51 protein-coding genes and 1 pseudogene (2 of these 52 running past the window's edge) are annotated in these 55986 nt (G+C 68.2%); 27 read left to right on the top strand and 25 right to left on the bottom strand.

Translation table 11 applies throughout. From position 1 onward, the window contains the following. The 3 genes in view from GJG85_RS17090 to GJG85_RS17080 are tightly spaced (at most 22 nt apart) and all read right to left on the bottom strand, a layout consistent with a single transcriptional unit that may run on beyond the window. Window positions 1–441 carry the 5' portion of a hypothetical protein gene (locus GJG85_RS17090; protein WP_050013768.1) on the bottom strand. Its footprint begins 141 nt before the window's first position, so only the first 441 of its 582 coding nucleotides appear in the window; the start codon lies at window positions 439–441; its stop codon lies beyond the left edge, outside the window. Next, a complete protein-coding gene (locus GJG85_RS17085; protein ID WP_204384464.1) occupies window positions 438–1166 on the bottom strand; it encodes a methyl-accepting chemotaxis protein in 729 nt (242 codons plus the stop codon). Before GJG85_RS17085 ends, GJG85_RS17090 begins: the two co-directional genes overlap by 4 nt. Window positions 1167–1188: 22 nt before the next feature. Then, window positions 1189–3576, bottom strand: coding sequence for an MCP four helix bundle domain-containing protein (locus GJG85_RS17080; protein WP_089489252.1), 2388 nt, complete (start codon window positions 3574–3576; stop codon window positions 1189–1191). On the opposite strand from GJG85_RS17080, the gene GJG85_RS17075 reads away from it, so the two are divergent. Further along, complete coding sequence (locus GJG85_RS17075; RefSeq protein ID WP_179233165.1) at window positions 3575–3916, top strand: hypothetical protein; 342 nt, start codon at window positions 3575–3577, stop codon at window positions 3914–3916. The genes GJG85_RS17080 and GJG85_RS17075 overlap by 2 nt on opposite strands. A gap of 56 nt (window positions 3917–3972) precedes the next feature. On the opposite strand, the pseudogene GJG85_RS17070 reads toward GJG85_RS17075, so the two are convergent. Continuing rightward, window positions 3973–4134 (bottom strand): annotated as a pseudogene (locus GJG85_RS17070) (type II toxin-antitoxin system VapC family toxin); the annotation flags it as partial. Between the two features lie 147 nt (window positions 4135–4281). Between GJG85_RS17070 and GJG85_RS17065 the strand changes: the two are divergent. Continuing rightward, on the top strand, window positions 4282–4965 hold the full coding sequence (locus tag GJG85_RS17065) for a phospholipase (protein ID WP_050013766.1): 684 nt from the start codon (window positions 4282–4284) through the stop codon (window positions 4963–4965). 85 nt (window positions 4966–5050) lie between these two features. Here the strand turns inward: GJG85_RS17065 and GJG85_RS17060 are convergent, their stop codons facing one another. Both GJG85_RS17060 and aspA read right to left on the bottom strand, forming a co-directional pair. Beyond that, window positions 5051–6556, bottom strand: a complete 1506-nt coding sequence (locus tag GJG85_RS17060; protein WP_204384218.1) for an amino acid permease — start codon at window positions 6554–6556, stop codon at window positions 5051–5053. A gap of 77 nt (window positions 6557–6633) precedes the next feature. Next, window positions 6634–8040, bottom strand: coding sequence for an aspartate ammonia-lyase (aspA, locus tag GJG85_RS17055; RefSeq protein WP_050013764.1), 1407 nt, complete (start codon window positions 8038–8040; stop codon window positions 6634–6636). 142 nt (window positions 8041–8182) lie between these two features. Here aspA and GJG85_RS17050 point away from each other — a divergent pair, with 142 nt between their 5' ends. Then, complete coding sequence (locus GJG85_RS17050; protein WP_204384216.1) at window positions 8183–9157, top strand: LysR family transcriptional regulator; 975 nt, start codon at window positions 8183–8185, stop codon at window positions 9155–9157. Between the two features lie 57 nt (window positions 9158–9214). Here GJG85_RS17050 and GJG85_RS17045 read toward each other — a convergent pair whose 3' ends face one another. The 6 genes from GJG85_RS17045 to GJG85_RS17020 form a co-directional block, all read right to left on the bottom strand. Next, window positions 9215–10276: an asparaginase gene (locus GJG85_RS17045; RefSeq protein WP_050013762.1), complete on the bottom strand. Its 1062-nt coding sequence runs from the start codon at window positions 10274–10276 to the stop codon at window positions 9215–9217. 281 nt (window positions 10277–10557) lie between these two features. Next, a complete protein-coding gene (locus tag GJG85_RS17040) occupies window positions 10558–10836 on the bottom strand; it encodes a hypothetical protein (RefSeq protein ID WP_235356213.1) in 279 nt (92 codons plus the stop codon). A gap of 387 nt (window positions 10837–11223) precedes the next feature. Next, the gene (locus tag GJG85_RS17035; RefSeq protein ID WP_050013761.1) at window positions 11224–11547 is read right to left on the bottom strand and encodes a hypothetical protein; all 324 of its coding nucleotides are present in this window, start codon (window positions 11545–11547) and stop codon (window positions 11224–11226) included. A 116-nt stretch (window positions 11548–11663) separates the two neighbouring features. After that, window positions 11664–12686: a DUF2891 domain-containing protein gene (locus GJG85_RS17030; protein WP_050013760.1), complete on the bottom strand. Its 1023-nt coding sequence runs from the start codon at window positions 12684–12686 to the stop codon at window positions 11664–11666. 19 nt (window positions 12687–12705) lie between these two features. Next, complete coding sequence (locus tag GJG85_RS17025) at window positions 12706–13656, bottom strand: DUF979 domain-containing protein (protein ID WP_204384214.1); 951 nt, start codon at window positions 13654–13656, stop codon at window positions 12706–12708. Next, window positions 13653–14342, bottom strand: a complete 690-nt coding sequence (locus tag GJG85_RS17020; RefSeq protein ID WP_124638563.1) for a DUF969 domain-containing protein — start codon at window positions 14340–14342, stop codon at window positions 13653–13655. The genes GJG85_RS17025 and GJG85_RS17020 overlap by 4 nt, the downstream gene beginning before the upstream one ends. A 275-nt stretch (window positions 14343–14617) precedes the next feature. On the opposite strand from GJG85_RS17020, the gene GJG85_RS17015 reads away from it, so the two are divergent. Further along, window positions 14618–14842, top strand: a complete 225-nt coding sequence (locus tag GJG85_RS17015; RefSeq protein WP_034179850.1) for a hypothetical protein — start codon at window positions 14618–14620, stop codon at window positions 14840–14842. A 49-nt stretch (window positions 14843–14891) separates the two neighbouring features. On the opposite strand, the gene GJG85_RS17010 is transcribed toward GJG85_RS17015, so the two are convergent. After that, entirely contained in the window at window positions 14892–15320 is a 429-nt protein-coding gene (locus tag GJG85_RS17010) for a hypothetical protein (RefSeq protein ID WP_124630459.1), read from the bottom strand. Window positions 15321–15634: 314 nt separating this feature from the next. On the opposite strand from GJG85_RS17010, the gene GJG85_RS17005 reads away from it, so the two are divergent. Together GJG85_RS17005 and GJG85_RS17000 are read left to right on the top strand one after the other, a co-directional pair. Further along, the gene (locus GJG85_RS17005) at window positions 15635–16639 is read left to right on the top strand and encodes a chemotaxis response regulator protein-glutamate methylesterase (protein WP_175974972.1); all 1005 of its coding nucleotides are present in this window, start codon (window positions 15635–15637) and stop codon (window positions 16637–16639) included. Window positions 16640–16706: 67 nt separating this feature from the next. Beyond that, window positions 16707–17768: a diguanylate cyclase gene (locus GJG85_RS17000; RefSeq protein WP_204384212.1), complete on the top strand. Its 1062-nt coding sequence runs from the start codon at window positions 16707–16709 to the stop codon at window positions 17766–17768. Between the two features lie 40 nt (window positions 17769–17808). Here GJG85_RS17000 and GJG85_RS16995 read toward each other — a convergent pair whose 3' ends face one another. Next, window positions 17809–20058, bottom strand: a complete 2250-nt coding sequence (locus GJG85_RS16995) for an EAL domain-containing protein (RefSeq protein WP_204384210.1) — start codon at window positions 20056–20058, stop codon at window positions 17809–17811. A gap of 493 nt (window positions 20059–20551) precedes the next feature. Here GJG85_RS16995 and GJG85_RS16990 point away from each other — a divergent pair, with 493 nt between their 5' ends. Further along, window positions 20552–21274, top strand: coding sequence for a haloacid dehalogenase type II (locus GJG85_RS16990; RefSeq protein ID WP_204384209.1), 723 nt, complete (start codon window positions 20552–20554; stop codon window positions 21272–21274). Between the two features lie 57 nt (window positions 21275–21331). On the opposite strand, the gene GJG85_RS16985 is transcribed toward GJG85_RS16990, so the two are convergent. Both GJG85_RS16985 and GJG85_RS16980 read right to left on the bottom strand, forming a co-directional pair. Then, complete coding sequence (locus GJG85_RS16985; protein ID WP_124630462.1) at window positions 21332–22123, bottom strand: uracil permease; 792 nt, start codon at window positions 22121–22123, stop codon at window positions 21332–21334. 93 nt (window positions 22124–22216) lie between these two features. After that, window positions 22217–23176 carry a LysR family transcriptional regulator gene (locus tag GJG85_RS16980; protein WP_089489249.1) on the bottom strand — a complete coding sequence of 320 codons (960 nt, stop codon included), beginning with the start codon at window positions 23174–23176 and terminating at the stop codon, window positions 22217–22219. A gap of 155 nt (window positions 23177–23331) precedes the next feature. On the opposite strand from GJG85_RS16980, the gene GJG85_RS16975 reads away from it, so the two are divergent. The 3 genes from GJG85_RS16975 (at window position 23332) to mmsB (ending at window position 27198) form a co-directional block, all read left to right on the top strand. After that, window positions 23332–24651: an MFS transporter gene (locus GJG85_RS16975; protein WP_089489248.1), complete on the top strand. Its 1320-nt coding sequence runs from the start codon at window positions 23332–23334 to the stop codon at window positions 24649–24651. A gap of 112 nt (window positions 24652–24763) precedes the next feature. Then, entirely contained in the window at window positions 24764–26290 is a 1527-nt protein-coding gene (locus GJG85_RS16970) for a CoA-acylating methylmalonate-semialdehyde dehydrogenase (RefSeq protein ID WP_204384208.1), read from the top strand. A gap of 17 nt (window positions 26291–26307) precedes the next feature. Beyond that, entirely contained in the window at window positions 26308–27198 is an 891-nt protein-coding gene (gene mmsB, locus GJG85_RS16965; RefSeq protein ID WP_204384207.1) for a 3-hydroxyisobutyrate dehydrogenase, read from the top strand. Window positions 27199–27313: 115 nt separating this feature from the next. Here mmsB and GJG85_RS16960 read toward each other — a convergent pair whose 3' ends face one another. After that, on the bottom strand, window positions 27314–27646 hold the full coding sequence (locus tag GJG85_RS16960; protein ID WP_204384206.1) for a hypothetical protein: 333 nt from the start codon (window positions 27644–27646) through the stop codon (window positions 27314–27316). A gap of 510 nt (window positions 27647–28156) precedes the next feature. Here GJG85_RS16960 and GJG85_RS16955 point away from each other — a divergent pair. Beyond that, entirely contained in the window at window positions 28157–28918 is a 762-nt protein-coding gene (locus GJG85_RS16955; protein WP_050013745.1) for a DUF4397 domain-containing protein, read from the top strand. Window positions 28919–29026: 108 nt separating this feature from the next. On the opposite strand, the gene GJG85_RS16950 is transcribed toward GJG85_RS16955, so the two are convergent. Continuing rightward, complete coding sequence (locus tag GJG85_RS16950) at window positions 29027–29581, bottom strand: DUF3005 domain-containing protein (protein WP_050013744.1); 555 nt, start codon at window positions 29579–29581, stop codon at window positions 29027–29029. A gap of 87 nt (window positions 29582–29668) precedes the next feature. Between GJG85_RS16950 and GJG85_RS16945 the strand changes: the two genes are divergently transcribed. Further along, a complete protein-coding gene (locus GJG85_RS16945; protein WP_239468967.1) occupies window positions 29669–30010 on the top strand; it encodes a hypothetical protein in 342 nt (113 codons plus the stop codon). Between the two features lie 272 nt (window positions 30011–30282). Continuing rightward, window positions 30283–30600 (top strand): cytosine permease, encoded by a 318-nt coding sequence (locus GJG85_RS16940; protein WP_239468966.1) that lies wholly within the window; start codon window positions 30283–30285, stop codon window positions 30598–30600. Here GJG85_RS16940 and GJG85_RS16935 read toward each other — a convergent pair. Beyond that, window positions 30597–31649, bottom strand: coding sequence for an RNA-guided endonuclease TnpB family protein (locus GJG85_RS16935; protein WP_204384205.1), 1053 nt, complete (start codon window positions 31647–31649; stop codon window positions 30597–30599). The two genes, GJG85_RS16940 and GJG85_RS16935, sit on opposite strands and share 4 nt — an antisense overlap. 119 nt (window positions 31650–31768) lie before the next feature. Here GJG85_RS16935 and GJG85_RS16930 point away from each other — a divergent pair, with 119 nt between their 5' ends. Then, the gene (locus GJG85_RS16930) at window positions 31769–32497 is read left to right on the top strand and encodes an aspartate/glutamate racemase family protein (protein ID WP_050017359.1); all 729 of its coding nucleotides are present in this window, start codon (window positions 31769–31771) and stop codon (window positions 32495–32497) included. A gap of 61 nt (window positions 32498–32558) precedes the next feature. Next, window positions 32559–33752: a LysR family transcriptional regulator gene (locus GJG85_RS16925; protein ID WP_050017358.1), complete on the top strand. Its 1194-nt coding sequence runs from the start codon at window positions 32559–32561 to the stop codon at window positions 33750–33752. A gap of 36 nt (window positions 33753–33788) precedes the next feature. Here the strand turns inward: GJG85_RS16925 and GJG85_RS16920 are convergent, their stop codons facing one another. Beyond that, complete coding sequence (locus GJG85_RS16920) at window positions 33789–35360, bottom strand: MFS transporter (RefSeq protein WP_204384204.1); 1572 nt, start codon at window positions 35358–35360, stop codon at window positions 33789–33791. Between the two features lie 100 nt (window positions 35361–35460). Between GJG85_RS16920 and GJG85_RS16915 the strand changes: the two genes are divergently transcribed. After that, a complete protein-coding gene (locus tag GJG85_RS16915; RefSeq protein WP_204384203.1) occupies window positions 35461–36339 on the top strand; it encodes a LysR family transcriptional regulator in 879 nt (292 codons plus the stop codon). A gap of 162 nt (window positions 36340–36501) precedes the next feature. Continuing rightward, window positions 36502–37488, top strand: coding sequence for an ABC transporter substrate-binding protein (locus tag GJG85_RS16910; protein WP_050017360.1), 987 nt, complete (start codon window positions 36502–36504; stop codon window positions 37486–37488). 22 nt (window positions 37489–37510) lie between these two features. Here the strand turns inward: GJG85_RS16910 and GJG85_RS16905 are convergent, their stop codons facing one another. After that, on the bottom strand, window positions 37511–37885 hold the full coding sequence (locus GJG85_RS16905) for a phage protein NinX family protein (RefSeq protein WP_050017355.1): 375 nt from the start codon (window positions 37883–37885) through the stop codon (window positions 37511–37513). Window positions 37886–38103: 218 nt separating this feature from the next. Between GJG85_RS16905 and GJG85_RS16900 the strand changes: the two genes are divergently transcribed. The 6 genes from GJG85_RS16900 to GJG85_RS16875 all read left to right on the top strand — a co-directional run bounded on the left by GJG85_RS16900 (window position 38104) and on the right by GJG85_RS16875 (window position 43952). Beyond that, the gene (locus GJG85_RS16900) at window positions 38104–39171 is read left to right on the top strand and encodes an ABC transporter substrate-binding protein (RefSeq protein WP_204384201.1); all 1068 of its coding nucleotides are present in this window, start codon (window positions 38104–38106) and stop codon (window positions 39169–39171) included. A gap of 13 nt (window positions 39172–39184) precedes the next feature. Next, on the top strand, window positions 39185–40027 hold the full coding sequence (locus GJG85_RS16895) for an ABC transporter permease (protein WP_050017353.1): 843 nt from the start codon (window positions 39185–39187) through the stop codon (window positions 40025–40027). 24 nt (window positions 40028–40051) lie between these two features. Next, window positions 40052–40867, top strand: coding sequence for an ABC transporter permease (locus GJG85_RS16890; RefSeq protein ID WP_050017352.1), 816 nt, complete (start codon window positions 40052–40054; stop codon window positions 40865–40867). A gap of 40 nt (window positions 40868–40907) precedes the next feature. Continuing rightward, window positions 40908–41753, top strand: coding sequence for an ABC transporter ATP-binding protein (locus tag GJG85_RS16885; RefSeq protein ID WP_089489240.1), 846 nt, complete (start codon window positions 40908–40910; stop codon window positions 41751–41753). 148 nt (window positions 41754–41901) lie between these two features. Then, entirely contained in the window at window positions 41902–42855 is a 954-nt protein-coding gene (locus tag GJG85_RS16880) for a TauD/TfdA family dioxygenase (RefSeq protein ID WP_050017350.1), read from the top strand. 149 nt (window positions 42856–43004) lie between these two features. Further along, window positions 43005–43952 (top strand): TauD/TfdA family dioxygenase, encoded by a 948-nt coding sequence (locus GJG85_RS16875; RefSeq protein ID WP_124630467.1) that lies wholly within the window; start codon window positions 43005–43007, stop codon window positions 43950–43952. A 45-nt stretch (window positions 43953–43997) separates the two neighbouring features. Here the strand turns inward: GJG85_RS16875 and GJG85_RS16870 are convergent, their stop codons facing one another. After that, window positions 43998–45659 (bottom strand): ABC transporter substrate-binding protein, encoded by a 1662-nt coding sequence (locus tag GJG85_RS16870; RefSeq protein WP_124630468.1) that lies wholly within the window; start codon window positions 45657–45659, stop codon window positions 43998–44000. A gap of 357 nt (window positions 45660–46016) precedes the next feature. Here GJG85_RS16870 and GJG85_RS16865 point away from each other — a divergent pair, with 357 nt between their 5' ends. Together GJG85_RS16865 and GJG85_RS16860 are read left to right on the top strand one after the other, a co-directional pair. Continuing rightward, a complete protein-coding gene (locus tag GJG85_RS16865) occupies window positions 46017–46424 on the top strand; it encodes a DUF427 domain-containing protein (protein WP_050017347.1) in 408 nt (135 codons plus the stop codon). A gap of 503 nt (window positions 46425–46927) precedes the next feature. Beyond that, window positions 46928–47923 (top strand): sulfonate ABC transporter substrate-binding protein, encoded by a 996-nt coding sequence (locus GJG85_RS16860; protein WP_050011135.1) that lies wholly within the window; start codon window positions 46928–46930, stop codon window positions 47921–47923. A gap of 4 nt (window positions 47924–47927) precedes the next feature. Here GJG85_RS16860 and GJG85_RS16855 read toward each other — a convergent pair whose 3' ends face one another. Next, the gene (locus GJG85_RS16855; protein ID WP_204384199.1) at window positions 47928–48512 is read right to left on the bottom strand and encodes a putative glycolipid-binding domain-containing protein; all 585 of its coding nucleotides are present in this window, start codon (window positions 48510–48512) and stop codon (window positions 47928–47930) included. A gap of 207 nt (window positions 48513–48719) precedes the next feature. Between GJG85_RS16855 and GJG85_RS16850 the strand changes: the two genes are divergently transcribed. Beyond that, window positions 48720–49628, top strand: coding sequence for a LysR family transcriptional regulator (locus tag GJG85_RS16850; RefSeq protein WP_204384196.1), 909 nt, complete (start codon window positions 48720–48722; stop codon window positions 49626–49628). Window positions 49629–49632: 4 nt separating this feature from the next. On the opposite strand, the gene potE is transcribed toward GJG85_RS16850, so the two are convergent. Beyond that, window positions 49633–51018, bottom strand: coding sequence for a putrescine-ornithine antiporter (gene potE / locus GJG85_RS16845; protein WP_050011137.1), 1386 nt, complete (start codon window positions 51016–51018; stop codon window positions 49633–49635). Window positions 51019–51112: 94 nt separating this feature from the next. Beyond that, window positions 51113–53377: an Orn/Lys/Arg decarboxylase N-terminal domain-containing protein gene (locus tag GJG85_RS16840; RefSeq protein WP_204384463.1), complete on the bottom strand. Its 2265-nt coding sequence runs from the start codon at window positions 53375–53377 to the stop codon at window positions 51113–51115. A gap of 542 nt (window positions 53378–53919) precedes the next feature. On the opposite strand from GJG85_RS16840, the gene GJG85_RS16835 reads away from it, so the two are divergent. Beyond that, window positions 53920–55986, top strand: the 5' portion of a protein-coding gene (locus tag GJG85_RS16835; RefSeq protein ID WP_204384193.1) for an ornithine decarboxylase. It continues 114 nt past the right edge of the window; only the first 2067 of its 2181 coding nucleotides appear in the window; the start codon lies at window positions 53920–53922; its stop codon lies beyond the right edge, outside the window.

Here is a 55986-nt window from a genome sequence, read left to right as displayed (position 1 = left end):
ATCGGGCGAGAGCGCGTGCATGAAGTCGAGGCTCGCGCCGCTCAGCAGGTAAGGCGTCGACATCCCGAGATCGGGAAACGGCGCGGTCAGCGCCTGGTTGATCGCGCCGCAACACAGGTTCGCGACTTCCATGAACGCGTCGGTCAGCGGCCGCTGGCTGTTCGCGCCCGCCGTCGCACCGGCGAAATGGCGACGCGTCGCGTCGTCGTCGCTGAAGCGCAGCGCGAGCAGCAGCCGGAAATGCAGCGCCGAGATCGTCAGCACGACGACATGTCCGGTCACTTTCGGCTTCGATCGCGACTTCGCTTGCACGCGATCCGGCGCATCGTGTTCATGCCCGGCGGCCGGCCGGATGTCGCACACGCCGCCGGCCGCGAGCCGCGTGCGCGCGGCATCGAAGAAGATCCGCTCGAACCCGGCCCTCGCCTGCGCGCTGATCACGCGGCTTCTCCTTCGATCCGTGCATGCAGTTGCCCGGCCAGCGTCTCGACGGTCGCGAGCGCGGCCGTGATCATCTTGCCGCCGGCCTGGATGTCCTGGAACGTCGCGGCCGTCACGAGATCGTTGCGGTTCAGGCTGTCGCGATAGCTGTTCGACAGCTCCTGCGAGCGCGCGGCCAGCCCGCGCACCTCGCTCGCGACGATCGAGAAGCCGCGCCCGGCCGTGCCTGCACGCGCGGCCTCGATCGACGCGTTCAGCGACACGATCGACACGTGCGCGACGATCGCCGACAGCTCCTGGTTCTTCGCGCGCATGTCCTGGTTCTGCGTGGTCAGCGAGATCATCTGCTCGTGCCAGCGCTCGAACGTGCCGGCGAGCCCGCGCAAACGCGCGGCTTCGTCGGCGATCTTCTGCGCATGCTGCGCGAGCGCGGCGCGCTCGGCCGACAGCGCCTGCACCGCGTCGCGCTGCGCGCCGTTCGCGGATGCCTCGCGCGTCAGCGCCTCCTCCAGCTGCGCCTCGCGTTGCGCCCATGCGTCGGCTGCTTGCGCATGCGCCGACGCCGCTTCATCGGCGCGTGCGGCGGCTGCGTCGAGCGCACCGCGTAACGCGTGCGTGTCGCGTTCCATCGACGCGACGAGCCGTTGGCGCATCACGCGAAACACGACCGCCGCCGCGACCGCGACGACCCCGCCGCCCGCCAGCGCGGCGGCCATCTGGATCATCCATGCCTGCACGATCACGCCGTCACTCCGCCGCGCCGATATCCGCGCTGCGCGCGCGCTGCGCGTGCCCCGCGCCGTGCGCGGCACCGTCCGCCGCGAAGCGCGCCGGCAGCGACACGATCGTCTCGAACGCGCGATACGGCGCGCCGACGCGATCGTCGGTGAAGCGCAGCGCGATATCGCCGCCGTCGCGCTTCAGGAAGTTGCGCACCGCGTCCATGCCGACGCCGCGCCCCGATACTTCGGTCACCATCTGAGCGGTCGAGAAGCCCGGCCGGAAGATCAGCTCGGCGACGTCCTCGTCGGACAGCGCCGCTTCGCTCGCGGCATCGATCCAGCCGCGCTCGCGCGCGATGCCGCGAATCCGGTCGAGCGCGAGGCCGCGGCCGTCGTCGGCGAGCACGAACCACAGTTCGCCGCCGCCCACGCCGACCGCGATGTCGATCGTGCCGGACGCCGGCTTGCCGGCCGCGCGCCGCGCGTCGGACGATTCGATGCCGTGGTCGATCGCATTGCGCAGCAGGTGCATGAACACGTTCTTCAGCGTCGCGACGATCTCGCTGCGCACGCGCTGGCCGTGGCTGTCGATATGCACGACGGGCGCCGGCTTGCCGAGCTCGGCCGCGAGCGACGGCAGCGATTCGATCACGCCGCCGAGCGCGTCGCCGATCCCTTGCGTGCCGAGCTGGCTCAGCATGCGGCGCACCGCATCGCGCGCCGCGTGCCAGTCGGACGCGTTCGCCGGATCCGCGCCGTCGAGCACGCGCAGGCTCTCGCTGATGTGCGCGCGCTCGACCATCAGGAAATCGGCGCCATTCGGTGCCGGCTCGCCGCTGCGGCCGAGCGTGACCGCGTTGATCGTCGCGTAGTGGTCGACGGCCTCGCGTACGCGCGCCAGGTCGTCCATCAGCGCGTCGCGGTTCCACTCGGGGCCGCCGTCCGCGCGGCGCAGCGATTCGTACGCCTGCTCCGCTTCGTGGACGATGTTCGTCAGGTGCTGCAGGCTGTACGTGCGTGCATTGCCCTTGATCGTGTGCATGTTGCGGAACAGCGCCGCGACGATCGAGTGATCGACGCGCTCGTGCTGGCGGATCATCCGTTCGTTCTCGCTGAGGAAGCCCTTCGCGCTGTGCACGAAGTCGTGGAACTTGTCCTGGCTGATCGACAGAATCTCGCCGATCATCTCGAGGCGCCGCTGCTGTTCGCCGGCCTGCGCGGTCAGCTCGCGGATCTCGGTCACGTCGCGCACGCACAACATCAGGCGCACCACGGTGTCGGTCTCGTCGGTGATCGCCGACCAGCTCAGGTCGAGCCACTTCTCTCGGCCGTCCGGCATCCGCTTCGCGACTTCGTTGACGAGCAGATGCTCGTTGAACTCGAAGTTCATGCTGTCCTCGCCGAGGCACGCATGCACGGCCGCGTCGACCTGCGAGCGCGCGTCGGCGCCGATCGCCGAATCGTCGAACACGAGCGCCATCAGGTCGCGCCCGGCGATGTCGTTCGTCTCGAAGATGGTTTCGAGGTACGCCGAATACTCCGCATGCACGACGCCGCCTTCGACGACGGTCAGGATGCCCTGCTGCATGTTTTGCAGCATCGCCTGGATGTCGGCTGTCTTCTGCTTCAGTTGCGCGGCGTTCTCCTGGATCTTCTCGATCATCCCGTTGAACGCGACGATCGAATGGCCGATTTCGTCCATCCGACCCACCGGCACGCGGCGCGTGAAATCCTGGCTCGTCGCGATCTCGCTCATCGCCGTCTGCATCCCGATCAGCGGGCGCGTGATCTGGCGATACAGCACGAAGCCGAGTACGGTCAGCAGCACGATCACCGTGCCGGCGACGCCCGCGATCGCAGTCGCCGTGGTCGCGAGCATCCCGTTCAACGCGCCGATCGCGTCGTCCTTCTGGCGGTTCTTCTCGACGCGCAGCGTGTCGACGATGCTTTCGAGTTCGTCGCGATACTGCGCGACGTTCGCGAACAGGTACGCCTGCGCCATCTCGACCTTGCCGTCCGTCTTCATCTTCACGGTGTCGTCGATCGCCGCGAAATAGTTCGCGGCGCTGTCCTTCGCCTGCGCGACGAGCCCTTCCTGCGCGCGGCCGACCGCCGATTTCGCCTGCCCGTCGAGCGCGGCGCGCAGTGCAGCCTGCTTCGCCTTCAGCTCGTCGCGCGCCTGCGCGGCGGTGTTCGCGTCGGGCGCGTAGACGAGCGTCATCGTCGCGATCTGGATGTTCTTCACGTCGGCGACGAGATCCGCCGACGCAAGCGCGCTCGGCACGATTCCCTGGGTGACCTGACGCACCTCGGACGCGCTCTTGCGCGTCTGGTACACGGCGTAGACGCCGATCGCGGACAGCGCGAAGAACGTCAGGACGACTAGCAGCGTAATGCGATGACGGATGGTCATGAGTACAGCTCCCCGCGGCGATCCGGGTTCGATCGCCCATTTGTCTATTGAAAGAATGAGCGCCGCATTATCGGGGATGGTGTATGACTGTCCGATGACCGAAAACCAATCGATCATCGAGGAAATCGCAATGATCAATTGCGCACGGAAATGCCTAAAGTTTTTTGCGGATTTGCCGTTAACTTTCCGCCGCCATGCCCCGTACGGCTGCGGCGCTCGACGAATCGCCGGAATAGCGGAAATTCATTGTTTTATTCATTCGCGCAACATCCGTCTTATTGAATTCCGGCAAAACGTTTGCGCATTATCGACGGGCGGTTTGTTTTGGTGTTTTTTATAATCGTCTCAGTATTCGCCCGGCTGGTTCGTTAATGTCGACTCTGCATGATCGACCGTTCAGCCTTCGTCCGGCTCGGCGAGCCAGTCTTCGAACTGCAGCCGCGGAACGCGCTCGTACTCGCGGACGTTGTGCGTGACGAGCACCAGGTGCCGGGCACGCGCCTGCCCTGCGATCAATGAGCCGTGGGGGCCGATCAGCGTGCCGGCCGCGATCAGATGCGTGGCCGCGTGACATCGTGACCGGCTCTCGAAACGACCCGTGCCCCGATTCATTCCCAACAGGAAACAATCAATCCCGTCCCGGCGATTCCCCTGCCGATCCGCTCGCTCTAGACTGTCGCATCGATCCTCTTCCGGACCCACGCAATGACCGACGTCCTGCCGCTGACCACCGAACCCGAATCCGGCCTTCAATACCGGCTGCGTCCGGCCACCGGCCGCCCGGCAGCCCGCCTGTTGCTGCTGCATGGCGTCGGCGGTAACGAAACCAACCTGCTGAACGTGGCCGACACGATCGATCCGCGCATCGAAATCGCGTTCCTGCGCGGCCCGCTCACGTTCGGGCCCAATCAGCATGCGTGGTTTCCGGTGCGTTTCGGCCCGAACGGCCCTGAAATCGATGCGGCGCGTGCGGACGAGAGCCGCATGCAACTGATCACGCTGCTGCATGCGTTCCGCGCGCGAGATGGCGCGGCGCCCGCGTTGCCGACCGTGATCGCCGGCTTCAGCCAGGGCGGCATCATGAGCGCGAGCGTCGGCCTCACGTCGCCGGGCGACGTGAGCGCGTTCGCCGTGTTGTGCGGGCGCGTCCTGCCGGAAATCGATCCGCTGATCGCGCCGCGCGATGCATTGAGCACGCTGCACGCGCTGGTGATGCACGGCCGCTTCGACGACAAGCTGCCCATCGCGTGGGCCGACACGGCCGACGCGAAGCTGACGGCGCTCGGCGTCGCGCACGACACGCGGCTGTATGCGGCCGGCCACGAGCTGACCGCGGAGATGGCCGGCGATTTCGGCCGATGGGTCGGCGAGCGCGCCGGGCTGAACTGAATGTGAATTGAACCGGAACTGAACGCACCGGGGGCGCCGGCCCGCGAACGGACCGACGCCCCCGGTGCATGACGTCAAGCGTTCATCACGCGTTCTGCGCGGGATCCGCAACGGCGCGCACGGATGCCGGCATCGCCGCCGCCCGTTCGCGCTCGGCACCGCGTTTCGCCAGCTTCCAGCCGATCACCAGCGCGAGCACGACGACCGGAATCATCGCGATGGTCCACGTGCCGCCGGGGTAGTCGAACGCCATCAGCACCAGCACGCCGACGAGGAACGCGAGCGTGAGCCACGACGTGAACGGCGCGCCGGGCATCCGGAACGACACGGCCTTCATCTCGCCACGATCGACCGCGCGGCGGAACAGGATCTGGCACATCACGATGAAGCCCCACGTCGTGATGATCCCGAGCGACGCCATGTTCAGCACGATCTCGAACGCCTGCGCCGGCACGATGTAGTTCAGCGGCACGCCGATCGCGTTGATCGCGACCGTGATCAGGATCCCGCCGTACGGCACGCCGCGCGCGTTCATCCGCGACACGAAGCGCGGCGCCGAGCCGCCCATCGCAAGCGAGCGCAGCACGCGGCCGGTCGAATAGAGACCGGAATTCAGGCTCGACAGCGCGGCGGTCAGCACCACGACGTTCATCACGGTCCCGACGTACGGCACGCCGAGCTTGCTGAAGAACGTGACGAACGGGCTTTCATGCGAGCTGTACGCGGTCCACGGCAGCAACAGCGTCAACAGCACGACCGAGCCGACGTAGAACAGCGCGATGCGCCACATCACGCTGTTGATCGCCTTCGGCAGCACCTTGCGCGCGTCGGCCGTCTCGCCCGCCGCGACGCCGACGAGTTCGATGCTCGCATACGCGAACACGACGCCCTGCACGATCAGCACGGCCGGCAGAATCCCGTGCGGGAAGATCCCGCCGTGATCCGCGACGAGATGCAGCCCCGTCATCTGCCCCGCCACCGGATAGCCGCTCGCGAGAAACACCGCGCCGACCGCGAGAAACACCGCCAGCGTGCCGACCTTGACGAGCGAAAACCAGAACTCCATCTCGCCGAACACCTTCACGCCGATCATGTTCATCACCGACACGATCCCGAGCGCGCCGAGCGCGAACACCCATTGCGGCACGTCGGTGAACACGGCCCAGTACTTCATGTAGATCGCGACCGCGGTAATGTCGACGATGCCGGTCGTCGCCCAGTTCAGGTAGTACATCCAGCCCGCGACGAACGACGCGCGTTCGCCCATGAACTCCCGTGCATACGACACGAAGCTGCCGCTGGTCGGCCGGTGCATCACGAGTTCGCCGAGCGCGCGCATGATCAGGAACGCGAACACGCCGCACACGAGATACACGAGCGCGAGCGCGGGCCCCGCGCTTTGCAGGCGGCCGCCCGCGCCGAGAAAGAGGCCGGTGCCGATCGCACCGCCCATCGCGATCATCTGCACGTGCCGCGGCTTCAACTGCTTCGCATAGCCGGCTTCGTGCGACGCGAACATCGCATCGGGATCGGCATGCGCGGCATCCGCGCCGCCGGCCGGACCGGCCGGGCGCTCGCTGGGGTGTGTCATCGTGAGTCTCCGTTGTTTGTAGATGTGTCGCGCCCCGCTCCGGAGGCGCTTTCGGTACGACCGCGAACCGGCTCGCGTCAGAACGCGCGCGGCCGGATCAGCGCTTCGGGCTGCAGCGCTTCGTCGAGTTGCGCCTCGGTCATCAGTTCGCGCGCCAGCACGACCTCGCGGATCGACTTGCCGGTCGCATGCGCTTCGGCGGCGACGGCGGTCGCGCGCTTGTAGCCGATATACGGATTCAGCGCGGTCGCGAGCGCGACCGAGCGCTCCATCGTTTCGCGCAGCCGTTCCGGATTCGCGGTGATGCCGCTCACGCATCGCTGTGCGAGCGTCGTGCACGCGGCCGTCAGGTGGCTGAAGCTGCGGAACAGCGCGCTCGCGATCACCGGTTCGAACGCGTTGAGCTGAAGCTGGCCGGCCTCGGCCGCGAAGGTGATGGTCACGTCGTTGCCGAACACCTCGAACGCGACCTGGTTCACGACTTCCGGAATCACCGGATTGACCTTGCCGGGCATGATCGACGAGCCGGCCTGCACGGGCGGCAGGTTGATTTCGCCGAAGCCTGCGCGCGGTCCGCTCGACAGCAGCCGCAGGTCGTTGCAGATCTTCGACAGCTTGACGGCGATCCGCTTGAGCACGCCCGACACCTGGACGAACGCGCCGCAATCCTGCGTCGCCTCGATCAGGTTCGGCGCGGTGCTCAGGTCGAGCCCGGTGATGCGGCGCAGCGCGGCCAGCGCCTTCTCCGCGTATTGCGGATGCGCGGTGATGCCCGTGCCGATCGCGGTCGCGCCGAGGTTGATCTCGCGAATCAGCCAGCCGGCTTCCTGCAGCCGCGCGATGTCTTCCGTCAGCATCACCGCGTAGGTCGAGAATTCCTGGCCGAGCGTCATCGGCACCGCGTCCTGCAACTGCGTGCGGCCGAGCTTCAGCAAGCCGGCGAACGCGTCGGCCCGCTCCGCGAATGCATCGCGCAGCCGCGCCATCGCCTCCAGCAGATGTTCGACCGCGAAGCACGTCGCGATCCGGATCGCGGTCGGATAGACGTCGTTGGTGCTCTGCGCGAGATTGACGTGCTCGTTCGGGTGCAGGTATTCGTACTGCCCGCGCGCGTGGCCCATGATTTCGAGCGCGCGGTTGCAGATCACCTCGTTCGCGTTCATGTTGGTCGACGTGCCGGCGCCGCCCTGGATGACGTCCACGACGAACTGGTCGTGCAGCCGCCCTTCGCGGATCTCGACGCACGCGGCGGCGATCGCATCGCGGAACGGCCGCGGCAGCAGCCCGAGTTCGCAATTGGCGTCGGCCGCCGCTTCCTTCACGGACGCGAGCGCCATCACGAGGTACGGCAGCGACGCGATGGTGCGGCCCGAAATGTCGAAATTCTCTTTCGCGCGCAGCGTGTGGACGCCGTAATAGGCGGTATCCGGAATGCTTCGTTTCCCTAAAAGATCCGCTTCGACGCGGAAGCCGTGTTCTGCCATCGTGCCCTCCTGAAATGTCTCGTGCCGCTCGCCGGCCGCCGCTTGCCGACGCGACGGGTTCGCATTCTATGCCTTTGCAAAAACAAGCTCCCTTCTGTATTATCGAAAGCGGTTTTGCGTGGGACGCAACAGCGAGAATCGAATGAAAAAAGGCGCGAGAGAAACCGGCATCGATCACCTGGGCGCGATGCGCACGTTCGTGCGGGTGGTCGAAACGGGGAGTTTTTCGGCGGTCGCGAAGGAGATGCACGTGTCGACGTCGACGGTCGCGCGCAAGGTGACCGCGATCGAGGAGGCGCTCGGCGTCGCGCTGCTGCACCGTTCGACGCACAGCGTGACGCTCACCGAGGCCGGCCATATCTATCTGGAGCGCGCGGTCACACTGATCGCCGATCTCGACGACACGCTGCGTGTCGTCGCCGAGCTGAATGCGCAGCCGAGCGGCCCGCTGAAGCTCACCGCGCCGGTCGCGTTCGGCCGCCGCCATCTCGCGCCGCTGATCGCGCCGTTTCTCGCGCGCTACCCGACGATCCAGCTCGACGTGCGGCTCACCGACAACCACAACGACCTCGTGGCCGGCGGCTTCGATCTCGACATCCACGAAGGCGAGAACTACCTGGACAACCTGGTCGTCCACCGGCTGTCGCGCAACGACAGCATCCTGTGCGCGACGCCCGGCTACCTCGACCGCTGCGGACGCCCGGCGACGCCGGACGACCTGAAGCATCACAACTGCCTGCGCTACGTGCACCCGGAAGGCGATCCGCGCTGGGAGCTCGTGCGCGGCGACACGCGGCACAGCGTGCTGCCGGCCGGCAATCTCGTCACCGACCATTCGGAGCTGTTGCTGGAGGCGACCTGCGCGGGGCTCGGCATCGCGGAATTCGAGATCTGGCTGGTGCGCGACCTGCTCGCGAGCGGCCAGCTCGAAGCCGTGCTGCCGCGCTACCGGCTGCAGAACCGGCTGACCGGCGAATTCATCTACATCGCGTATCTGGCGAACCGACGCAGCTCGGCGAAGCTGCGCGTGCTGAAGGATTTTCTCGCGGAACACCTCGCGCAGATCGGCGAGCTGTCGGAGCGGGAACTGGCGAAGATTCGCGACGCACGCGCGTAGCGCGCGCCGCGGTACGGCCCGGATTGCGGGCCGACGGCATCGGCGCGGCGACCGCGTTCAGGCCGCCTGCAATTCGAACGGGAACGTCGCGTGCCCGAACTCGACGCCCTGCGTGTTGAGCATCCGCGGCCGGTGGAACGCGGACAATTGCGCACGCTGCTCGGCCGTACCGATCTGCAACCGCTCGAGGATTTCGCTGACGACCATATAGAGCACGTCGAGATTGCCGTCCTCGATCTTCACCGAGATGCCGAGCGCGCCGTCCGCGCCGAGTTGCCGCGTGCGTTCCGACGCGCGCACGCCGATTCCGTAGCACGCATCCGCGCCGAGCTTGCCGACCACCTGCCCGCCGAACGCGTTCATCAGCACCGTGCAATAGCGCCCTTCGCCGGCCACCAGCTCCGGATGAGCGGTCATCGCACGGTGAATGCGCGCCAGTGCGCGAATGCGGTCCGTGAGCGCGCCGCCCGCTTCCACCGCGTCCGCGCCGTCGGCCAGCGACGCGTACAGGCGCGCCAGCCGATCCAGCGAGAACGCCGGGGTCGGCAGGTTGCAGCCGTCGATGCCCCAGTCGACCTCGTCGTCGCGCAGCCCGCATGCATCGGCCACCACCTGCTTCACGCGCACCTGCATCGGATGGTCGGGCAGATGGTAATCGGCGATCGCGGCGCCGATCGCCTGCGCGCCGGCCAGCATCCCGACGTGCTTGCCCGAACAGTTGCTGCATACGCCGGTCGGCGTGTAGTCGCGCTTGATCCACGCCCGGTACACCGCGTCGGACAACGGCGGATGGCCGCCGCAGCGCAGATCCGATTCGTGCGCGGCGACCTTCGCGAGCATCGCGCGCGTGCGTTCGATGTGACGATCCTCGCTGCTGTGCGACGCGCACATCAGCGCGATGTCCGCGTCGTCGAAGCCGAAGCGCTCCGGCGCGCCCGTCTCGATCACCGACAGCGCCTGGGCCGGCTTGGCCGCCGACCGCGCGAGCGTCATCCGGAACGGATCGCCGAACCGGGCCAGCAGCCGGCCGCGTGCATCGACGACCGCCACATGGGCGATGTGCGTGTTCTCGATCGCCTTCCCGCGGTACGTGACGACCGCTGCGCGTGGGGTGTCCATCCTCTTTTGTCTCCTTGCTCGCGGGCCTGATGCCGGGGCCCGTCCAACCGGTACGGCAGTGTAGCGAGTCGCCGCCGCCGCGTCGGCCCTCGTCATGGAAAGCGGTGTTGCATGCGACGCAAAGGCGGTCGCCTTCCATGAAAGATTGACTGAATTAGTACAAAAACCCTTCCATCGGTTGCCTATTTACCGCTCGGCGGCGCGCTGCAGCGGGAACTGCCCGCACGCTCGCGCCTGTGCCAGGGCGGAGGCGGACCGAGGTATGCGCGTCGCGTCAGGCGTCATGGAAACGCCAGCAGCCGGGCGGATTTGAGCGCGTCAAGCGGCGTGCCCTGAAGCACATCCAGACCCAGTTGCCGCATGTACGCCAACGCGTTGGCAGTGAGGCCCGCATATTTCGACCAGTGCAGCATCAATTCCGAAACGGCGCTGCGTTGCCTCATCGATCGGCTTGCATCGATAGAACCTGTGGCGCGAGTCAATGTCGCGCGTTTTCCTGAACCTAAATCGAGAGTTATCGAGGTCGTCCCGTGTGCTCCGCTTTTTATATCAATCTGCATTGCAAAGCGGGATAACACAATAGAGCTATTGACTGCCCTCCCCGGCATCCGATGGTTTCGTGGTATTTACTTGCGGCAATCCGTTGTGCACCTGGACCACATGCGCACTGGTCAATGGATAGCTCGCCGCCTGCGAAGCAGCGGCAATCGGCAAGCGCGTGCGGCCAAGGTACTTGCCGCTTCCTCGAGGGCCACTACCATTCGCCGGAACCGGGCATACATCAGGCGGCAAGCCTTTTTATTCATCGCTCTCTGTTGACAATCTTGCTCGAATAACACCAGCAAACTCGCGTGTTCGACGAGACCGGCGGCGCCGACATCCCCGGCACGCGCTTCGTCGGCCGCCGGCCTGATGCAGCCTCAAGCACTCATGCATGGCGCGCACGTTCACGCGAGGTGGTACCGCAGCCAGAAGGTTTCGCGGCACGCGTTGTCGAACGTCAACCGCGACGGGTTGATCGGCTGCGCATCGGGATGGCGCAGCACGTCGTAGTCGATCCAGCATTCGGCGCACAGCAGGTCGGACGGCGCACGGTCCTGCTCGACCGAGCGGCGCACGATCGCGCCGTTATCGAACCGGTATTCGGTTTCGTCGCGGGTGACCTCGACGTCGTCGTCGGTCCAGCGATCATGCGATGTCGCGTGCGACACGACCGACACGGACCCGGCGAGCCCGTGGATCGCGGCGACGTAGGAAATAAGCTTGTCCATGGCGAGACGGCGAACTGGCGGATGGCGCGCTTCGCGCCACGCATGCAGCGCGAAGCGGCCCGAGCGGCGAGTATAGCCGCGCGCCGAAGACCTTGCCGCTGGCGGGGTTTCGCGCGCTACGCGTCCAGCGCGAGCAGCGCGAACGTCGCGAGCCAGTGCTCGCCCATGTAGTCGCCCGCCACGTGCGCGAGCGCGCTCGCGAGATGCCGGTCGGCCGCATCGAGCAGCTTCGCGCGCCGCGCATCGCCTTCCGGCAGCGCGCCGGCCAGCGAACGCTGGCACCACGCACGGCTCAGGTTCAGCCCGTCGAGGTGCGCGATCTTGCCGTCGCTGCGGTCGCTGACCGTCGCCGGCTCGAACAGCGTCGCCGGCTCGCCGCGCGCGAGGTCGGGCAGGAAGCGCGCGAACCAGCCGTCGAATTCGGCGGCCGGCAGCACGCGCCGCATCAGTTCGGCTTCCATCAGCGCGGGCGACAGGAATTCGTCGCCCGACGGCTCCCACGCCTGGCATGCGACGTCGTTCAGGTGCCAGCGCTTCGCGGTATCGACGATCAGCGCGGCGAGCCCGTCGCGCTGCGTATCGCGCGCGAAATCGAGCGTGAGCGCCAGCGCGAACGCGGTGTTGAAGTGCGTGCCGACGCGCAGCGGATAGGTCGCCTTCGGCAGGAAAGTCTCGAAGCGCGACACGAACAGGTCGGCCAGCGGCGCCATCGTCTTCGCCCAGCGCGCGGCCTGCGGCAACACGCCCTTCAGCGCGAGCCGCTCGAGCTGCGCGACGAGCGCGAGCAGCCATGCCCAGCCGTACGGCCGCTCGAAGCCGCTGTTGTGCGGCAGCGCGAGATACGCGCGTTCGCCGGCAACGTTCGCGTCGGTAAAGTGCGCGTCGACGATCGCGACGATGCGCTCGGCCTCCGGCAATGCCGGGTAGCGTTCGAGCACGCGCAGCACGAGCCAGTAGCCGTGCACGCACGAGTGCCAGTCGTAGCTGCCGTAGAAGATCGGGTGCAGCGCGCGCGGCCCCTGCACGTCGTGCGGACCTTCGAGCGCATGCGTGAGCTTGTTCGGATATTCGCGGGTCAGGTGTGCGAGCGCGAGCGACGCGAATTTCGACGCGAGTTCGGGGGTCAGTCGGTCGGTCATGAGGATCTCGTCCATCGAATCAGAAGCGGAATACGAACGCGTACATCAGCAGCGTGTTCACGGCCAGCAGCAGCACGGCCGTCGGCCACTGCGCCTTGATCACGCCGTTCTTGTCCTTCAGTTCGAGCAGCGCCGCGGGCACGATGTTGAAGTTCGCGGCCATCGGCGTCATCAGCGTACCGCAGAAGCCGCTCAGCATCCCGATCGCGCCCATGATCGCCGGATTGCCGTGGAACTGATGGACGATCAGCGGCAGGCCGATGCCGGCCGTCATCACCGGGAACGCGGCGAAGCCGTTGCCCATGATCATCGTGAACAGCGCCATGCCCACCGTGTAGGCCGCGACCACCGCGAACGGCGAATCGATCGGCACCCACTCCTTCACGAGCCCCGACACCACGCCGCCGACGCCCGCGACCGCGAACAGCGCGCCGAGCGCCGCGAGCATCTGCGGCAGGATCGCGGCCCAGCCGACCGCGTCCATCGTGTGGCGCGCTTCCTTCAGCGCATGCACGGGCGAATCGCGCAGCATCGCGAGCGCGACGACGAACGCGACGATCGTACCGAGCACGAGCGAGATCAGCGTCACGCTCTTCGGCTCGACGAACGGCACGAGCTTCAGCGCGAACGTGCCGATCAGCGTGACGAGCGGAATCAGCAGCGCGGGCAGGAACAGCCGGTTGCCGAAGCGCTGCGCGAGCGTCTCGCGCCGCACGGCCGCCGCAACGCCTGCCTCGTCCGACTGGCCGCGGCCGAGCTTGCCGGAGCCGGCGATCAGCGCGAGCGCGATCGCCAGGCACCCTGTGACGAAATGCGGCAGCAGCGCGCCGAACAGGAACGTGACCGCGTAGATGGCCCAGAACGCGAAATTGACGACGCGCCGCGGGTTCGTGCGGTCCGTCAGGTTGAAGTACGCGAACGCGGCGAACATCAGCCCGGCGAGCGTGTACAGCGATTCGAGGCCGATCATCGCGCGCCCTCCTGCTTCACCAGGCCGAAGCCGCGCGCGAGCCGGCGGTCGAGCAGCGCGAGGCGCGTGCAGTGAATCAGCAGCGCGGCGATCGCGGTCGGGATCGCCCACACCGACAGGTGCAGCGGCTCGATGGCGATGCCGTTTTGTTCGAGAAAGCCCTTGATCAGCAGGATCGACTGGATCGCGATGAAGATGTCCTCGCCGAAGAACACGGCGACGTTGTCCGCGCCCGACGCATGCGCGCGGATCTGCTGGCGCACCGACTCGGGCAGTTCGCCGTGCCGGCCGACCGCGGCGGCCTCGGCCATCGGCGCGATCAGCGGCCGCACCATCTGCGCGTGGCCGCCGAGCGACGTGAGGCCGAGCGCGGCGGTCGCCTGGCGCAGCACGAAGTACAGCATCAGCACGCGGCCCGTGGTGGCCGCCTGGACCCGCGAGATCATCCGCTTCGCCTGCTCCTTGAGCCCGTTGCGCTCGAGCAGCGCGATCACCGGCAGCGTGAGCCAGATCAGCCCCATGTAGCGGTTCTCGGTGAACGCCTTGCCGAACGCGCTGACGATGTCGACGAAATTCAGCCCGCCCGCCAGCCCCGTCGCGAGCCCCGCGATCGTGACCACCAGCAGCGCATTGAAGCGCAGCGCGAAGCCGATCACGACGATCGGCACGCCAATCAGCACCAGCATTTCCCCTCCTTGTGTCTGGACGCGCGGCACGTCGTCCGCGCGCGGCCGGCCCGGTTTGCATCGGGCTCGGACGGCGAAATCTAACACGAGACTTTATCGATAAAAAGTCGATAATTCGCCGGTTCGGGTAAACGTTGAAGCCGACGGACACCGTGCCCGCGCCGTGTGTCGGTCACATTTCATCGGACGAATCGGGCGGGCCGGCCCGCACGCGTGGCGCGGGCCCGGGACGCCGACTAAACTGAAAAGCATCGGCAACGTACGGGAGAGCCGCCATGATTGACGTATTCCAGACCATCGGCAGCCGCGCGTTCTCCGCCCATCTGGCGAAGGACGGGATGGTGACGCTGATGGAGCAACGCCATGAAGTCGACCGCGTGACGCTCGCGACCGCCTATGCCGCGCTCGTCGAGGAAGCCGAGCAGGAAAGCGACCTGCTCGACGCGACGGTCGAAGGGATGATGCGCGCGCTGATCCAGGGCTACGCGCGCAGCCATTGACGGCGCGGCGGCGGGGCCGCTGCGCGGCCCGATGCCGCGGTACGGGCCGCTATGCAGCCGGCGTGCCCGCGCCCACGCCGAACCACCGGCCGTCGCGCAGTTGTCGGTAATCGGCCTGCGTGAAGATCCCCAGCAAATTCGCCACCGCGCCGTTGCTGGCACGATCGCGTTCCGTCATGAAGGCTTCGACCGCGTCGCGGCCGGCGAACAGGATCGTGCTGAAATACCGCTCGCGCTCCGCGTCGCAGAGGTTCGTCTCGCTCAACTGGTACGGATGGTGAAGCGCCGCGAACAGGAAGTAATAGCGTTCGGCGTCGTCGCGCAGCACGTGCACCGCATCGGGTTCGACCGGAAAATCGCGGTAGAACGACGCGTGTCCGCTCTCGATGTGGATTCGGTACAGCAAACGGCCGTCCTGCTCGATCACGATCGGCGCATGCGGGTCGCGGCTGACGAGGACGGTATCGGGCACGGTCATCCGGTTCTCTCCTTTCTTTTTGTCGATGCCGGCACGGTAACATGCGGACTTTTGCGGCGTGTCCGGACGGGATCGACTGGCCCGCTTGCAGGCAATGCGGCATCGCCATAGAGGAAACGCACTGAAACGGCACCATGCGCAAATTTTTCGATTGCCGCCGCCCGCGCCGCATGACAGCATTCGGGCGTCGTCAACCCAAAAGAATGCCGCGCCGTCCGGCCGCCGATGCCGCCCGGACGCGCCGAACCGGCTGCACCTTCCATGAACCCGGCCCACCTCCAACAACACTACGAACCGACCGGAGAATTCCGCTTGTGAACATCGGCATCGTCAACGACCTCCCGCTTGCCGTCGAGGCGATGCGCCGCGCGATCGCGCGACGGCCCGAGCACCGCGTGCTGTGGGTCGCGACCGACGGCGCGCAGGCCGTCGAACTGTGCGCCGCGCAGCCGCCCGACATCGTGCTGATGGATCTGATCATGCCGAAATTCGACGGGATCGAAGCGACGCGGCGGATCATGCGCTCCGAACGACCGTGCGCGATCCTGATCGTGACGAGCTGCATCGGCGCGAACGCGTGGCGCGTGTTCGAGGCGATGGGCGCCGGTGCGCTCGACGCGGTCGATACGCCGCGGCTCGGCGACGGCGCGGCCGGCGACACGACGAAACTGCTGCTCGCGAAGATCGACCAGATCGGCCGTCTGCTCGACGCGCCGGGCGGCACGCGCGTCACGGGCGCGGCCGCGCGCGGCGGCGCCGGCCCGCTGGTCGCGATCGGCGCATCGGCCGGCGGCCCCGGCGCGCTCGCGTCGATCCTCGGCAGCCTGCCGGCCGATTTCAATGCGCCGATCGTGATCGTGCAGCACGTCGATCGCGCGTTCGCCGAAGGCATGGCGCAATGGCTCGACGGTCAGACCCGGCTCGCCGTGCGCGTCGCGCACGAAGGCGACCGCCCGCAGCCGGGCGTCGCGCTGCTCGCCGCGACCGACGATCACCTGCGCATCACGCGCGCCGGCACGCTCGAATACACGCGGGAACCCGCCGCCACGCCGTATCGTCCGTCGGTCGACGTATTCTTCAACAGCCTGACCGAGCACTGGCCCGGCCGCGTGATCGGCGTACTGCTCACCGGGATGGGGCGCGACGGCGCGATCGGCCTGAAGGCGCTGCGAATGAAGGGCTACCATACGATCGCGCAGGACGAGGCGACCAGCGCCGTGTACGGAATGCCGAAGGCAGCCGCGACGCTCGGCGCGGCGCGCGCGATCCTGCCGCTCGGGCGCATCGCGGGCGAGTTGGCGGCGCTCGCGCGGATCTGAGCCCGACGATGACCGCGCGCAACGCCCATGCCTGCCCTTGCAACAACCGCAACAACCCGCATCGACCATGACGATTGACCTGACTCGCCCGCCGGGCGGCCCGACCGGGTCGCCCGCCGACGCGCCGGCGATGGTGCTGCTGGTCGACGACCAGACGATCGTCGCGGAAGCCGTGCGCCGCGCGCTCGTCGACGAGGACGGCATCGACTTCCACTACTGCCCGCGCTCGGACGACGCGATGGCCGCCGCGATCGAGACGCGCCCGACCGTGATCCTGCAGGATCTCGTGATGCCCGGCACCGACGGGCTGAGCCTCGTGCGCGCGTACCGCGCGAATCCGGCGACGCGCGACGTGCCGATCATCGTGTTGTCGACGCAGGAAGAACCGGTGATCAAGAGCGCCGCGTTCGCGTGCGGCGCGAACGACTATCTGGTCAAGCTGCCCGATCGCATCGAGCTCGTCGCGCGCATCCGCTACCACTCGCGCTCATATATGAACCTGCTGCAGCGCGACGAAGCCTATCGCGCGCTGCGGCAGTCGCAACAGCAACTGCTCGAGGCCAATCTCGAGCTGCGGCGCCTCACGCACTCCGACGGCCTGACCGGCTTGTCGAACCGGCGCTATCTCGACGAATACCTGGCCGCCGAGTGGCGGCGCGGCACGCGCGAGCGCAGCGAGCTGTCGCTGCTGATGATCGACGTCGACAACTTCAAGCTGTACAACGACACGTACGGGCACGTGTCCGGCGACAGCGTGCTCAAGCAGATCGCGTCGACGATCGAGCGCTGCCTCGGGCAGTCGGGCGATCTCGCCGCGCGCTTCGGCGGCGAGGAATTCGCGGTCGTGATGCCGGCCACGTCGCCGGGCGCCGCGCGGCTGCTCGGCGAGAAGATCCGGCTCGCGGTCGAGGCGTTGCGCGTGCGGCACGCGCATGCGTCGACGGGCAACCAGATCGTGACGATCAGCATCGGCGGCGCGAGCATCGTGCCCGCACCCGGCCTGCCGACGACCGTGCTGATCGAGGCGGCCGACCGCGCGCTCTATCGCGCGAAGCACGAAGGCAAGAACCGGGTCGAGATCGATCCGTCGCCGACGCCGCCGGGCGCCGGCGGGTTCGGCGAGCGCTAGCTAGCGCACTCACGCGCCAGGTCCGGCGAGCGCGCCGCGCTCACGCGGCGCCGAGCCGGCGCGCGTAGTCGTGCGCATCCAGCGGGCGGCTGAACAGATAGCCCTGCTGCATGTCGCAGCCGATCTGCTGCAGGAACCACGACTGCGCCTGCGTCTCGACGCCTTCGGCCGTGACCTTCATGCCGAGCGAATGCGCCATCGCGACGACCGCCTGCGTGATCGCGACCGAGTCGTGATGATCGGGCACGCCCGACACGAACGAACGGTCGACCTTCAGGTTGTGCAGCGGAAAGCGCTTCAGGTACGCGAGCGACGAATAGCCGGTGCCGAAATCGTCGACCGAGATCCGCACGTTCATGTCCGTGAGCGCTTCGAGCATCGGCAGCACGGTGTCCGTGTCGTTCATCAGCACGCCTTCGGTGATCTCGAGTTCGAGCGCGGACGGGTCGAGCCGCGTTTGCGCGAGACAGCGGGCGACCGATTCGACGAGCCCTTCGTGAAACTGCCGCGGCGACAGGTTGACGGCCAGCATCAGGTCCGGCGCGATCGTGCGGCGCCACTCGGCCGCCTGCCGGCACGCGGTTTCGAGCACCCATTGGCCGATCGCGACGATCAGCCCCGTGTCTTCCGCGACCGGAATGAATTCCGCCGGCGACATCGGTCCGAGCTCGGGGCTCGTCCAGCGCAGCAGCGCTTCGGCGCCGACCGTGCGGCCGGTGCGCGCGTCGACCACGGGCTGATACGCGAGCCGCAGCATGTCCGACGCCAGCGCGCGCCGCAGCGACTGTTCGATCGCGAAGCGGCGCTGCAGCCGCAGGTTGAGCTGCGCGGTGAAGAACGTGAAATGGTTGCGGCCGTGCTGCTTCGCGTCGTACATCGCCGAATCGGCGTTGCGCATCAGCGTCACGGCGTCGTCGCCGTCGCGCGGCGCGACGCTGATGCCGATCGATACGCCGAGCCAGTATTCGTTGTTCGCGATCGCGAACGGCTTCGCGATCGCGTCGATGACCTCGCGCGCGAGCCCCGCGAGACGCTCGGGATCGTCGCAGTCGTCGACGAGGATCACGAACTCGTCGCCGCCGACGCGCGTCAGCGCGTACTGGCCGCCGCCGCACGCCGCGAGCCGCGCGGCAACGCTGCGCAGCAGCGCGTCGCCCGCGTCGTGGCCGGCCGTGTCGTTGACCTTCTTGAAGCCGACCAGATCGATGAACAGGATCGCGACGCGCGCAGACCCGGCCGCCGCATCGCGCACGCCGAACAGCTCGCGCATGCGGTCGCCGAGCCAGCGGCGATTGTAGAGGCCCGTCAGCGCGTCGCGGGTCGCCATGTAGCGCAACTGCTGCTGTGCTTCGCGCACGGGGCCGATGTCGTTGAACGACACGAGCACCGAGTCGGCCTGCGTCTCGCCCGGCCGCACGATCGGCACCGCGTTGCCGCGCACCCAGATGATGTCGCCGTCCGCGAGACCGAAGCCGACCGTGTAGTCGAGCATCGGCGTGGCCGTCTCGAGCGCGCGCCGGCTCGGCCAGTCGTGCGGGTCGATCGGCGTGCCGTCCTCGTACAGCTTGCGCAGGATCACCGTGGACAGCCGACGGCCGACGAGTTCGCCCTTCGCGCGGATCATCCGGTTCGCGCTCGGATTGCTCGCGATCACGACGCCCTCGCGCGACACGACGAGGATGCCCTCGCTCAGGCTGTTGACGACGAGCCGGTGATGTTCCTCGCTGCGCGCGAGCTGCCGTGCGATCCGGTCCTGGTGCACCGCGAGGCCGACGCTGTTGCCGATATCGCGCAACAGCCCCGTTTCCTCGTCGCTCGGGCGGCACGGCCGGTGATGATAGACGGCGAACGCGCCGAGCACGGCGCCCGCGTCGTCGAGGAACGGCACCGACCAGCACGCGCGCAAGCCGAGCGGCAACGCGATGGCGCGATAGTCGGCCCACAGCGGATCGGTTTCGATGTCCTCGACGGTGACCATCCGGCGCTCGTACATCGCGGTGCCGCACGAGCCGGCCGCGGGGCCGATCGTCGCGCCGTCGATCGCCGCGCTGTACTGCGCGGGCAGCGACGGCGCCGCGCCGACGCGCACGTGCACGCCGTCCGTATCGAGCAGCAGGATCGTGCACGACGCGCCGTCGCCGAGCAAAGCCTCGGCACGCCGGCAAACTTCGACCAACAGTTCCGGCAGCGGCGTGTTGCGTGTGATCAGCCTCAGCACGCTCTGCTCGGATGCGAGCACTTCCGCGGCGAGCCCGAGGCTGTAGCGAGAACTTTGCGGTTCGGTATTCAAGTGAATCCTGCCGTCTGTCCGACCGGGTCTGGTGCGCCCGGTTCGTTATCGATATTTCGTGCCCTGTTCCGCTCCGGGTTTACGCCGATCCCCGGTGCGCCCCGTTTGCGCGCCGAGCGAGGGCGCGCCGAAATGTATTTAACACCAATCCGTGACGATCGGCGTGCCTGCTTGCATCGGGGGTTTACGCTCGGTTCTCGCGCGGCTTGCAGGCGGCGGCGGATTCGATGCCAAGGTTGCTGCGGCGCAGGCTGGCGCGGGCGCGCCGCCCGTCAATCCTTCCGGATCTGCTGACCGGCCGGGCGCGCGCGACGGCAGGCGCTGTCAGGCCGGCACCGCGCGCTTGTCCTGCTTCCGGCTCCGGCGGGGGCCCGCATCGCGGCCTCCCCCGCCGCGTTTCCGTATCCGTGATTCAATGTCGATCGAACCGGCGCCGCGCCATCCGGCGGCACGGCGATGTGGCCCCTCATCGAACGACCTTCACTGGATCACCATGACGAACCCTGCCGAAATCAAGGCGCTCGTTTTCGATGTCTTCGGAACGATCGTCGACTGGAGAAGCGGTGTCGCACGCGGCGCCGCCGCATTCCTGGACCGCCACGCGCCGATGCCCGACCCGTTCGCGTTCGCCGATGCGTGGCGCGACGAATATTCGCCGTCGATGGAAGAAATCCGCAGCGGACGCCGCCGTTACGTGCGGCTCGACGTGCTGCATCGCGAGAACCTCGTCCGTACGCTCGATCGTTTCGGGATCGTCGACGTGCCCGATGCCGACATCGACGCACTCAATCTCGCGTGGCACCGGCTCGATCCGTGGCCCGACGCCGTCGCCGGGCTGCACCGGCTGAAGCGCCGTTACATCATCGCGCCGCTGTCGAACGGCAACATCCGGCTGATGGTCGACGTCGCGAAGCACGGCGGGCTGCCGTGGGACGCGATTCTCGGCGCCGAGGTGGCCCGCGCGTACAAGCCGTCGCCGGCCGTCTATACCGAAGCGGTCGAGATTCTCGGCCTCGCGCCGGCCGAGCTGTGCCTGGTGGCCGCGCATAACGGCGATCTGGCGGCCGCGCGCCGGCTCGGGCTGTCGACCGCGTTCGTGCTGCGGCCGACCGAGCACGGGCCCGGCCAGACGACCGACCTGCAAGCCGACGATGCGTGGGATTTCGACGTGAGGGATCTGAACGAACTCGCGGATCGGCTGGGTTGCCCGGGCTGAGTGTGCCGGGCGGCGCGGCCCGCCCCCGCGCCGCGATCGCGAGGCGGCGCACCTCCGCTACTTCACCACCGCCCGCCATGCGGTTCGCGCGTAGATGAGCAGCAACGGCAGCAGCGCCAGCGCGAACAGCAGGCATAGCGCGAGCACCCACACCGGCCATTGCTGCGGATTCCCGTGCGCCCAGTAACGGTACGGCACGCTCAGGAAGGCAAGTTCCATCAACAGCGCCCCAAGCGGCACGAGTCCGTTCAGCACCGCCGCCACGCCGAAGCGCGCCGCGCCGTCGATCTTCTTCCCGGCCCCGTACGCCGCGATCAGGTACACGAAATACCCGACGATCGCGACCATCACCGTGCCGCCGGCCAGCAACCCGATACTCCGCACGCTGCGTTCGTGCCACTGATGCGCCCCTTGCGGCAACACGACATCGATCTTCTCGCCGATTTCGGGCACGGCGCCCGAGCGAATGTTGCCGGGTAGCGTGATACGTTCGCCATCCGGCATCACGGCTTCCAGGATCGACGTGTACTTGATGCACCGGTACGACGAGGTTCGCCCCGAACTGTCGCGGCGCTCGCAGGTATCCCACTCGGACTGGTAGGACACGACGGTCGCTTCGTATTTCGGCGATACCGCCAGTGCGTAAAGCTCGTCGCCGATCCAGTACGCGAACGGGAACAACAGCGACACGAGGCAAAAACACACGAGCCACCAGAACGCGACCGCGCCGCCGGAGCCGCGCTTGCCGCCCGTCTGTCGGCGCACCATGCGCGACGCGAGCCAGTAGGCGGTCACGCCGAATACCACCACGCATACCACGAACACCTTGCCCGCATGCGTCGAAGCCATTTGCCCTCTCCCCGCTAGCCGGTCGAATCGCCGCCGGCCGTGTTGTCATCCAGATCGATCATCGCATCGCCGTCGCGCCCCGCCCGTCGACCGCTACGCCGGCTCGCCGACGAACCTCAGCGTGCCCGACTCCCCCGACAGCAGCGCGCAGTTCGCGTCCGCCGCCGCGCGCAGGTAATCCCACAGCGCGGTCACGCGCCGCAGCTTGCGCAGATCCTCGCGGCACGTCAGCCAGAAGCACCGCGTGACGACCACGTCGTTCGGCAGCACGGGCACCAGCGCCGGCTGCGTGGCCGCGATGAAGCACGGCAGGATCGCGAGGCCGCCGCCCTGTAGCGCCGCGAAGACCTGCGCGATCACGCTCGTCGTGCGCAACCCGGCCGTAGCACCAGGCACCGCGCGGTCCAGGTACAGCAGTTCGTTGCTGAACGCGAGATCGTCGACGTAGCTGATGAATGCGTGCTGCGCGAGATCGTCCGTGCAGGTAATCGGCGCGTGATTCCCCAGATAGTCGCGCGTCGCATAGAGCCGCAACTGGTAGTCGCACAGCTTCGTGACCACGTAGGGCCCGCGCTCGGGCCGCTCGAGCGTGATCGCGAGATCGGCCTCGCGCTTCGGCAGGTTGACGAAATGCGGCACCGGCAGCAGGTCAACCGTCACGTGCGGATGCGCGGCGCGAAACTGCGCGAGCTGCGGCGCGAGGAAAAAACAGCCGAACCCTTCGGTCGACCCGATCCGCACGTGACCCGACAGCGCCTCCCCCGTGTTCGCGACCTGGTCGCACGCGGATTGCACGGTCGTCTCCATCGCATCCGCATACGCGACGAGCCGCTGCCCTTCGGCCGTCAGCGTGAAGCCGCCGGAGCGCGACTTGTCGAACAGCAGCGTGCCCATCGCGGCTTCGAGCGCGCGGATGCGCCGCGCGACGGTCGTGTAGTCGACGCCGAGCCGCTTCGCCGCGCCGCTCGCGCGCTGCGTGCGCGCGACTTCGAGGAAAAAGCGCAGGTCGTCCCAGTTCAGGTTGCCGGAAACCGGCTCGGTGGCATGTCGCATCGGCGAGGAAAAAGGAGGGGTCTCCGGGCCGGCCGTCGATATGCATAAATGCACATCCAACCGGTTTCTTTATCGGTACATCGTGAATCTGCGCATAACTATACTCGACCGTGACCTGCGGACCATGAGCCGCGGGCAATAAAACCGGAGACACCATGCAGACCCGATCCACCCTCGATGAGCATGCGACCATCGCGACGCCGGCGCCCGAGCGCACCGCGAAGCATTACCTGCTGGCCGGCTGGGCCAGCATGGCCGGCACCACGATCGAGTGGTACGACTTCTTCCTGTACGGCACGGCCGCCGCGCTCGTGTTCAACCGCATCTTCTTCCCGTCGCTGGACCCGGTCGTCGGCACGCTCGCCGCGTTCGGCACGTTCGCGGTCGGCTTCATCGGGCGGCCGATGGGCGGCATCGTGTTCGGCCACTTCGGCGATCGCATCGGCCGCAAGTCGATGCTGATGATCACGCTGCTGCTGATGGGCGTGCCGAGCATGATCATCGGGCTGATCCCGTCGTACGACAGCATCGGCTACTGGGCGGCCGCGCTGTTGATCGCGATGCGCTTCCTGCAGGGGATGGCGGTGGGCGGCGAATGGGGCGGCGCGGTGCTGATGGCCGTCGAGCACGCGCCGAAAGGCCGCAAGGGGCTGTTCGGCAGCCTGCCGCAGACGGGTGTCGGGCTCGGCCTGATCCTGTCGTCGGTCGCGATGGCCGCGGTGGCCGCGCTGCCGGAAGCCGACATGCTGTCGTGGGGCTGGCGCGTGCCGTTCCTCGCGAGCATCGCGCTCGTCGGCCTCGGCTGGTTCATCCGCGCGAAGGTGCCGGAATCGCCCGACTTCGAGAAGGTCCGCAAGCAGGGCAAGGCCGAGAAATCGCCGGTGACGGCCGCGCTGCGCCGCCATCCGCGCGAAGTGCTGACGATCGTCGGCGCACGCGCCGCCGAGAACACCTGGTTCTACATGGTCGTCACGTTCGCGCTCGCTTACGCGACGCAGCAGCTGCATCTGCCGAAGGCCGAGATGCTGCACGCAATCACGGCCGGCGCGGCGCTGTCGCTCGTCACGATGCCGCTGTGCGGGCATCTGAGCGACCGCATCGGCCAGCGCCGGATGTTCGCGATCGGCCTCGTGCTGATGTGCGCGTTCGCCGCGCCGTTCTTCATGATGCTCGGCACGCAGCAGACGTCGTATGCATGGTGGGCGATCGTGCTCGGCCTCGGCGTCGTGTTCCCGATCCTCTATGCGCCGGAATCGCTGCTGTTCGCGCAGCAATTCCCGGCGGAAATCCGCTACAGCGGCATCTCGCTGTCGGTGCAGCTGGCCGGCGTGATCGGCGGCGGCTTCGCACCGATGATCGCGACGTCGCTGCTCAAGGCCGGCGGCGGCCAGCCGCACTACGTGATCGCGTACCTCGTCGGCTTCGGCGTGTTCGCGCTCGTGTGTACCGCGTTGATGCGGCCGGCGCGCGCGTAGCGCCGCACCCGCATTCCATCGATTTCAGTTCGACCTGCCGTCCGCCGTGGCCGCACGCGCGGCGGACGCAGGCCACCCTTTTGCTTCGCACCACCGTTTCCCGGAGAGTTCCATGAACGCCGCAGTTCCCCAGACCACCCTCGCCCTGCCCACCGCCAAGCTGCTGATCGACGGCGCGTTCGTCGATTCGCAAAGCGCCGAATGGGGCGACATCGTCAACCCCGCGACGCAGCAAGTGATCGGCCGCGTGCCGTACGCGACGCTCGACGAGGTCGATGCCGCGATCGCGTCCGCGCAGCACGCGTTCCAGACCTGGAAGACGACGCCGATCGGCGCGCGGCTGCGCATCATGCTGAAGTTCCAGGATCTCGTGCGCCGCAATCTCGAACGGATCGCGCACACGCTGACGGCCGAGCAAGGCAAGACGCTGCCCGACGCGCAGGGCGACATCTTCCGCGGCCTCGAAGTGGTCGAGCACGCGTGCTCGATCGGCACGCTGCAACAAGGCGAATTCGCGGAGAACGTCGCGGGCGGCGTCGACACCTACACGCTGCGCCAGCCGATCGGCGTGTGCGCGGGCATCACGCCGTTCAACTTCCCCGGGATGATTCCGCTGTGGATGTTCCCGATGGCGATCGTCTGCGGCAACACGTTCGTGCTGAAGCCGTCCGAGCAGGACCCGCTGTCGACGATGCAGCTCGTCGAACTCGCGATCGAGGCCGGCGTGCCGCAAGGCGTGCTGAACGTCGTGCACGGCGGCAAGACGGTGGTCGACCGCCTGTGCACGCACCCGGACATCAAGGCGATCTCGTTCGTCGGCTCGACGCGCGTCGGCACGCACGTGTACAACCTCGGCAGCCAGCACGGCAAGCGCGTGCAGTCGATGATGGGCGCGAAGAACCACGCTGTCGTGCTGCCCGATGCGCACCGCGAGCAGTCGATCAACGCGCTCGTCGGCGCGGGCTTCGGCGCGGCCGGCCAACGCTGCATGGCGACCTCCGTCGTCGTGCTGGTCGGCAAGGCACGCGACTGGCTGCCCGATCTCGTCGAAAAGGCGAAGGCGCTGAAGGTCAACGCCGGAGCCGAAGCCGGCACCGACGTCGGCCCGGTCGTGTCGAAGGCGGCGAAGGAACGCATCCTGTCGCTGATCGACGCCGGCGTGAAGGAAGGCGCGACGCTGCTGCTCGACGGCCGCGACGTGAAGGTGCCCGGCTACGAGCACGGCAACTTCGTCGGCCCGACGATCTTCTCGGGCGTGACGACCGACATGTCGATCTACACGGAAGAAATCTTCGGGCCGGTGGTGGTCGTGATGGAAGCCGACACGCTCGACGACGCGATCGCGCTCGTCAACCGCAATCCGATGGGCAACGGCGTGGGCCTGTTCACGCAGAGCGGCGCGGCCGCGCGCAAGTTCCAGAGCGAGATCGACGTCGGGCAGGTCGGCATCAACATTCCGATTCCGGTGCCGGTGCCGTACTTCAGCTTCACCGGTTCGCGCGGCTCGAAGCTCGGCGATCTCGGCCCGTACGGCAAGCAGGTCGTGCAGTTCTACACGCAGACGAAGACGGTCACCGCGCGCTGGTTCGACGACGACGCGACGGCCGGCGGCGTGAACACGACGATCGCGTTGCGCTGATCCGACGGAGCCCGCACATGGAAATCGCCTTCATCGGACTCGGCAACATGGGCGGCCCGATGGCCGCCAACCTGCTCAAGGCCGGCCACGCGCTGACGGTGTTCGACCTCGACGCGCATGCGGTCGACGCCGCGGTGCGCGCCGGCGCGACCGCGGCGGCGTCGCCGCGTGACGCCGCCGCGCGCGGCTCGTTGATCATCACGATGCTGCCGGCCGCGCAGCACGTGCGCGCCGTCTACCTCGGCGACGACGGCGTGCTGGCCGGCGCACGCGCCGGCGCGACGCTGATCGACTGCAGCACGATCGATCCCGGCACCGTGCGCGCGGTGGCCGACGTCGCCGCGCAGCGCGACTTTCCGCTCGCCGACGCGCCCGTGTCGGGCGGCACCGGCGGCGCGCAGGCCGGCACGCTGACCTTCATGGTCGGCGCGGACGCCGCGCTGTTCGAGCGCATCCGCCCCGTGCTGCTCGACATGGGCAAGAACGTCGTGCACTGCGGCGGCACCGGCACCGGGCAGATCGCGAAGATCTGCAACAACCTGCTGCTCGGCATCTCGATGATGGGCGTCGCGGAAGCGATGGCGCTGGGCGCGGCGCTCGGCATCGAGCCTCCGGTGCTGGCCGGCATCATCAACACGTCGACGGGCCGCTGCTGGAGTTCGGACGCGTACAACCCGTATCCGGGCGTGAGCGACACGGCGCCGGCCGCGCGCGGCTATGCGGGCGGCTTCGCGGCGAACCTGATGCTGAAGGATCTCGGCCTCGCGACCGAAGCCGCGCGCGGCGCCCATCAGCCGGTCTGGATGGGCGCGCTCGCGCAGCAGCTGTATCAGTCGATGAGCCAGCAGGGGCTCGGCACGCTCGACTTCTCCGCGTGCGTGAAGCTGTACGAGGCGCAGCCGGCCTGACCCGCCCGGCCGACGCCGGACGTGCGCCGACCCGCGATGTGCCCGTAGGGCATCGCGGGTCGGTTTGCATGCGGGGGAAGGAAAACGCGGGCGGCGCGATCATGCCGCCGATCGGTCAACCGCGCGGGTTCGACGCCGTCTCGAAGGTCGGATGGCACTCGAACGCGAGTTCCGAGCGCGCGTCGACACGGCGGCCGGCGGTCAGGGATTCCTGCTTCATGCTCGCGCGCATCCCGCGCTGCGAGCAGTAGTTGGTGGCTTCGCTGACGGCCTTCTGATGGGCGTCGGCCCACGTCGTCGACAGGCCGACCGTGCGCGTCGTCACGGTGAATACGTTCGGGTTCGACGTCGCGGTCACGTCGGAAGCAGTCGAACACGCGGCGAGCAAGCATGCAGTCGCCGCAATGGTCAACCATCGCAGGGTTCGAAAAGAGACTGGAATGGGCATGGAGGGCAAGCGCACGCCGGCCGGCGTGCATTAAGCAACATAGGCGACAGTATGCCTGCTCGATCGCCGGAGATCATGCCCCTTTCGGTGAACACATTGTTTCGAATGGTTAAACGATGGTCGAACCTGGCAAGATTTACAGCCGTCGCCGGCCATCATTTTCGTCCGACAGGTCATTTCGTCCGGCGCGACGGTCGACGCACGCCCGCCTGCCGGATTCTCGCGCACGCTCCCGCGAGCGTTCGGCACGCCGGCTGACCCCGGCGCGTGGCGCGCGGATGTGCTTTTTACAACCGCGTCGATCGCGCAGCCCGCTCCCCCCAACGCCCCGCGTCGGGCACCCCGCCGTCGTTCGCCGGCTTTTTCTCCGCACAGGCACACCGCTTGCGTCACCTCCGCGCCCGCCATCCGGCGGACAGCCATCTTCCTTCCAACCGGCGCTGCGCCCCGCGCGATCCTTTGCGCGGCGGTCCCGCATCGCAAGGCAGGTTTCCTGAACGAGAGGACGACATGAAATCAATACGAACGATAGTGGCCCTGTGCTCGGTCATTTCCGTGCTCACAGCGTGCGGCGGCGGCGACGACGCCGGGACCGTACTCGGCATCTCGAAGCCGCAGGCGCGCTTCATCAACGCGGTGCCGGCCGGCCCGAACCTCGACTACTACCTGAACGCGAAGGTCGACCAGTCGGGCGTCGCATACAAGGGCGTGACGCGCTATCACGACATCGACTCGGGCACGCAGACCGCGAGCTACGACGTGTCGGGCACGACCGCGACCGTCGCATCCCAATCGTTCAGCGCCGCGAACGGGCACCACTACACGACGATCGCGCTGCCGAGCACGACGTCGCTGATCTCCGTCATCGACGATCCATACGCGAAGGGCCTGCTGTCGGACAAGGCGCGCGTGCGCGGCTTCAACGCATCGCCGAACGCGCAGAACGTGGACGTGTACGTCGTGCCGCCCGGCACCGACATCACGACGCAGAGCCCGACGCTGGCAGGCGCGGCCTACCAGAATGCCGTGCCGGCCTCGACGCAGGATTCGGTCTACCTGAACGGCGGCACCTACCAGGTGATCGTCACGACGGCCGGCAGCAAGTCGCCGATCCTCAAGACCGCGCCGGTCAGCATCGCCAACAACGCGGACTGGCTGCTCCTGACGATTCCGTCCGGCGGCATCGGCGACGTGACGCCGAACGACATTCACGTGCTCGTCGCGCAGGGCAACGACGCCGATACGTCCGCGCAGGAGCTGGGGCCGCAATAACGCAGCCACTCACGCGGCAACGGGCCGAAAACGACACACGGCGGCCGGTGCGATTGCATCGGCCGCCGTGTGTCGCATACCGGTATCGAGCGTCGATATCGCTGCCCGCTATCGGTCGTCGGTCCGTTCGAGGCAGATCACGTGCTCGGCGCGCGTCCCGTCGCCGTGCTCGACATCGACGTCGCCGACATGGCGCACGCGCCAGCCCGGGCGCGTCGCGATCTGCGGCATGTTGCCGGACGGCCGGCTCTCGATTCCGCCGAGCCCTTCGTCGGGCGTATCGACCGCTTCGTCGAGCGACGCGTTCGAATAGATCACGTTGTCCTGCAGTTCCGACGCGCCGGTGCGCGCCTCCATGCCTTTGCCGTCGACGTCGACCGTGTTGTCGGTCATCGCCATGTTCGCGTTGTCGAGCGTGACGATCCGGCCGGCGGCCCGGCGCACCGGATCGCCGCTGTCGACCGCGTGCGCGTCGACGTCGATCTCCGGCAGGCCGGTCGGCATTTTCCCGGCAACGGCCTCCGGCGTCAGCGGACGCTGCGCCGTCTGGGCGGCCTGGGTCGCCGCGTCCGGCATGTCGCCGGCCGCCGGCGTCTTCACCGGGCTCTTCGCAATCTGTTCCCGCTGCTTTTCCGGGGTAGGGTTCGATTCCGCGTTCTGCATCGCACCTCCTTGCCCGGCCGGCGGACGTCGGCGTCACGCCGTCGTCGCCGCGCCGGAATTCGCTACAACGGTCCTTGCAAATCTTTCATGCGCACCGCTCCGCACGTACGCCGTTCGGCGCACGCGCCGACGGACACGGCGCTCGGTGGGCGAACCGGCGGCACGCTGGCGCGCCGCCCGCCCGATCCCCCCAATGCCGGTCAACCGCCGCCGCTCGCGCCGGCCGGGGCGGAAGCCGCGCCCGGCAGGGTCGTGCCGGCCGCGCCGCTGCTCGGCATGCCCGACGGTGCGGTGGAAGGCGCGGCCGACATGCCGCTCGCTGCGCTCGAATCCGAACTGGCTGCGCCGTTGTCGCCCTTCTTCTGGCAACCCGCGCCTGCCGCCAGGCCCGCGATCAGGATGCCGGCGAAGACGGCTCGCGATACGTGACGAATGGAATATCGCTGCATGACACCTCCGCTGATGTCGATGTGGATGGAACCCGCTGACTCGCAATATGCGTGCCGTCGCCCGTCTCCGCGGCCGCGCGCCATTGCATTCATTTTTCAAATGACGCCCAGCCGAATATTTAATTTCCCATCGCGGTAGCCGCCGCCCATACTCGCGAACAAATCCGAGACATAACGTCCACCGGGGCCCGGCCCGCGCTGCGTACGACATGCGGCCGGTGTCGCGCCCCGCACATGGAAGGAGACAACGGCGTGCAACTGGAAGCCATCCACCGCGCGGGCATCGGGCCCGGCGCGGACGCCCCATCGCATCGAACCGACACGGCCGCGCGCGATCCCGCGCTAAGCCCGCGGCTGCACAACGCCGACCTCGCGCCAACCCAGGCCGAAGGCCGCACGTGGGGCCGCTACAGCATCTTCGCGCTATGGACCAACGACGTGCACAACATCGCGAACTACTCGTTCGCGATCGGGCTGTTCGCGCTCGGCCTGTCGGGGTGGCAGATGCTTGCGTCGCTCGCGATCGGCGCGGTGCTCGTGTACTGCTTCTTGACGTCCTCGTCCGCCTAAAAGCGAAGGATTCCCACACCTGGCGATGCACGTCCGCATCGGAGAATGTTCAGCGCAGCGTTGATATCACGATCATGCTCGACACCACAGTCACTGCAGGCCCATTCTCTTATTCTCGGTCCTGCGATACCTTTCGGCCGCGTCGTGCTGGCTTGCGACCCGCACGCCGAACAGGACTGGGTAGAACCGCTTTCGTCCACTTCCTCGAACGTGGCTCCGTGCGCGATCGCTTTGTAGCGGAGCTTGTTTCGGAAGGACGACCAGGATGCGTCGTAGACGCTTTTCGCCATTCTGGTTCTGGCGAGTTTTGCGGCCGACACGTTGCCGACCGCGATGTAATCGAAGCGCCGCACCAGATCGAGCGCGAGCTTGTGCTGGAAGTCGGCACGGGCATTCGCGACCTTGGCGTGCAGCTTCGCGATATGCCGCTTGTGCTTTCGTGCCCGTTGCGCTTTCGCCAGCTTCTCCGCCGCGCGTCGGCCGAACCGGTCATTCGGCAGTTTTTCGCCGGTCGAAAGTGTGGCGAAGTCTTTCAGGCCGAGATCGATGCCCACGCCGGAACGGACCGGGCGGGCCTGCACATCGGGCATCTCGATCGCGATGTTCAGAAACCAGTTACCACGCGCATCCTGCGCAAAGTTGGTCCCGTCCTTGATCTTGCCTTCGGGAAGCGGTCGGCTGTTGAACACGCGAAAGGTGTTGCCGGCGAAACGGAACGCGTCGCCCTCGCGCTTCAGGTCACGCCCCTTCAGCGGCACCCAGCCCAGCGATTTCCTGCCGCGATAGCGCAGATAAGGGTGTCGACGCTGGCTGCGCGACTTCGCATATTGCTCGCATGTCGCGTTGACCGTGCTGGAGTGGATGCCGAGTTCCTTACTGCTACCGGTCGTCAGCACGTTCAGGTCGAAACCCGTCGGCCACTTCTTGCCCCACTTGAGCGCGTGCTTCTGTGTGTCGTTGCAGTAGTTCCAGACGTAGTTCACCGCACGGCTCTGCTTGTTGAGCAGTCCGTTGAGCGACTTCACGCGGTAGCGGTAGACAAGGATCATGCAGGTGATCCTAACCCGTGGAAGAAGCTGCCTGTCAACAGCACGCCGTCCCGTCCCGCCATCCGCCCCGAAGGAAGTCCCCTTGGGGGAAATGGCGGGGTTTATCGGAGCAAATTCTGATGAGAATCCTGGTAGTCAACGTCAACACGACCGAGTCGATCACCGACGCGATCGCCGCGCAGGCACAAGCCGCCGCGTCGCCGGGCACGGAGATCGTCGGGCTCACGCCGCGCTTCGGCGCGGAGTCGATCGAAGGCAACTTCGAGAGCTACCTCGCGGCGATCGCCGTGATGGATCGCGTGCTGAGCTACGACGAACCGTACGACGCGGTGATCCAGGCCGGCTACGGCGAACATGGCCGCGAAGGGCTGCAGGAACTGCTGACGGTGCCCGTCGTCGACATCACCGAAGCGGCCGCGAGCATCGCGATGCTGCTCGGCCATCGCTACTCGGTCGTCACGACGCTCGACCGCACGGTGCCGCTGATCGAGGATCGCCTGAAGCTCGCCGGGCTCGATGCGCGCTGCGCGTCGGTGCGCGCGAGCGGCCTCGCGGTGCTGGAGCTCGACGAGAACCCGGCCCGCGCGATCGAATCGATCGTCGTCGAAGCGCAGCGCGCGGTGAAGGACGATCGCGCGGAAGTGATCTGCCTCGGCTGCGGCGGGATGGCCGGCCTCGACCGGCAGATCGAGGAATGCACGGGCGTGCCGGTCGTCGACGGCGTGTCGGCCGCGGTCGCGCTCGCCGAGTCGCTGGTGCGCCTGAAGCTGAAGACGTCGAAGGTCCGCACGTACGCGCCGCCGCGCCCGAAGCGGATCGTCGGCTGGCCGGGCACCTTCGCGAAATGACGGGCCGCCGGCCGGCCGCCGTGCGGCGCGCTCAGCCTGTCTCTCCGGCACGCGTATCGGCATGCGGCGCCCGCTAGACTCAACCGCCCCGCCCCGCGACGCGGGCGACGCCGCGGGCGCGCTCGACGTGCTCGATGCGCGGCTGATGCGCATCCTGCTCGTGCTGCTGACCGAGCGTACCGTGTCGCGCGCGGCCGTGCGCCTGAACATGTCGCAGCCGGCGACGAGCGCCGCGCTCAAGCGGCTGCGCACGCTGCTCGGCGATCCGCTGCTGGTGCGCAGCCGCTACGGAATGGTGCCGACCGAGTTCGGCGCGCGACTGATCGAGCCGCTGCGCAACGCGCTGCGCGTGATCGACTTCATCCGCGTCCAGCAGCCGAGGTTCGACGCGCGCACGTCGGTGCGCACCTACCGGATCGGCTGCCCCGACTATCTGAACGTGCTGTTCGTGCCGAAGCTCGTCGCGCTGTTCCGCGAGCGTGCGCCGAACGCACAACTGGTGTTTCATCCGCTCGGCGACGGGTTCGACGACGAGCGCGCGCTGGCCGACGGCGAACTCGACGTCGTGATCGACAACCGGCCCGCACGCCGGTCGCGCTTCCGGCAGGACGACCTGTTCGACGACCGCGTCGTGTGCCTGATGCGCGCGACGCATCCGCTCGCGCGGCACGGCGCGATGACGGCCGCCGGGTTCGCGGCGGCGCCGCAGCTGTGCCCGACGCCGTCGTGGCTCGAAGCGTCCGGCGCGATCGACCGGCAGCTCGAACGCGTGGGCCTGCAGCGGCGCATCGTCGTCACGCTGCCGCATTTCGAACTCGCCGCGCATGCGCTGGTGCGCAGCGACCTGATCCTCACCACCACGTACCGGCTCGCGCGGCACTACGCGAAGCTGCTGCCGCTTGCCGCGGTCGCGCTGCCGGCCGAGCCGCCGGACATCGCGTACCGGATGACGTGGAACGAATCGGGCGCGTGCGCGGAAGGCGGTCGATGGCTGCGCGGGCTGATCGCGGAAGCGACGCGTGCATGGCTCGACGCCGACGCGATGCTGCCGGCGGTCGCCGCGGTCGCCGCGGTCGCCGCCGTTGCCGCTTCCGGGGTCGATGCACACGCGCCGAAACCCGCGCCGGCCGTCACCGATCCACCCGGCCTCGCCCAGCGCGCGCGCCGCAGACCGGGCACGCATTGTCATGCGTCGCCTCCGGCGCGCGTCGCACAGGCCGCACGCATTCATCGCATCGCGACGAAGTCGCACTGATCGGCCCGAGCGTCCACGGCAGGATCGTGCACAACGTCATGCGCGTCCGCGCATCGGTTGCGCAAGCAACTTGTACGCAACGACGGCCGAACCGAGCGCGAGCACGCCGCTCACCGTCAACGCATCGGCGAACCCGTTCGCGAACGCGACGGGCGCGGCCTGCGCGAGCGCGCCGGCGGCCGACGGCGGCACGCGGCCGAGCGCCTGCGCGAGATCGCCGGCCAGCAGGCTCGACATGAACGATGCATCGGCGAACGCGCGCAGGCCGGGCGTCGCGGACAGCAGGCTGTCGAGCCGCGCATGCGTACTCGCCGCCAGCACCGCGCCGAGCACGCCGACGGCCGTCACGATCGCCGAGAAGCGCGTCGTCGTGCTGATGCCCGACGCCATGCCCGTGCGATCCGGCGGCACGCACGCCATGATCGCCTTCTGCGTGTCGCCGTTCATGATGCCCGCGCCGCATCCCGTCACGAACATGCCGAGCGCGACGAGCCGGTAGTCGCCGCTGGCCGTCAGCGCCGCCGTCGCGAGATTGCCCGCGCCGATCAGCGCGAGCCCGCCCGCCAGCACGCCGGCGGAAGACACGCGCGCGGCCAGCGCCGCGCCGAGCGACGGACCGGCGATCATCGCGAACGCGAACGGCAGCATCCCGAGCCCGGCATCGATCGCCGACATCCCGAACGCGTTTTGCAGGTACAGCGGCAGGAACGTCATCATCACCTGCGCGCACGCCGCGTAACCGAACATCGCGAGCACCGCGCCGACGAAGCGCGGCTGACGAAACAGCGCGAGATCGATCATCGGCCGCGCCTGCCAGCGCTCCGCGCCGACGAATGCCGCCAGCAGCGCGGCCGCGAGCGCGAGCCGGCCCAGCGTCGCGGCCGACAGCCAGCCGTGCGACGGCGCGCCGATCAGCGCCGCGATCGCGCAGGCGAGCGCCGCGCCGAACAGCAGGCTGCCGGCCGCGTCCACGCGTTTCGCCTGCGGATCGTTCGATTCGTCGATCGCGACGCGCGCGCCGGCCGCCAGCAGCAGGCAGACCGGCAGGTTCAGCAGGAACACCCAGCGCCAGCCGATCCATTGCGTGATCGCCCCGCCGACGAGCGGCGCGATCGCCGTCGCGATCCCCATGCACATGCCCCAGATCGCCCACGCACGCGCCCGTTCGCGTCCGTCCGGGAAACGGTTCGCGATCACCGCGAGCGCGGCGGTCAGCAGCAACGCGGCGCCGCCGCCCTTCACCGCGCGCGCGGCGATCAGCCAGCCGGCCGACGGCGCGATGCCGCAGCCGAGCGACGCGACGAAGAAGAGCGCGAGCCCCGCGAAAAGCATCCGCCGGCGCCCGAAGCGGTCGGCGAGCCCGCCGGCCGGCAGCAGGCACGCGGCGAATGCGGTCATGTACGCGCTCACGACCCATTCGATATCGGCGAAGCTCGCGTGAAAGCCGCGCGCGATGCTCGGCAGCGAGACGGCCACGACGTTCGTGTCGAGCACGATCAGCGCGCAGGTCGCGGACGCGACGGCGAGCGTCGCGGCGGCAGGCAAGTTGCCGCCGGCGCGCGAAGCAGCCGCCGCGCTCGCGCGCGACGCCGGTGAAGACTGGGACATCGGCCACTCCGGAACAGGATGAACGAGCCGTATGCTAGGCTTGCCCGCTATTGCCTGTCATTGACATTTCAATGCCGTTTCATTGACGAAAATTGCAACCATGAGCCAGCTCGAATTCCGTCACGTGCGCGCCTTCCTGAGCGTCGCGCAACATCTGCACTTCGCGCGCGCGGCCGACGCGCTCGACATGGCGCCGCCCGCGCTCACGCGGCAGATCCAGGAAGCGGAGCGCGTGCTCGGCGTGCGGCTGTTTCACCGGTCGCGCCGCGCGGTCACGCTGAGCGCGGCCGGCGAAGCCTATCTCGCGGAAGCGCGCGCCGCGTTCGACCATCTGCAGCGCGGCAGCGAACTCGCCGCGCTGGCCGAACGCGGCGAACTGGGCCGGATCGAGATCGGCTATGTGTCGTCGGCCGTTTATTCGGGCACGCTGCAGCGCACGGTCGGCGCGTTCCGCACCGCGCACCCGCGCATCGAGCTGAACCTGCGCGAAGTGCCGATGGACGACGTCGCGAACCAGCTCGACGCGGGCCGCCTCGACCTCGCGTACGTGCGCCCGCCGTTGCCGCTGCCCGGCGGCTTGCGGATCGTCACGCTGCAGCGCGACGTGTTCGTCGCCGCCGTGCCGGCCGATTCGCGCCATGCGGCGATGGCGGCCGTGCGCGCGGCGGACCTCGCCGACGCGCGCTTCGCGGTGCCCGAACAGGAGCTCGGCACGCTCGAAGTCGCGCGCCGCGGCCGCTTCGCGCCGGTCGCGGCCGCGCGGCCGGGCGGCCTGCTGGCGGTGCTCGCGTGCGTGTCGGTGAACGGCTGCGTCGCGGTGATTCCCGATGCGCTCGCCGCTTGCGTGTCGCTGCCGGGCGTCGTGTACCGGCCGATCGCCGGCAAGCCGATCATGTCGGCGCTCGCACTTGCGCACCGGCAGTTCGAAAAGGCGCCTGCGGTGCGGGCATTCCTGCGGACGATCCGGCCGGCCGCGTAACGCTTGCGCGCACGCGCCAGCGCGTCGGGTCCGCGTTGGCGAAGCGACCGTCGCCGCGCGAATATGCATTCCACGATTCGATGTTTGTCGGCCGGAAACCGATTCCGTAACCTGCCCGGCAGCCGCGCCGCCCGCGCGCGGATCACCGAGGACACGCCGCCGATGACCCACTCCTTCGCCACCGCGCGCCGCCGCACGCTACAGCGCCTTGCCGCCCTCGCCGCCGCGCCGCTCGCGGGCGGCCTCGCGCTGCCCGCCCGCGCGGCCGGCGACGACCTGTCGGGCGTCACGCTCGTCCTCGGCGACCAGGCCGGCGGCCTGCGGGCGCTGGCCGAAGCCGCACGCGTGCTCGACGGCGCGCCGTACCGGTTCCGCTGGGCCAACTTCCAGGGCGCCGCGCCGCTGTTCGAAGCGCAGCGTGCGGGCGCGATCGACCTCGCACCGGCCGGCGACCTGCCGGTCCTGACGGCCGCGCTCGGCGATCCGTCGTTGCGGATCGTCGCGACGCGCGTCGGCTCGCCGACGTCGCTCGGCATCGTCGTGCAGCCCGACTCGCCGGTTCGCACGGTGGCCGACCTGAAAGGGCACACCGTCGTCGTGTCGTCGGCGCGCGGCAGCATCTCGCAATACCAGTTGTACGGCGCGCTGCGCGAACACGGGCTTGCGCCGCGCGACGTCGACGTGCGCTTCGTGCTGCCGGTCGACGCGTTCGCCGCGTTCGAGGCGAAGCGGATCGGCATCTGGGCCACGTTCGATCCGTACTACGGGCATGCGGTGCGACGCGGCGCGCGCATCGTCCGCGACGGCAGCGGCATCAATTCGGGGCTCGCGTTCCTCACGTCGCCGGTCGACACGCTCGACGATCGCGGCAAGCGCGCGGCGCTGGCGGACGTGCTCGCACGGCTCGCCCGGGCGGGCCAATGGGCGCTCGCGCACCCGGCCGACTACGCGAGCGTCTATGCGTCGCTCACGCGCCTGCCGCCCGACGCGGCCACCGATATCGCGCGCCGGGCCGCGCTCGCGCAACGCAGCCTCAGCGACGCCGACATCGCCGTGCTGCAGCGCGTCGCCGATCGCGCGGCGGCGGACGCGATCCTGCCGCGCCGCGTCGACGTCGCGTCGATCGCCATCCGGCAGGTGTCCGCCTGAGCGACGCGGCGCGAGGACGTGCTCAGCGCGGCCGCGCCATATCGAGATCCGGCACGTCGTCGCCGAACGTCGACGCGACGAGCGTGCGCATCGCGGCGATCAGCAGCGTCGGCCCCGACTGGTTGAACGTGCAGCGCTCGCCCGCGGCCGGCACGGCGCGGTGCAGCACGGCATGCCACGCGCCCCGCCCGCCGTCGCGCTCGAACGCGGCGAACGGCAGCCGCTCGACGATCGGGCCGCCGTCCGCCCACGACGACGACGGCGCGAACGACGTCGGGACGCCGCCCGGTTCGCGGATCACCATGCATCGCGACGTGTCGATGCGCGGGGCGACGAGGTCTTCCGCCATCGCCACCCAGTAATCGAGCGTCGCGCCTGCCAGGTCCTGCACTTGCATGACCGTCTCCGTATGACCGTTGTCTTGAACGACGTCCTAGCCGTTGTCCATGCAGCCGCAAGGACGGCTCGCCTACGTGACAGGGTTTCGTCCCCTGTCGCGCTGCGATAAGCATAGTTCAAATCGTTTCTTGTCCGCCCCGGACACGTCATCGAGAATGATTCGACGGACCGACACCCGGCACCGCCGCCCCAAACGTACTCCTGACCGATCGATTCATGCTCCCACTGCGCCTGCTGCGATCGCTGCTGATCGCGTCCCTTATTGCGTTGCCGGCCGCCGCCGCGCACGCGGACAAACCCGCCACCATCCGCATCGGCGTCGCCCAGCAAGGCGCCGGCGATCCGCCGACGTTCGGCGGATCGAGCGCCGCCACCGTGCAGTTGCAGCAGCTCGTCGAAAAGGAATTCGCCGCCGACGGCATCAAGGTGGAATGGCTGTTCTTCAAGGGCGCGGGCCCGGCCGTCAACGAGGCGATCGCGAACAAGGCGCTCGACTTCGCGTACCAGGGCGACCTGCCGGCCGTACTCGCACGCTCGAACGGGATCAAGACGCGCCTGCTGCTCGCCGCGAGCGTACGCTCGGGCATCAAGATCGCGGTGCCGCCCGACTCCGCGATCCGCTCGATCAAGGACCTGAAGGACCGCCGCGTGTCGATCTTCCGCGGCACCAACCTGCAGCTCGTCGCCGACAACGCGCTCGCGAAGAACGGCCTCGGCGAACGCGACCTGCGCGTGATCAACCTCGACGCCGCCAGCTCGCTCGCCGCGCTCGCGTCGAACGGCATCGATGCGTCGGTCGGCGACTACGCGCTCTACAAGCTGCGCGACGCGGGCCTCGCGAAGATCATCTACGAGTCGCAGAACGACGGCCCGCAACTGACGCGCCAGACCCACCTGCTGGTGCTCGACGATTTCGACCGCGCGCACCCGGATATCGTGCAGCGCGTCGTCACCGCGTTCGTGAAGGGCGCGCAATGGTCGTCGGACGAGGCGAACCGCGATGCGCTGTTCAAGCTGTGGGCGAAAAGCGGCGTGCCGTATTCGTCGTGGCAGGCCGACTATGCGAACCAGCGCCTGAAGGACCGCCTGTCCCCGCTGATCGATCCGTTCGTCGTCGCGCGCTACAAGGCCGTGGCTCAAGATGCGCTGAACCTGAAGCTGATCCGCCAGCCGGTCGACGTCGACGGCTGGTTCGAACCGAAGTATCTCGACAATGCGTTGCGCACGTTGAAGCTCGAACACTACTGGCCGCGCTACGACGCCGCCGGCAAGCCCCTCTCCTGACCGGACCATCCCGATGAGCGACACCGCGTTTTCCGTCACGACGACCGAACCGCACACGCTCGCCGTGCCGCCGCGCCGCGCGGTCGTGCTGAAACGGCTCGCGTGGCAGCTCGCCCCGTGGGTGCTGCCCGCGCTGCTGTTCGCGCTGTGGAGCGTCGGCAGCGCGCGCGGCTGGATCGCGCCGCAAATCCTGCCGCCGCCCGAACGGGTGGTCGACACGCTGGCCGAGCTCGCGTCGAGCGGCGATCTCGTGCGCCACACGCTGATCAGCCTGCAGCGCGTGCTTGTCGGCTTCGCGGCCGGCACGCTGCTCGGTGTCGCGATCGGCGTCGCGCTCGGGCTGTCGCGCACGCTGGAAGCCTACGTGCTGCCGAGCTTCAACGCGCTCGTGCAGATTCCGGTGCTCGGCTGGCTGCCGTTCCTGCTGCTGCTCGTCGGCGTCGGCGAGCCGCTGAAGTACCTGCTGATCGCGCATGCGGCGCTCGTCCCGGTCACGCTGAGTACCTTGCAGGGGTTTCGCCAGGCGCCGCCCGCCCTCGACGAAGTCGCGCGCGGGTTCGGCTACACGCGCCGGCAACGGATCGTCCACGTCGTGCTGCCAGCCGCGATCCCGACGCTCGCGACCGGCGTGCGGCTCGCGTTCACGAAGTCGTGGCTCGCGCTCGTCGTGGTCGAACTCGTCGCGTCGTCCGAAGGGCTCGGCTACCTGATCGTGTACGGGCGGCAACTGTTCCAGCTCGATCTCGTGATGGCGGCCGTCGTCGTGGTCGGCGCGGTCGGCCTGCTGATCAACCGGGCGCTCGACGCGCTCGAAGCGCGCCTGCGCCGCGGCGTGCCGTCCGCGTTTCGCGGCTGAACCGCCCTCGAAGGAGAATCGCCCGTGCCGCATGCCGCTACACCGTCGCTCACAGCGCCTACCACGACCGCCCGCCGCCTGCATGCGCCCGACTGGCGCGGCGTCGTGCTGCCGCTCGCCGCGTTTGCGTGCTGGTGGGCCCTCGCTTCCGCACACCTCGTGAAAAGCGGGCTGTTCGTCGGCCCGGCCGACGTGCTGCACACCGCGTGGGCGCAGGCCACGAGCGGCGCGCTCGGCCGCGCGCTGTCGGCGTCGCTCGCGCGCGAAGCGTGCGGGTTCGCGATCGGCGCGACGGGCGGGCTGTTGCTCGGCGCCGTGCTCGGGCTGTCGCGCGTCGCCGCGCGGATGGTCGGCCCGAGCTTCGACACGTTCAAGCAGATCTCGCTGTTCGCGTGGATTCCGCTGATTTCCGTGTGGTTCGGCCTCGGCGACGTCGCGAAGGTCGTGTTCCTGTCGCTCGCCGCGCTGCTGCCCGTCGCCGCCCATACCTGCGACGGCATTCACGCTGTGCCGCGCACGTATGTCGACGTCGCCCGCGCGCTGCGCTACTCGCGGCTTCAGCTGATCGGCTACGTGATACTGCCGGCCGCGTTGCCGTCGATCTTCACCGGCCTGTATCTCGGCCTGATCTATTCGTGGCTCGCGACGCTCGGCGCCGAATACCTGCTCGTCGCCGGCAGCGGGATCGGCAACACGCTGATCGACGGCAGCGAGCAGTTCCGGATGGATCTCGTGCTGTTCGGAATCATCGTCGTCGGCGTGACCGGCTGGGCACTGAACGCGACCGCGCGGGCGATCGAACGCAAGGTGCTGGCCCGGCGCGGCGACCTCGCGCGCTGAGCGCCCTTTCCTTCCGTTTCGCATCCTTTTCCGTACCGCCATGACGACTCTCGCCTCCGATTCGCTCGACATCCTCCATGTCAGCAAGCACTACGCGCAACGCGGCGCGGCGCTCGCCGTGCTCGACGACGTATCGCTGCACGTGCGCGCCGGCGAATTCGTCACGATCGTCGGCGCCAGCGGCTGCGGCAAGTCGACGCTGCTGCGGCTCGTCGCCGGGCTCGACACCGATTACACCGGCGAAATCCGCGCCGGCGGCGAACGCGTGCGCGACACGTCGCTGCAGCGCGGTATCGTGTTCCAGGATCACCGGCTGTTCCCGTGGCTGACCGTCGAACAGAACATCGGCGCCGCGCTGCGCAACGCGCCGCTGGACGCCGCCGCGAAACGGCGCGCGATCGCGGAGCACATCGCGCTCGTCGGGCTGAACGGCTTCGAGCACGCGTTTCCGAACCAGTTGTCGGGCGGGATGGCGCAGCGCGTCGCGATCGCGCGCGGTCTCGTGAACCGCCCGCGCGTGCTGCTGCTCGACGAACCGTTCGGCGCGCTCGACGCGCAGACCCGCGCGAAGATGCAGAACGAACTGCTGCGTATCTGGGAACAGGAGCGCATCACGATGCTCCTCGTCACGCACGACGTCGACGAAGCCGTCTATCTCGGCGACCGCGTCGTCACGATGGCGCCGCGTCCGGGCCGCATCGCGCGCATCGTCGACGTCGCGCTGCCGCGGCCGCGCCGGCGCGATTCGCCGGCATTCGCGCGCTTGCGCGACACGGTGCTCGCCGATTTCGACGACAGCGAACCGCCGAATGACGACGGTTCGGGCGGCAAGCGCATCGACACGGCGCGCCCGCACCGGATCGGCGAATGGCGGCTCGCGTGGTGATCGCATGACGCGCCGATTCGCTCAGCACTACCACACATATCGATCATCGCAGCGCGTACGCTAAGGTTGTGACGATTCATCGGTTCCGGTTCCGCGCCGCGCCTGCTTGAATGGAGACTCGACCGACCCGACTCCCAGGAGACTCCCGATGTCCGATGTCCAGCACGCCGCCCACTCGTCTTCGCCTGCTTCGCACGCCGCGCCGCGCACGGCCGCCGTCCCGCTTCAGCTTCGCCAGGTCGCCGGCCGGATCGGCGCCGAGATTGCCGGCGTGCGGCTGTCGGCCACGCTCGACGACGCGACGTTCGACGCGATCAACGCCGCGCTGCTACGCCACAAGGTGCTGTTCTTCCGCGGCCAGCACCATCTCGACGACACCGCGCAGGAAGCGTTCGCCCGCCGCTTCGGCGACACGGTCGCGCACCCGACCGTGCCGTCCGTCGACGGCAGCGCGGCGCTGCTCGAACTCGATTCCGCGCACGGCGCACGCGCCAATTCGTGGCACACCGACGTGACCTTCGTCGATGCGTACCCGAAGATCTCGATTCTGCGCGCGGTCGTGATCCCGCCGTTCGGCGGCGACACCGTATGGGCCAACACGGCCGCCGCGTATGCGCATCTGCCCGATTCGCTGCGCGCGCTCGCCGACACGCTGTGGGCGCTGCATACGAACGCGTACGACTATGCGTCGACGCACGTGCACGCCGACGATACGCAACTGAAGCGCTACCGCGAAGTGTTCACGTCGACCGTCTACGAAACCGAGCATCCGGTCGTGCGCGTGCATCCGGAAACCGGCGAGCGCACGCTCGTGCTCGGGCATTTCGTGCAGCGGCTCAAGGGGCTGTCTGCGCAGGATTCCGCGCATCTGCTGCAGGTGTTCCACGAGCACGTGACGCGCCTCGAGAACACCGTGCGCTGGAACTGGCAGGAAGGCGACGTCGCGATCTGGGACAACCGCGCGACCCAGCACTACGCGATCAACGACTACGGCGATGCGCGCCGCGTCGTGCGCCGCGCGACCGTTCACGGCGACGTGCCGGTCGGCATCGACGGCCGCCAGAGCGTCCTGCTCAAGGGGCCGGGCGCCACGCTGCAATAACGTCGGCGTCCCGCGACGGCGCCGTCTCCCGCGCGCCGTCGCGCTCCTTGCTGGAGGACAACCGCCATGAAGCTCGCACCACCGGACCGACACTTGCACGCGCAACGATGTCGTTCCTCCGTCCCGTTCACTTCCGCCCGGAGCGTCGCATGAGCGCCCTACTCGAACCCGCCGCCCAACCGGTCGACGTGATTCCGCTGTCCGCCCATATCGGCGCGGAAATCCGCGGCGTCGACCTCACGCAACCGTTGACCACGCCGCAGATCGCGGCGATCCGCGCCGCGCTGCTGAAATGGCGCGTGATCTTCTTCCGCGAACAATTCCTCACGCACGAGCAGCATGTCGCGTTCTCCGCGCAGTTCGGCGAGCCGACCGTCGGCCACCCGGTGTTCGGGCACGTCGACGGCCATCCGGCCGTCTATTCGATCGCGAAGCATCGCAAGGCGACGCGCTTCGAAGGCGAGCCGGTGCGCCGGCCCTGGACCGGCTGGCATACCGACGTGACCGCCGCCGTGAATCCGCCGTGGGCGTCGATCCTGCGCGGCGTGACGATCCCGCCGTACGGCGGCGACACGCACTGGACCAACCTCGTGCGCGCGTACGAAACGCTGTCCGCGCCGCTGCGCGGCTTCGTCGACACGCTGCGCGGCATCCATCGCTTTACGCCGCCGCCCGGCGCGCGCGCGACCGGCGCCTTCGACGACGCGGTCGAGCACCGCCCGCTCGTGACCGAACATCCGCTCGTGCGCGTGCATCCGGAGACCGGCGAACGCGCGCTGTACGTGAGCCCGAGCTTCCTGAAATCGATCGTCGGGCTGACGCCGCGCGAGAGCCAGGCGCTGCTCGAACTGCTGTGGGAGCACGTGACGCGGCCGGAATTCACGATCCGCTTCAAGTGGGAGCCGCGCAGCATCGCGTTCTGGGACAACCGTGCGACCGCGCATCTCGCACCCGTCGACATCTTCGATCTCGACTTCGACCGCCAGCTGTATCGCACGACGCTCATCGGCGACGTGCCGGTCGGCCCCGACGGCAGGCCATCGGTCGCGCTCGAAGGCGCGCCGGTCGAAACCGCGGCCGCCGTCGCACTCAACTGATGCGGCAAACTCCGGTGCGCCCGCGGCGCGCCGGCCCCGCTTCGATCAATCGAGCCATACGCCGTCGAACCGGTGCCCGCCGAGCGGCGAGAACGTCAGCCCGTGTACGCGTTTCGAGATCGGCAGCGACACGATCGACGTCGCGATCGGCGTGAATGGCACCTGGTCCTTGAACACCACCTGCGCCTGCTCGTACAGCGCCGTGCGCTTCGCGACGTCCCCGTTCGAACGCGCGGCGGTCACGAGTTGCTCGAAGTCCTTGTTGCACCACTTCGCGAGATTGCTGCCGTGCACCGCGTCGCAGCCGAGCAGCGTGCCGAGCCAGTTGTCGGGGTCGCCGTTGTCGCCCGACCAGCCGTACAGGATCGCGTCGTGCTGGCCGTCGTGCTTCGCACGGCGGTTGTATTCGCCCCATTCGTAACTGACGATCTTCGCGCGCACGCCGATCTTCGCCCAGTCCTGCTGGATCAGTTGCGCCATCAGCTGCGCGTTCGGGTTGTACGGGCGCTGCACGGGCATCGCCCATAACGTCAGGTCGAAGCCGTTCGGGAAGCCGGCCTGCGCGAGCAGCGCCTTCGCGGCGGCCGGATCGCGCGGCGCATCCTTCAGACGCGGGTTGTACGACCATTGCGCGGGCGGCATCGGGTTCGTCGCGATCGTCGCGTCGCCGTTGAACACGGTCTTGACGATCGCCGTCTTGTCGATCGCGATGTCGAGCGCGCGCCGCACGTCGACGCGATCGAGCGGCGGATGCTGCGTGTTGTACGCGACGAAGCCGACGTTGAAGCCCGTCCCCGAAAACAGCGTCAGTTTCGGATCGCGCCGCACGGTCTCGAGGTCGGCCGGCCGCGGAAACGCCGACACCTGGCACTCGCCGGCCACGAGCTTCTGCAATCGCGCGGCCGGATCGGGCGTGATCGCGAACACGAGGCGCGCGAGCTTCACGTCGTCCGGCTTCCAGTAGTCGGGATTCGCGTCGTAGCGGATCAACGCGTCCTTCTGGTACGTACGCAGCACGAACGGCCCCGTGCCGACCGGGAACTGGTTGATGTCCGACTCGCGATGGCGCGCGGCGAGCTGTCCCGCATAGTCGGCCGACAGCACCGACGCGAACGCCATCGCGAGATTGCGCACGAACACGACGTCGGGCGACTTCAGCACGAAGCGCACCGTGTAGTCGTCGACCTTCTCGATACGCTCGACGTTGTGGTCGAAGCCGAGATCGCTGAAATACGGGAAGCTGACCGGATAAGCCCTGCGGAACGGGTCGTCCGGATCGAGCATCCGGCGGAACGTGAACACGACGTCGTCGGCCTGGAACGGCCGCGTCGGCGTGAACCACGCGGTCGTCTGGAATTTCACGCCGCGCCGCAGATGGAACGTGATCGTGCGCTGGTCGGGCGACACGTCCCAGCTCGTCGCGAGCGCCGGTTCGAGATCGAGCGTGCCGCGCTTGAACTGCACGAGCCCGTTGTAGACCGGGTACGTGCTCGCATCGAAATCGGTGCTCGTCGTGTGCTGGCCGGGATCGAAGCCGGCGGGGCTGCCTTCGGTGCAGTACACGAGTGTCTTGCCTGCCGGCGCGGCGAGTGCGTGCGTCGCGGCGCCGGCCAGCAGCAGCGACGCGGCGATGCAGCGGAGCGCGACAGCGGCAGGCGATACGCCGCGCGAACGGCGCGCGGCTGACGAAACGAAAGGATTCTTCATGGTGGCAAAGGGAAGAAAGAGGTGTCATGCGAATGACGACCGTCGATCTTCGCGCGCCGCCCGCCGATCGCTTACCAATTAATTCCGCGTTGCTTATCGTCGCGGATGCATCCCGCTGCCGCTGCGTCGGAATGGCCATGCGAGCGCCGTGGACATGCCGAATACCGTTGCGGCCGGCCGCCCCGGGCGTGCGCATCGAAACCATTCGCGCCGCCGGTCTTCCGGCCCTCTGCAGGTTCTCCGGAATGGGTGCATCGTATCGGTTGGCCGACGCCGGCATCGGCGCGCGGGAATCCGCCCGGCGTGCACATGTCGGCACGGCGCGTCCGTGCGCGCCGCTCTTCCTGGAGGACCCAGATGTCGATCAACCCCGATACGCCCTCTCGTCCCGTGAAGTCGCCGGGCCCCGATCACCCGATCCTGATCGAACCGCATTCGTCGCGCGTGATCGTGAAGGTCGCCGGCAAGGTCGTCGCCGATACGCGCCATGCGCTGGTGCTGCGCGAGGCCAGCTATCCGGCGGTGCTGTACATTCCGCGCGAGGATGCCGACATGTCGCTGCTCGAACGCACCGACCACGCGACTTACTGCCCGTACAAGGGCGATTGCGCGTACTACTCGATTCCGGCCGGCGGCGAACGCTCGACCAACGCGGTGTGGACGTACGAGCATCCGAATCCGGCCGTCGAATCGATTCGCGGGCACCTCGCGTTCTATCCGGACCGCGTCGATTCGATCGAGGAAAGCCTGCTCGTCACCGCGTGAGCGCGGCGGCGCCCCGCCGCGTCACCGTTCACGCATCGTCCGGCCGCTGATTTGCATATGCGGATTCATTGGTTGGCCGCCGTCCCGCCGGGCCGTATCGTCTCGACTCCGGCGCGGGCCGGCCCGTTGCGCGCGTCGCCCGCATCCGGCCCGGTCCCGCGCCGGCCGCGCCGCCTTCGCGCGCGCCCCGTGAACCCGCCAGCAGGACGCCTTAGGGCGTGTTCACGCTAATAACGGGTTTGCGAACGTGCCTTTCCGCCCGCAGTGCAAGGAGTAAGGAGCGCCGTTTGGCCGTGCCAAACAAGCGACGCACGACGCCGCAATGTGGGCGGAAAGGCACGTTCCCCTGTTTGGAAAAATTCATTCGCGGGGCTGGCCCCCAGAAGGGCCGATCGCCGCGTCATGCTCCTCGCGAATACGTCGAGTATTCGCTTCGTCGCAATCCTCGCGCTCGGCCCTTCTGGGGGCCAGCGCAAACCCGTTATTAGCGTGAACACGCCCTAATGAACGACACACCGCACGCAGACCTTGAAACGACCCCGGCGAACCCGCGCCGCCGCCAGTGGCTGCATGGCGCGGCCGCCGGACTGGCCGGGCTTGCGCTCGGCCCGCTCGCGGCCGTGCCCGCCCGCGCGGCCGCCGACAGCGGCACGCGGCTGCGCGTCGGCTTCCAGAAATACGGCAACTTCGTCGTGCTCAAGGCGCGCGGCACGCTCGAGAAGCGTCTCGCGAGCCAGGGCGTCACCGTGCAATGGCTCGAATTCCCGGCCGGCCCGCAACTGCTCGAAGGGCTGAACGCCGGCGCGATCGACGTCGGCACGGTCGGCGAAACCCCGCCGATCTTCGCGCAGGCCGGCGGCGTCGAGTTCGTCTACATCGGCAACGAGCCGCCCGCGCCGCAGGGCGAGGCGATCGTCGTGCTGCCCGATTCGCCGATCCGCACCGTCGCGCAACTGCGCGGCAAGAAGGTCGCGTTCAACAAGGGTTCGAACGTCCACTACCTGTTGGTGAAGGCGCTCGAACATGCGGGCCTCACCTATGCCGACATCCAGCCGATCTACCTGACGCCCGCCGACGCGCGCGCCGCGTTCGTGCAGCGCAGCGTCGATGCATGGGTGATCTGGGATCCGTACCTGGCCGCCGCCGAACGACAGCTCGGCGCGCGCGTGGTCGCGAACGGCGAAGGGCTCGTGCGCAACACGCAGTACTACCTCGCGGCGCGCAAGTACGCGGCCGCGCATCCGCAGGTGCTGCGCGCGCTGCTCGACGAAGTCGACGCGGTCGATCGCTGGGCGCGCGATCACGTGCCGGAGGTCGCCGCGCAACTGTCGCCGCTCGTCGGCCTCGACGCGCCGACGCTCGAAGTCGCGCTCAAGCGTGCCGGCTACGGCGTGCAGCCGATCACCGACGCGACGGTCGCGTACCAGCAGAGCATTGCCGACGCGTTCAGCACGCTGAAGCTGATTCCGGGCAAGCTGTCGGTCGCCAGCGCGCGGTGACGCGTCACGACGCCCGTGCCGCGCCGATGCGCCGCCATTCGTCGTAGTCGGTGACGAGGCCCGCATCGTCGATGCCGATATCGGCCGCGTACGTGCCGCTCTCGTAGCGGTACACGTACGGCGCCGTGCGCGTATAGCGCTGTTCGCCGCGCACGATGGCGAGATCCGGGAAACGCAGCCACGCGGTGCGAATCTCCGCCGACTCGCCGACGGCGAGCGCCAGCCGGCGAATCGGCAGCGTATTGGTCGACGGACTGAAGCCGAGATCGATATCGGTCGCGCCCGCGAGCGCCGGCGCAGCGATAGCGTCGATCGTCCACTGCCCCGCGTCGCACGCGATGTCCCATTGCCGGGGCGGCGCGGTGCCGGTCCAATGCGTCACGCGCGCCGAGCGCGTGAGCCAGTCGGCGCCGCATGCGACCGCGTAGTCGATACGAAACGGCGTGCCGTCGATCGCGCCCGCCACCGCACCCGCCAGCGCGTTGCCCGTTGGCGACTCGTCGAGCCGGCACCATTCTGCCGCCTGCCACGTCTGCACGATCTGCCATGCGACGCAATGCGTCCGTCGCGCTTCGTTCCGTTGCGTCATGTCGCGTCCCCTGTCGGCCGTGTGAAAGCACGCCGATTTTCGCGCACGGCGCGGACGAACGCACGCGGCTTCGGCGGCACCGTAAGCACACCGGCCGATGGTCAGTATCGGCCCGACGCGCACCATTGCGTCGACGCCGCTTTGGTACCATCCATCGATCGGTAAAAATCGAACCGGAAGACATCGGAAAACACGAGGCGCGACTTAATGGATCTGTTGGCGACGATGCGCATCTACGTGAGAGTCGTGGAGCGCGGCACGATGTCCGGCGCGGCGCGGGATCTCGACATGGGCCAACCGGCCGTCAGCGAACGCATCGAGAAACTCGAAAAGCATCTCGGCACGCGGCTGCTGATGCGCAGTGCGCGCACGCTCGCGTGCACGGAAGAAGGCCGCCTCTTCTACGAACGCAGCAAGGCGCTGCTCGAAGCGGCCGAGCTGGCCGTGGCGTCGGTGTCGAGGACGGAGAACGCGCTCGACGGCACGATCCGGCTCGCGGCGCCGCAGTGTTTCGGCGAGGTCGTGCTGCCGGCCGTGCTGATGCAGATCCGCACCGCGTATCCGAAGCTGCACATCGACCTGGTGCTGAACGACGAGATCGTCGATCCCGTCACCGAGGGGGTCGACATTTCGATCCGGGCCGGCCAGCTCCGCGACGGCGGCTTCGTCGCCTACGCGCTCGGCGCGGTCGGCCGCGTGCTCGTCGCCGCGCCGTCGTATCTCGAGCGGCACGGCCCGCTCGACACGAAGGCCGATCTCGCGAACCATCCGTTCATCCGGGTGAAAGGCGTGTTCGCGAACGAGCAGGTGCCGCTGCGGCGCGACGGCGGTGCGGTCGAATACGCGCGCATCCGCACGGTCATGACCGCGAGCCACTGGCGCCCGATGTTCGACACGATCGCGGCGGGCGGCGGTATCGGCGTGGTCCAGCACCCGGCTTGCGCCGACGCGCTCGCGCGCGGCCGGCTCGTTCGCCTCTTGCCGCACTACGACGTGCCCGACTTCGCGCTCAATGTGCTAGTGCACGCGCAGCGGCCGCTGCCGCCGCGCGTGCGGGCCGTCGTCGATCTGTTGAAACGCACCCTGCCGCCGCTGCTGACGACGCCCGACCGCTAGGGCTTCACGCCTGCAGCGACTTCCCCGGCTCCTTCACGTGCGCGTCGACTTCCATCTGGTAGAAGCGCGCGCTGACGAAGCCGAACAGCGTCCAGCCGAGGAACACGCACAGGCCGCCGAGCATCAGCGCCTGCTCGCCCGAACTGTAGAGCGCGTAGAAGCTGTACGCGGTTGCGACCATCGCGACCGCGTTCGTCACCAGCGCCTTGCCCGGCGGCACCTTCGCGACCTTCTGGATCGTGATCAGCGCGGCCATCGACATCACGTAGGGCACGAGGTTCGTGACGACCGCGAGATCGACGATCTTCTGGAACTGGCTGCTCAGCTCCGGGCTGATCGTCATCAGCGCCAGCGCGACCTGCGCGACCAGCAGGATCACCATGCCGACGATCGGCGTGCCCGTGCGCGTCGCGCGGGCGAACACCGGCAGGAAATAGCCGACGTCCGCCGAGCTCTTGAACACCTGCGCGACCGTGAACTGCCAGCCGAGCAGCGAGCCGATGCACGCGATCACCATCAGCGCGGTGACGATCGTGCCGACGGTCGGCGTGAACATCGTCGCGAACGCGAGGCCGAACGGCGCGTTCGACGCCGCGAGGATCGCGTTGGGCACGATCCCGGCGATCACGTTGGTCGACACGATATAGAAGATCGCCGACGCGATCGTGCCGCCGAGCACGGCGATCGGCACGTTGCGCTCCGGATTCTCGACGGCGTCCGCGTTCGCGCACGCCGATTCGAGCCCGAGGAACGCCCACAGCGTCACCGCGATCGAGCCGCCGACGGCCGGCCCGAACGGCAGGTTGTGCGGATTCCACGCGGCGCCCCAGGTCGCGCCGCTGAACCAGAACCAGCCGATCAGCGATACGACGACGACCGGAATGATCACGCCCCACACCGTCACCGCGCCGATCCGGCCAGTGATGCGCGAGCCGCCGAAGTTCGCGACCGTCGTCAGCACGAGCAGGAAGATCGTCCACAGGCCCGTCTGCAGCGGCGACAGCGTCGCGTCGAACAGCACGGTGCCGTAGCCGACCGCCGTGACGCCGATCGCGACGTTGGCGATCACGAGCGACAGCCCGTACGTGTAGTTCGCCATGTAGTTGCCGGCCTTGCCGAACGCGTATTCCGCGTAGCCGCCCATCCCGCCCGGCTTGCGGCTCAGCATCCCGCAGCGCGCGAACGCGTAGGCCAGCGCGAGCGAGCCGCCGGCCGTGACGATCCACGACAGCAGCGAGATCGTGCCGACCTGCGCGAGCTTCGCCGGCAGCAGGATGATGCCGGAGCCCATCATGTTGACCGCGGTGAGGATGGTGAGCTGCCAGACGTTCATCCGGTTCTTCGGCGCGGCCGCCGGGGCCGCGTCGGCCAGGTGCGCTGCGTTGTCCATGGTGTTCGATCCTTCGATGTGAGGCCGCCGCGCGGCCGGTCGCCCGTTCGCCCGGTCAGGCTTCGGGGCTTCGGGGCTTCGGGGCTTCGGGGCTTCAGGCCGTCAGGCAGTACACGCGATACGTGCCGTCCTCGACTTCCACGCCGTGCGTGTCGTGCGCGAAGCCGGGAAAACGCCGGTCGTATGCTTCGAGCGCCTTCAGGTAGCCGAGCACCGGGCCGCCGGCCGGCCCCGCGTTCTCGCCCGGCATCAACAGCGGAATGCCCGGCGGATACGGCACGACGCCGGTCGCCACCGTGCGCCCGGCCAGTTCGTCGAGCGTGACCTGCTCGACGCGGCCCTGCACGAGATGCTCGTACGCGCGCACCGGGCTCATCTCCGGCTTCGGCAGGATCGAGAACGCCTCCGACATCAGGCGCGTCGTGCCGAGCTGCTCCATCGCCGCGAACATCGTGTCGGCCAGATCCTTCAGCCCCATGCCCGCATAGCGCGAACCATGCTCCTGCGCGAGCGACGGAATCGCCATGTCGAGGGGCAGGTTCGCGTCGTAGTCGCGCTTGAAATCGCACAGCGCGCTGACGAGCGAGCCCCACTTGCCCTTCGTGATGCCGATCGAGAACAGGAACAGGATCGTGAAATCGGTCGTCTTCTCGACGACGATCCCGCGCGCATCGAGATACGCGGTGACGACGCTCGCCGGGATGCCGACCGGCATCAGGCCGCCGGCCGGCGCCACGCCCGGCGTGACGATCGACACCTTGATCGGGTCGAGCATGCAGTAGCCGTCCTCGATATTGCCGAAGCCGTGCCATTGCGCGCCGGGGCGCAGCACCCAGCACGCCGGGTCGGTCGCGAGCAGCTCGGGCGGCGCTTCGTGGAACGGCAGCGTGCGGCCCGTGCGCGCCTCGAGCACGGTGTCGGGCTGCCAGCATTCGAAGAACCAGTCGCCCTTCGCGCCGAATTCGCCGTTCATCCGCGCGATCATCTGCCGGAACGCGACGGCCTCCTCGATCGATTCGCGCGTCAGCGCGGCGCCGCCGGGGCCGTCCATCATCGCGGCCGCGACGTCGTTCGACGCGATGATCGCGTAGTTCGGCGACGTCGACGCGTGCATCATGAACGTTTCGTTGAACTGACCATGCGGAATCGGGCTGCGGCCGTCGCGCACGTGGATGTACGACGCCTGCGACAACGCGGTCAGCAGCTTGTGCGTCGACTGCGTCGCGAATACCGTCGGCCGGTCCTTGTGGTGGTCGCGCGGGTCGCCGTGCATCGCATGGCGGTCGCGGTAGATCGGATTGAAACGCGCGTAGCCATACCACGCTTCGTCGAAGTGCAGCCGGTCGACGCTCGCGCCGAGCAGTTCCTCGACGCGCGTCACGTTGTAGCAGAGGCCGTCGTACGTCGAGTTCGTGACGATCGCATGCTTCGGCTGGCGGTCGGCGAGCCCCGCCGCGAGCGGGTTCGACGCGATCGCCTCGCGGATCGCCGCTTGCGTGAGGCGCTCCGATGCGATCGGCCCGATGATCCCGTAGCGGTTGCGCGTCGGCACGAGGTAGGTCGGAATCGCGCCCGACATCGTCATCGCATGCTCGGCCGACTTGTGGCAGTTGCGGTCGCACAGCGCGATCTGGTCGCGGTTCACGCTCGCCATCAGGATGATGCGGTTCGACGTCGACGAGCCGTTCGTCACGTGATACGTGCGATGCGCGCCGAACACGCGCGCCGCATAGCGTTCGCTTTCGCCGATCGGGCCCGAGTGATCGAGCAGCGAACCGAGTTCGCCCACCGAGATCGACAGGTCCGAGCGGAACAGCGATTCGCCGAAGTATTCGAAGAACGCGCGGCCGACCGGCGATTTCAGGAAGCCGGTGCCGCCCGTGTGGCCCGGCGTATGCCACGAGTATTCGTAGACGCGCGAGAACTTCGCGAGCGCGCCGAACATCGGCGGCAGCACGGTCGAGCGATAGCGTTCGATCGCCGCGTGGATGCGCCCGCCGATGAAGTCGGCCGTATCCTCGAGCAGCCACACGAAATCGTCGACCTTGCCCATCACCGCGGCCGGCACCGTCGACGCGACGCTGCGGTCGGCCAGCAGGAAGATCGGCACGTTGGCATTGCGATGCCGGATCGCATCGACCACGGCCTCGGACGGCCCGTGGCCGTCCACGCCGAGATCCCAGTCGAGCAGCACGCACTGGATCGACGGATCGGAGCGGATCAGCACGATGGCATCGTCGGAGGACGTCGCCGTCAACACGTCGATACCGCGTTGCGCGAGCTCCGCGCTCAGCGTGCGCACCGCACGCCCGGTTGCCGTTTCCTGCGCGATCTCGTCGTCGACGAGTAACGCACGCATGCCGAGACGACGCATGCCGCCAGTGGAAGTGTTCACGTTGTTGCCCTCGCTGTTGCGTTGCTTCGATTGGTATCGTTCGTCTCACGAGCACGCGGACGGCAGGTCACGGGCAGCGGCATGAGACGCTCGCCATTCCGGCTTGATTCGCCATCCAGTTCGGAGCCGACTATGCCATGAACGCCTTACGATGAAAAGCCGACGGTTCGGCGAAATCATCGGCGCCTTTCCAATCTGATTTCATCATTGGATCATTTTTATATGCGCCGCAGCACGCCAATTCCCGATCAATTGATCAGGCTCAGCCGTCAATGAAATTGACGATTCCGATCGATTGAATTCACGTGCCTTTGTTGTTACGATCGGCGGCGCCGGACACTGTCCGATCACGGCCGTGCCGCGCTGCTCAATGCTTCTCGGTGCAGTCCGCATTCGGCGTTCGGCATTCGCGGGAACGTTTCAATCGGCTGCAGCGCGTGTCGTATCGACATCACGCACCAGCGCGAATGCGGCTCCCGTTTCAGGTCATTTACCGGAGAGTTCGCGTGAGCCTGTTGAAAATCGCAGTCGAGCCGGCGCTGATCGGCGCCTTTCTCACCACGCACGAACAGGTCGACGTATTCCAGACCGATTTCACGAACATCGCGGCCGTCGTCGTCGGCATCGAGGCCGCGGAAAAGGTGCTGAAAACCGTCGAGCGAACCGGTTTCGCGATTCCGTTCTTCGTCGCGGTCGAGCCCGACCAGGAAGTGCCGCCGTCGGTCCTGCCGAACGCGAGCGGCGTGATCCCGCTCCGGCACGGCGGCCGCCACTACCACGGCCGGCAGATTTCCGCCGCCGCCGACATCTACAGCGAGAACCTGCTGCCGCCGTTCTTCAAGGTCATGCGCGACTACGTGCAGCGCGGCTACGTCGAATTCGACTGCCCGGGCCACCAGGGCGGCCAGTTCTTCTCGAACCATCCGCTCGGCCGGATGTTCTTCGATTTCTTCGGCGAGACGCTGTTTCGCTCGGATCTCTGCAACGCGGACGTCCGGCTCGGCGATCTGCTGATTCACGAAGGGCCCGCGCTGGAAGCCCAGCGCAACGCCGCGCGCATCTACAACGCGGATAAAACTTATTTTGTGCTGAACGGCACGTCGACGTCGAACAAGGTCGTCACGAGCGCGCTGCTCGCGCCCGGCGATCTCGTGCTGTTCGACCGCAACAACCACAAGTCGGTGCACCTCGGCGCGCTCGTCCTGTCCGGCGCGCGGCCGGTCTACCTCGAGACCGCGCGCAACGCGTGGGGCCTCATCGGCGGCGTCGACAGCGCGGCGCTCGGCGAAGCGCGCATTCGCGACGCGATCCGCGACGTCGCGCCCGAGCGCGCCGACCTGCCGCGCCCGTTCCGGCTCGCGGTGATCCAGCTCGGCACCTACGACGGCACGATCTACAACGCGCGCGAAATCGTCGACCGGATCGGGCATCTGTGCGACTACATCCTGTTCGATTCGGCATGGGTCGGCTACGAGCAGTTCATTCCGATGATGCAGGACTGCTCGCCGCTGATGCTGACGCTCGGGCCCGACGATCCCGGCATCTTCGTCACGCAGTCGGTGCACAAGCAGCAGGCCGGCTTCTCGCAGACCTCGCAGATCCACAAGAAGGACAGCCACATCGAAGGGCAGAAGCGCTTCTGCGATCACCGGCGCTTCAACAACGCATACATGATCCACGCGTCGACGAGCCCGTTCTATCCGATGTTCGCGGCGCTCGACGTCAACGCGCAGATGCATGCGGGCCCGGCCGGCCGGCGCCTGTGGCGCGACTGCGTCGCACACGGCGTCGATGCGCGCAAGCTGCTGCTGAAAACCTGCCGCCAGATTCGCCCGTTCGTTCCGCAGCAGATCGACGGCCGCCCGTGGGCCGACTACCCGACCGAGCAGATCGTCGACGACCTGCGCTTCTTCCGCTTCCATCCGGCCGACAGGTGGCACGGCTTCGAAGGCTATGCGGACGACCAGTATTTCGTCGATCCGTGCAAGCTGCTGCTGACGACGCCCGGCATCGATCGCGACACGCACGAATACGCGCCGTTCGGCGCGCCGGCGCCGATCCTCGCGCGCTACCTGCGCGAGCACGGCGTCGTGCCCGAAAAAGCCGACTTGTATACGATCCTGTTCCTGCTCACGCCGTCGGAGAGTGCCGGCAAGCTGCAGCATCTGGTCGCGCACCTCGCGCAGTTCGAGCGCCATCTCGACCAGGACACGCCGCTGCGCGAAGCGATTCCGTCGCTGTGCGAAGCGTATCCGGAGCTGTACGGCACGATGCGCCTGCGGCAGCTGTGCCAGCGCATGCACGATTTCTACCGCAGCCACGACATGAAGCATCTGCAGAAACAGATGTTCCGGCGCGCGCAGTTCCCGAAGCAGGCGATGCTGCCGCAGGCCGCGAATACCGAGCTGATCCGCAACAACGTCGAACTCGTCACGCTCGAGCGCATCGAAGGCCGGATCGCGACCGAAGGCGCGCTGCCCTATCCGCCCGGCATCTTCTGCGTGGTGCCCGGCGAAGCATGGGGCGGCCCGGCGCTCGACTACTTCCGCGCGCTCGAAGCCGGGATCAATGCG

The sequence above is a fragment of the Burkholderia sp. MS389 genome (assembly GCF_016899425.1).
Classification (GTDB): Bacteria; Pseudomonadota; Gammaproteobacteria; order Burkholderiales; family Burkholderiaceae; genus Burkholderia; species Burkholderia sola.
This window is presented reverse-complemented; position numbering and strand designations above follow the sequence as displayed.

What these genes read in the sequence shown, in the direction of transcription:
- GJG85_RS17085 (WP_204384464.1), bottom strand. Translation starts at nt 1,166, where the DNA reads ATGATCCAGATGGCCGCCGCGCTGGCGGGCGGCGGGGTCGTCGCGGTC.
- GJG85_RS17075 (WP_179233165.1), top strand. Translation starts at nt 3,575, where the DNA reads ATGAGTACAGCTCCCCGCGGCGATCCGGGTTCGATCGCCCATTTGTCT.
- GJG85_RS17080 (WP_089489252.1), bottom strand. Translation starts at nt 3,576, where the DNA reads ATGACCATCCGTCATCGCATTACGCTGCTAGTCGTCCTGACGTTCTTC.
- GJG85_RS17065 (WP_050013766.1), top strand. Translation starts at nt 4,282, where the DNA reads ATGACCGACGTCCTGCCGCTGACCACCGAACCCGAATCCGGCCTTCAA.
- GJG85_RS17060 (WP_204384218.1), bottom strand. Translation starts at nt 6,556, where the DNA reads ATGACACACCCCAGCGAGCGCCCGGCCGGTCCGGCCGGCGGCGCGGAT.
- aspA (WP_050013764.1), bottom strand. Translation starts at nt 8,040, where the DNA reads ATGGCAGAACACGGCTTCCGCGTCGAAGCGGATCTTTTAGGGAAACGA.
- GJG85_RS17050 (WP_204384216.1), top strand. Translation starts at nt 8,183, where the DNA reads ATGAAAAAAGGCGCGAGAGAAACCGGCATCGATCACCTGGGCGCGATG.
- GJG85_RS17045 (WP_050013762.1), bottom strand. Translation starts at nt 10,276, where the DNA reads ATGGACACCCCACGCGCAGCGGTCGTCACGTACCGCGGGAAGGCGATC.
- GJG85_RS17040 (WP_235356213.1), bottom strand. Translation starts at nt 10,836, where the DNA reads ATGCAGATTGATATAAAAAGCGGAGCACACGGGACGACCTCGATAACT.
- GJG85_RS17035 (WP_050013761.1), bottom strand. Translation starts at nt 11,547, where the DNA reads ATGGACAAGCTTATTTCCTACGTCGCCGCGATCCACGGGCTCGCCGGG.
- GJG85_RS17030 (WP_050013760.1), bottom strand. Translation starts at nt 12,686, where the DNA reads ATGACCGACCGACTGACCCCCGAACTCGCGTCGAAATTCGCGTCGCTC.
- GJG85_RS17025 (WP_204384214.1), bottom strand. Translation starts at nt 13,656, where the DNA reads ATGATCGGCCTCGAATCGCTGTACACGCTCGCCGGGCTGATGTTCGCC.
- GJG85_RS17020 (WP_124638563.1), bottom strand. Translation starts at nt 14,342, where the DNA reads ATGCTGGTGCTGATTGGCGTGCCGATCGTCGTGATCGGCTTCGCGCTG.
- GJG85_RS17015 (WP_034179850.1), top strand. Translation starts at nt 14,618, where the DNA reads ATGATTGACGTATTCCAGACCATCGGCAGCCGCGCGTTCTCCGCCCAT.
- GJG85_RS17010 (WP_124630459.1), bottom strand. Translation starts at nt 15,320, where the DNA reads ATGACCGTGCCCGATACCGTCCTCGTCAGCCGCGACCCGCATGCGCCG.
- GJG85_RS17000 (WP_204384212.1), top strand. Translation starts at nt 16,707, where the DNA reads ATGACGATTGACCTGACTCGCCCGCCGGGCGGCCCGACCGGGTCGCCC.
- GJG85_RS16990 (WP_204384209.1), top strand. Translation starts at nt 20,552, where the DNA reads ATGACGAACCCTGCCGAAATCAAGGCGCTCGTTTTCGATGTCTTCGGA.
- GJG85_RS16985 (WP_124630462.1), bottom strand. Translation starts at nt 22,123, where the DNA reads ATGGCTTCGACGCATGCGGGCAAGGTGTTCGTGGTATGCGTGGTGGTA.
- GJG85_RS16980 (WP_089489249.1), bottom strand. Translation starts at nt 23,176, where the DNA reads ATGCGACATGCCACCGAGCCGGTTTCCGGCAACCTGAACTGGGACGAC.
- GJG85_RS16975 (WP_089489248.1), top strand. Translation starts at nt 23,332, where the DNA reads ATGCAGACCCGATCCACCCTCGATGAGCATGCGACCATCGCGACGCCG.
- GJG85_RS16970 (WP_204384208.1), top strand. Translation starts at nt 24,764, where the DNA reads ATGAACGCCGCAGTTCCCCAGACCACCCTCGCCCTGCCCACCGCCAAG.
- mmsB (WP_204384207.1), top strand. Translation starts at nt 26,308, where the DNA reads ATGGAAATCGCCTTCATCGGACTCGGCAACATGGGCGGCCCGATGGCC.
- GJG85_RS16960 (WP_204384206.1), bottom strand. Translation starts at nt 27,646, where the DNA reads ATGCCCATTCCAGTCTCTTTTCGAACCCTGCGATGGTTGACCATTGCG.
- GJG85_RS16955 (WP_050013745.1), top strand. Translation starts at nt 28,157, where the DNA reads ATGAAATCAATACGAACGATAGTGGCCCTGTGCTCGGTCATTTCCGTG.
- GJG85_RS16950 (WP_050013744.1), bottom strand. Translation starts at nt 29,581, where the DNA reads ATGCAGAACGCGGAATCGAACCCTACCCCGGAAAAGCAGCGGGAACAG.
- GJG85_RS16945 (WP_239468967.1), top strand. Translation starts at nt 29,669, where the DNA reads ATGCGCACCGCTCCGCACGTACGCCGTTCGGCGCACGCGCCGACGGAC.
- GJG85_RS16935 (WP_204384205.1), bottom strand. Translation starts at nt 31,649, where the DNA reads ATGATCCTTGTCTACCGCTACCGCGTGAAGTCGCTCAACGGACTGCTC.
- GJG85_RS16930 (WP_050017359.1), top strand. Translation starts at nt 31,769, where the DNA reads ATGAGAATCCTGGTAGTCAACGTCAACACGACCGAGTCGATCACCGAC.
- GJG85_RS16925 (WP_050017358.1), top strand. Translation starts at nt 32,559, where the DNA reads ATGCGGCGCCCGCTAGACTCAACCGCCCCGCCCCGCGACGCGGGCGAC.
- GJG85_RS16920 (WP_204384204.1), bottom strand. Translation starts at nt 35,360, where the DNA reads ATGTCCCAGTCTTCACCGGCGTCGCGCGCGAGCGCGGCGGCTGCTTCG.
- GJG85_RS16915 (WP_204384203.1), top strand. Translation starts at nt 35,461, where the DNA reads ATGAGCCAGCTCGAATTCCGTCACGTGCGCGCCTTCCTGAGCGTCGCG.
- GJG85_RS16910 (WP_050017360.1), top strand. Translation starts at nt 36,502, where the DNA reads ATGACCCACTCCTTCGCCACCGCGCGCCGCCGCACGCTACAGCGCCTT.
- GJG85_RS16905 (WP_050017355.1), bottom strand. Translation starts at nt 37,885, where the DNA reads ATGCAAGTGCAGGACCTGGCAGGCGCGACGCTCGATTACTGGGTGGCG.
- GJG85_RS16900 (WP_204384201.1), top strand. Translation starts at nt 38,104, where the DNA reads ATGCTCCCACTGCGCCTGCTGCGATCGCTGCTGATCGCGTCCCTTATT.
- GJG85_RS16895 (WP_050017353.1), top strand. Translation starts at nt 39,185, where the DNA reads ATGAGCGACACCGCGTTTTCCGTCACGACGACCGAACCGCACACGCTC.
- GJG85_RS16885 (WP_089489240.1), top strand. Translation starts at nt 40,908, where the DNA reads ATGACGACTCTCGCCTCCGATTCGCTCGACATCCTCCATGTCAGCAAG.
- GJG85_RS16880 (WP_050017350.1), top strand. Translation starts at nt 41,902, where the DNA reads ATGTCCGATGTCCAGCACGCCGCCCACTCGTCTTCGCCTGCTTCGCAC.
- GJG85_RS16875 (WP_124630467.1), top strand. Translation starts at nt 43,005, where the DNA reads ATGAGCGCCCTACTCGAACCCGCCGCCCAACCGGTCGACGTGATTCCG.
- GJG85_RS16870 (WP_124630468.1), bottom strand. Translation starts at nt 45,659, where the DNA reads ATGAAGAATCCTTTCGTTTCGTCAGCCGCGCGCCGTTCGCGCGGCGTA.
- GJG85_RS16865 (WP_050017347.1), top strand. Translation starts at nt 46,017, where the DNA reads ATGTCGATCAACCCCGATACGCCCTCTCGTCCCGTGAAGTCGCCGGGC.
- GJG85_RS16860 (WP_050011135.1), top strand. Translation starts at nt 46,928, where the DNA reads ATGAACGACACACCGCACGCAGACCTTGAAACGACCCCGGCGAACCCG.
- GJG85_RS16855 (WP_204384199.1), bottom strand. Translation starts at nt 48,512, where the DNA reads ATGACGCAACGGAACGAAGCGCGACGGACGCATTGCGTCGCATGGCAG.
- GJG85_RS16850 (WP_204384196.1), top strand. Translation starts at nt 48,720, where the DNA reads ATGGATCTGTTGGCGACGATGCGCATCTACGTGAGAGTCGTGGAGCGC.
- potE (WP_050011137.1), bottom strand. Translation starts at nt 51,018, where the DNA reads ATGGACAACGCAGCGCACCTGGCCGACGCGGCCCCGGCGGCCGCGCCG.
- GJG85_RS16840 (WP_204384463.1), bottom strand. Translation starts at nt 53,377, where the DNA reads ATGCGTGCGTTACTCGTCGACGACGAGATCGCGCAGGAAACGGCAACC.